Origin of the sequence: Streptomyces kurssanovii, assembly GCF_040677245.1 — a bacterium.
GTDB lineage: Bacteria > Actinomycetota > Actinomycetes > Streptomycetales > Streptomycetaceae > Streptomyces > Streptomyces kurssanovii.
In genome coordinates this window covers 1-42,817 of sequence record NZ_JBFAQK010000065.1, presented here as the reverse complement: position 1 = coordinate 42,817, position 42,817 = coordinate 1, and the positions used below count along the sequence as shown (strand labels likewise).

Annotated in this window: 36 protein-coding genes and 1 pseudogene; 21 read left to right on the top strand and 16 right to left on the bottom strand. The window is 72.0% G+C overall.

Translation table 11 applies throughout. The features are described 5' to 3' along the window. Positions 1-139: 139 nt before the first annotated feature. The 3 genes from thpR (at position 140) to AB0K36_RS30025 (ending at position 3,188) form a co-directional block, all read left to right on the top strand. On the top strand, positions 140-709 hold the full coding sequence (gene thpR, locus AB0K36_RS30035; protein WP_364600310.1) for an RNA 2',3'-cyclic phosphodiesterase: 570 nt from the start codon (positions 140-142) through the stop codon (positions 707-709). A gap of 205 nt (positions 710-914) precedes the next feature. Then, positions 915-2,108, top strand: a complete 1,194-nt coding sequence (locus AB0K36_RS30030) for an outer membrane protein assembly factor BamB family protein (RefSeq protein ID WP_364600308.1) — start codon at positions 915-917, stop codon at positions 2,106-2,108. A 90-nt stretch (positions 2,109-2,198) separates the two neighbouring features. Further along, positions 2,199-3,188, top strand: a complete 990-nt coding sequence (locus tag AB0K36_RS30025) for an aldo/keto reductase (RefSeq protein ID WP_364600306.1) — start codon at positions 2,199-2,201, stop codon at positions 3,186-3,188. 51 nt (positions 3,189-3,239) lie between these two features. Here the strand turns inward: AB0K36_RS30025 and AB0K36_RS30020 are convergent, their stop codons facing one another. Both AB0K36_RS30020 and AB0K36_RS30015 read right to left on the bottom strand, forming a co-directional pair. Then, positions 3,240-3,827: a Uma2 family endonuclease gene (locus AB0K36_RS30020; RefSeq protein WP_364600304.1), complete on the bottom strand. Its 588-nt coding sequence runs from the start codon at positions 3,825-3,827 to the stop codon at positions 3,240-3,242. 89 nt (positions 3,828-3,916) lie between these two features. Further along, entirely contained in the window at positions 3,917-4,441 is a 525-nt protein-coding gene (locus AB0K36_RS30015) for a MarR family winged helix-turn-helix transcriptional regulator (RefSeq protein ID WP_364600302.1), read from the bottom strand. 23 nt (positions 4,442-4,464) lie between these two features. Here AB0K36_RS30015 and AB0K36_RS30010 point away from each other — a divergent pair, with 23 nt between their 5' ends. From AB0K36_RS30010 to AB0K36_RS29995, 4 genes are all read left to right on the top strand, one after another. Beyond that, positions 4,465-4,974: a carboxymuconolactone decarboxylase family protein gene (locus AB0K36_RS30010; protein WP_364600300.1), complete on the top strand. Its 510-nt coding sequence runs from the start codon at positions 4,465-4,467 to the stop codon at positions 4,972-4,974. 121 nt (positions 4,975-5,095) lie between these two features. After that, positions 5,096-5,560: a hypothetical protein gene (locus tag AB0K36_RS30005; protein WP_364600298.1), complete on the top strand. Its 465-nt coding sequence runs from the start codon at positions 5,096-5,098 to the stop codon at positions 5,558-5,560. A 111-nt stretch (positions 5,561-5,671) separates the two neighbouring features. Beyond that, positions 5,672-6,088 (top strand): acyl-CoA thioesterase, encoded by a 417-nt coding sequence (locus AB0K36_RS30000; RefSeq protein WP_189468784.1) that lies wholly within the window; start codon positions 5,672-5,674, stop codon positions 6,086-6,088. A gap of 141 nt (positions 6,089-6,229) precedes the next feature. Continuing rightward, complete coding sequence (locus tag AB0K36_RS29995) at positions 6,230-7,138, top strand: alpha/beta fold hydrolase (RefSeq protein ID WP_364600296.1); 909 nt, start codon at positions 6,230-6,232, stop codon at positions 7,136-7,138. Positions 7,139-7,169: 31 nt separating this feature from the next. On the opposite strand, the gene AB0K36_RS29990 is transcribed toward AB0K36_RS29995, so the two are convergent. From AB0K36_RS29990 to AB0K36_RS29975, 4 genes are read right to left on the bottom strand one after another with little or no spacing between them, the layout of a single operon-like run. Next, the gene (locus AB0K36_RS29990) at positions 7,170-8,177 is read right to left on the bottom strand and encodes a hypothetical protein (protein WP_364600294.1); all 1,008 of its coding nucleotides are present in this window, start codon (positions 8,175-8,177) and stop codon (positions 7,170-7,172) included. A gap of 56 nt (positions 8,178-8,233) precedes the next feature. Continuing rightward, complete coding sequence (locus tag AB0K36_RS29985; RefSeq protein ID WP_364600292.1) at positions 8,234-8,989, bottom strand: class I SAM-dependent methyltransferase; 756 nt, start codon at positions 8,987-8,989, stop codon at positions 8,234-8,236. Positions 8,990-9,049: 60 nt separating this feature from the next. Then, a complete protein-coding gene (locus AB0K36_RS29980) occupies positions 9,050-9,733 on the bottom strand; it encodes a GDSL-type esterase/lipase family protein (RefSeq protein WP_364600290.1) in 684 nt (227 codons plus the stop codon). Positions 9,734-9,767: 34 nt separating this feature from the next. Beyond that, complete coding sequence (locus AB0K36_RS29975; protein WP_364600288.1) at positions 9,768-10,376, bottom strand: TetR family transcriptional regulator; 609 nt, start codon at positions 10,374-10,376, stop codon at positions 9,768-9,770. A gap of 97 nt (positions 10,377-10,473) precedes the next feature. On the opposite strand from AB0K36_RS29975, the gene AB0K36_RS29970 reads away from it, so the two are divergent. After that, positions 10,474-11,313: a class I SAM-dependent methyltransferase gene (locus tag AB0K36_RS29970; protein WP_364600286.1), complete on the top strand. Its 840-nt coding sequence runs from the start codon at positions 10,474-10,476 to the stop codon at positions 11,311-11,313. A 32-nt stretch (positions 11,314-11,345) separates the two neighbouring features. Beyond that, a complete protein-coding gene (locus tag AB0K36_RS29965; RefSeq protein ID WP_364600284.1) occupies positions 11,346-12,326 on the top strand; it encodes a YncE family protein in 981 nt (326 codons plus the stop codon). A 56-nt stretch (positions 12,327-12,382) separates the two neighbouring features. On the opposite strand, the gene AB0K36_RS29960 is transcribed toward AB0K36_RS29965, so the two are convergent. Next, entirely contained in the window at positions 12,383-13,144 is a 762-nt protein-coding gene (locus AB0K36_RS29960; protein WP_364600282.1) for a TetR/AcrR family transcriptional regulator, read from the bottom strand. Between the two features lie 91 nt (positions 13,145-13,235). Here AB0K36_RS29960 and AB0K36_RS29955 point away from each other — a divergent pair, with 91 nt between their 5' ends. Next, positions 13,236-14,195, top strand: a complete 960-nt coding sequence (locus AB0K36_RS29955; protein WP_364600281.1) for an ATP-binding cassette domain-containing protein — start codon at positions 13,236-13,238, stop codon at positions 14,193-14,195. Beyond that, positions 14,192-15,025, top strand: coding sequence for an ABC transporter permease (locus AB0K36_RS29950; RefSeq protein WP_364600279.1), 834 nt, complete (start codon positions 14,192-14,194; stop codon positions 15,023-15,025). The genes AB0K36_RS29955 and AB0K36_RS29950 overlap by 4 nt, the downstream gene beginning before the upstream one ends. Here the strand turns inward: AB0K36_RS29950 and AB0K36_RS29945 are convergent. From AB0K36_RS29945 to AB0K36_RS29935, 3 genes and pseudogenes are all read right to left on the bottom strand, one after another. Further along, a pseudogene (locus AB0K36_RS29945) lies at positions 15,015-15,338 on the bottom strand (Uma2 family endonuclease); the annotation flags it as partial. The gene AB0K36_RS29950 and the pseudogene AB0K36_RS29945 sit on opposite strands and share 11 nt — an antisense overlap. Positions 15,339-15,437: 99 nt before the next feature. Further along, positions 15,438-16,556, bottom strand: a complete 1,119-nt coding sequence (gene serC, locus AB0K36_RS29940; protein ID WP_364600277.1) for a phosphoserine transaminase — start codon at positions 16,554-16,556, stop codon at positions 15,438-15,440. 82 nt (positions 16,557-16,638) lie between these two features. Next, positions 16,639-17,265, bottom strand: a complete 627-nt coding sequence (locus tag AB0K36_RS29935; RefSeq protein WP_364600275.1) for a GTP-binding protein — start codon at positions 17,263-17,265, stop codon at positions 16,639-16,641. A 219-nt stretch (positions 17,266-17,484) separates the two neighbouring features. On the opposite strand from AB0K36_RS29935, the gene AB0K36_RS29930 reads away from it, so the two are divergent. Continuing rightward, complete coding sequence (locus AB0K36_RS29930) at positions 17,485-20,289, top strand: FAD-binding and (Fe-S)-binding domain-containing protein (protein ID WP_364600273.1); 2,805 nt, start codon at positions 17,485-17,487, stop codon at positions 20,287-20,289. Between the two features lie 78 nt (positions 20,290-20,367). On the opposite strand, the gene AB0K36_RS29925 is transcribed toward AB0K36_RS29930, so the two are convergent. The 4 genes from AB0K36_RS29925 to AB0K36_RS29910 form a co-directional block, all read right to left on the bottom strand. After that, entirely contained in the window at positions 20,368-24,915 is a 4,548-nt protein-coding gene (locus tag AB0K36_RS29925; RefSeq protein ID WP_364600271.1) for a wHTH domain-containing protein, read from the bottom strand. A 15-nt stretch (positions 24,916-24,930) separates the two neighbouring features. Further along, on the bottom strand, positions 24,931-25,314 hold the full coding sequence (locus tag AB0K36_RS29920) for a Pepco domain-containing protein (RefSeq protein ID WP_364600269.1): 384 nt from the start codon (positions 25,312-25,314) through the stop codon (positions 24,931-24,933). A 480-nt stretch (positions 25,315-25,794) separates the two neighbouring features. Further along, positions 25,795-26,223, bottom strand: a complete 429-nt coding sequence (locus tag AB0K36_RS29915; RefSeq protein ID WP_364600267.1) for a pyridoxamine 5'-phosphate oxidase family protein — start codon at positions 26,221-26,223, stop codon at positions 25,795-25,797. 91 nt (positions 26,224-26,314) lie between these two features. After that, positions 26,315-27,172: a LysR family transcriptional regulator gene (locus AB0K36_RS29910; RefSeq protein ID WP_364600265.1), complete on the bottom strand. Its 858-nt coding sequence runs from the start codon at positions 27,170-27,172 to the stop codon at positions 26,315-26,317. 99 nt (positions 27,173-27,271) lie between these two features. Here AB0K36_RS29910 and AB0K36_RS29905 point away from each other — a divergent pair, with 99 nt between their 5' ends. Further along, entirely contained in the window at positions 27,272-28,249 is a 978-nt protein-coding gene (locus AB0K36_RS29905; RefSeq protein WP_364600263.1) for an EamA family transporter, read from the top strand. A gap of 57 nt (positions 28,250-28,306) precedes the next feature. Here the strand turns inward: AB0K36_RS29905 and AB0K36_RS29900 are convergent, their stop codons facing one another. After that, on the bottom strand, positions 28,307-30,139 hold the full coding sequence (locus tag AB0K36_RS29900; RefSeq protein ID WP_364600261.1) for a Dyp-type peroxidase: 1,833 nt from the start codon (positions 30,137-30,139) through the stop codon (positions 28,307-28,309). A 45-nt stretch (positions 30,140-30,184) separates the two neighbouring features. Further along, positions 30,185-32,062 carry a galactose oxidase early set domain-containing protein gene (locus AB0K36_RS29895; protein ID WP_364600259.1) on the bottom strand — a complete coding sequence of 626 codons (1,878 nt, stop codon included), beginning with the start codon at positions 32,060-32,062 and terminating at the stop codon, positions 30,185-30,187. Between the two features lie 423 nt (positions 32,063-32,485). Here AB0K36_RS29895 and AB0K36_RS29890 point away from each other — a divergent pair, with 423 nt between their 5' ends. From AB0K36_RS29890 to AB0K36_RS29855, 8 genes are read left to right on the top strand one after another with little or no spacing between them, the layout of a single operon-like run. Further along, positions 32,486-33,310: a TIGR03084 family metal-binding protein gene (locus AB0K36_RS29890; protein ID WP_364600258.1), complete on the top strand. Its 825-nt coding sequence runs from the start codon at positions 32,486-32,488 to the stop codon at positions 33,308-33,310. Beyond that, positions 33,307-35,028: an acyclic terpene utilization AtuA family protein gene (locus AB0K36_RS29885; RefSeq protein WP_364600256.1), complete on the top strand. Its 1,722-nt coding sequence runs from the start codon at positions 33,307-33,309 to the stop codon at positions 35,026-35,028. The genes AB0K36_RS29890 and AB0K36_RS29885 overlap by 4 nt, the downstream gene beginning before the upstream one ends. Further along, positions 35,025-36,623, top strand: a complete 1,599-nt coding sequence (locus AB0K36_RS29880) for an acyl-CoA carboxylase subunit beta (RefSeq protein WP_364600254.1) — start codon at positions 35,025-35,027, stop codon at positions 36,621-36,623. The genes AB0K36_RS29885 and AB0K36_RS29880 overlap by 4 nt, the downstream gene beginning before the upstream one ends. A 10-nt stretch (positions 36,624-36,633) precedes the next feature. Next, positions 36,634-38,634, top strand: coding sequence for an ATP-binding protein (locus AB0K36_RS29875; protein WP_364600252.1), 2,001 nt, complete (start codon positions 36,634-36,636; stop codon positions 38,632-38,634). Continuing rightward, positions 38,631-39,761, top strand: a complete 1,131-nt coding sequence (locus tag AB0K36_RS29870) for an acyl-CoA dehydrogenase family protein (RefSeq protein WP_364600250.1) — start codon at positions 38,631-38,633, stop codon at positions 39,759-39,761. The genes AB0K36_RS29875 and AB0K36_RS29870 overlap by 4 nt, the downstream gene beginning before the upstream one ends. Positions 39,762-39,805: 44 nt before the next feature. Further along, positions 39,806-41,392 carry a 4-coumarate--CoA ligase family protein gene (locus AB0K36_RS29865; protein ID WP_364600248.1) on the top strand — a complete coding sequence of 529 codons (1,587 nt, stop codon included), beginning with the start codon at positions 39,806-39,808 and terminating at the stop codon, positions 41,390-41,392. A 3-nt stretch (positions 41,393-41,395) separates the two neighbouring features. Next, positions 41,396-42,127: an enoyl-CoA hydratase family protein gene (locus AB0K36_RS29860; RefSeq protein ID WP_364600247.1), complete on the top strand. Its 732-nt coding sequence runs from the start codon at positions 41,396-41,398 to the stop codon at positions 42,125-42,127. Then, a complete protein-coding gene (locus AB0K36_RS29855) occupies positions 42,115-42,708 on the top strand; it encodes a TetR/AcrR family transcriptional regulator (protein ID WP_364600245.1) in 594 nt (197 codons plus the stop codon). The genes AB0K36_RS29860 and AB0K36_RS29855 overlap by 13 nt, the downstream gene beginning before the upstream one ends. The last annotated feature ends 109 nt before the right edge of the window (positions 42,709-42,817 follow it).

The following is a 42,817-nucleotide window of genomic DNA, read 5'->3' as shown; positions in this document are numbered from 1 at the left end:
ACGCCTGGCGGCGTGGGGGGACCCCCACCGGACCCCCGCGCCTCAAACGCCGGCGGGGCTGGCAAAGTCAGCCCGCCCGGCGGGGCGGGGTGGGGAAAACGCCCCGCGCGGCGGAGCCACCGCGCGGCACACTGACCCCATGAGACTCTTCGCCGCCGTACTCCCACCCCCCACGGCCGTCGACGAACTCGCCACCGAGGTCGCAGCCCTCCGTCGGCTCCCCGCTGCCGACACACTCCGCTGGACCGGGCACGCCGGGTGGCACTTCACGCTCGCGTTCTTCGGGGAGGTCGACGACGAGCTCGTGCCCGAGCTGCGGGAGCGGCTGGCGCGGGCGGCGCACAGGACGTCGGCGTTCCCGCTGCGGCTGCACCAGGGGGGCCGGTTCGGGCACCGCGCGCTGTGGGTCGGGGCAGCCGGCGGTCTGGAGGAGATGCGGCTGCTGGCCGAACGTTCGGACGCCGCGGCCCGCCGCGCCGGCGTGAGCATGGAGGAGCACCGCCGCTATCAGGCGCACCTGACGATCGCCCGGGCCCGTGAGGCGGGTGACCTGCGTCCGTACGTCGAGGCGCTGGCCGCGTTCGAGGGCACCCCGTGGCAGGTGGCCGACCTCGCCCTCGTACGAAGCAATCTGCCGGTCAGCGGGGTGCCGGGGGAGCAGCCCCGGTACGAAGTGGTCGGTTCCTGGCCCCTCGGCGGCGCGGGTTAACCTCGACGGGTGAATCCCAAGACCAGAAACCAGATCATGGCCGCGGCGCTGGTGCTGATGTTCGTGATCGTCGCCGTGGCCGCCGCCTTCGGCTGACGCGTCCCGCGACCGGCCGGCCGAACACGCACGCATCCGCCCCCGCGCGGCGACGGGCCCGCAGCGCCGGGATCCGGCGCCGGGCGGCTCGCCGTCGAAGGAGCCGTACATGCCGGACGACAGACCGCCGTTGACGATCAGCGCGGGTGGTGGGAAGAGCCGGTGGACGTTGCGCGCGCCCGGCGGGACGCTGAGCAGTCCCGTCGTCGTCGGCGACACCGTCCATGTCGTGGTCTCCGACAGCCGGGTCGGCGCGGTGGACGTGCACGGGGGCCGGGTCCGCTGGTGCAGCGACGAGCTGACGAAACCGGACGGCGAAGGCATCGTCCGCGCCGGAGGGACCGTGGTCGTCCCGGTGAACCGGGACTACGAGCGCAGCGGTTTCGTCGCCCTGGACGCGGAGACGGGCGAGGTGCGGTGGAAGCGCCGCAGGAGCCGGCTGCGGCAGGCCGCGGCGGCCGGTTCGACGGTGGTGCTGTGGAACGACGAGGACGGCGGTCAGATCACCGGGGTCGACGCCTCGACCGGTGAGACCCTCTGGGAGGACGAGTTCAGCAAGATCTACGGCCTGCTGGTGCGGGGCGGGACCGTGATCCTCGACACCGCGGGCTTCCGCGCCCTCGACGCCCGTACCGGCGACGAGCTGTGGCAGAACGGGTACGGCGATCTGCTCGGGCAGGGTGAGGAGGCCGACGCCGCACTGTTCCACACCTGGCGCCGCGGCGAGCTCTGCGTGCGGGCGACGGACACGGGCGAGGTGCTGAGCCGGACCTCGTTCCCGAAGCGGGTGGTGAAGGACCTCGGTCCCCCGCCCGCCCTGGTCGACGGCGGCCGGGCGCTGTTCTCCGAGGCCCTCGGACGCCGGATACGGCTTCTCGCCTGGTCGGGCCGGGACCGGGCGACGCCCCTGATCGGAGTCCGGCTGGGTCTCCGCCGCTTCACCTCGTTCTCGCAACCCGCCGTGTGTGTGGGCGACCGGGTGTACGCGACGACGTGGCGGGACCGGCTGTACGTCGCCGAGGTCGGAGGGCGGCGCGGTCTGCGGCGACTGCGGCTGACCGCCCGTGACGGCCGTGCGGTGGACGCGGAGAAGATCGCGGCCGGGCACCGGCACCTGTTCGTCTCCGACGGGGACAGGGTCGGGGCCGTCCGCGACGGCCGGCTGCTGTGGGTGGCGGATTCGGGCGTGTGGGAGCGGCCGGTCCCGCTGGGAGCCGACCGGGTGCTCTTCCTTGCCTCGAGCCGGGACGGGACCGGAGGGCTCCTGCACTGCGCGGACGCGGAGACCGGCCGCCGGAGCTGACTCCGCGCCCGGTGTCCCGCCTTGCGGGACCCGGCCTTGGGTGAAGTGGTCCTTGCTTCGAGCGCGCTCGAAGGCGTTGGCTTGGACGTCATGAAGTACACGCAGCTCGGACGCACCGGACTCAAGGTCAGCCGACTCGTCCTCGGCACAATGAACTTCGGCCCCCAGACCGACGAGGCCACGAGCCACGGCATCATGGACTCGGCCCTCGACGCGGGCATCAACTTCTTCGACACGGCCAACGTCTACGGCTGGGGCGAGAACAAGGGCCGCACGGAAGAGATCATCGGAAGCTGGTTCGCCAAGGGCGAGGGCCGCCGTGACAAGGTCGTGCTCGCCACCAAGGTGTACGCGAACATGGGCACGGACGGCGAGGCCTGGCCCAACCACGACAAGCTCTCGGCACTCAACATCCGCCGTGCGGTGGACGCTTCGCTCAAGCGCCTGGGGACCGACCACATCGACCTCTACCAGTTCCACCACATCGACCGGAGCACCCCGGTCGAGGAGATCTGGCAGGCCATCGACGTACTGATCCAGCAGGGCAAGATCCTCTACGCGGGTTCCTCGAACTTCCCCGGCTGGAAGATCGCCCAGACCAACGAGACGGCCCGCCGCCTCGGTTCGCTGGGGCTGGTCAGCGAGCAGTGCCTGTACAACCTGGCCGAGCGCCGTGCCGAGATGGAGGTGATCCCGGCCGCCCAGGAGTACGGCCTCGGCGTCATCCCCTGGTCGCCGCTGCACGGCGGACTGCTCGGCGGGGTGATCAAGAAGGAGAACGAGGGCTCCCGGCGGGCGACCGGCCGCAGCGCGGACGCGCTGGCCGACACGGCCGTGCGGGAAAAGGTGCAGGCGTACGAGGACCTGCTCGACAAGCACGGCCTGGAGCCCGGTGAGGCGGCGCTCGCCTGGCTGCTGACCCGTCCGGGCGTGACGGGCCCGATCGTCGGCCCACGCACGGCGGAGCAACTGGAGTCGGCGCTGCGGGCGCTGGAGCTGGAGCTGAGCGAAGAACTGCTCACGGGCCTCGACGACATCTTCCCGGGGCCGGGCCCCTCCCCGGAGGCGTTCGCCTGGTGAGCCTCGGCCGCCGCTCCCTGCCGGGGGCGGCGGCCCACGCCCGGCGCGGGCTCACTCGCGAGGGAAGTCGGCGGTGGTGAGCGTGAGGCCGACGGGGGTGTCGGTGAGCTCGAGGTCCGTGCCGAAGACGACGGTCGTCTCCGTCGTGTAGTCGCCCTCCTTCGGGCCGGTGTAGAGGTGGCACTTGCGCTGGTACGGGTCGGCGACGAGGTAGGCGGGCACCCCCGCTGCGGCGTATGCCGCCTTCTTGGGGCCGTAGTCGTTGTGCCCCGTGCCCTTGGAGATGACCTCGGCCACGAACTCGACGTCCTGGTAGCGCCAGCGGCCCGCTTCGTCCTTCTCGGCGCCGTCCCTGAGCTTGGCGACATCCGGAGCGAAGCCGTTCAGCGTCCCGGGAAAGTCGATCCGTACGTCCGACATCACCGTGACGTCCATGCCGAAGCGGTCCTCGAGCGCCCGCACGATCCGGCGAATGATCTGCCAGTGGATGTCCCTTTGCGGCGACATGAAGACGGCCCCCTCGACGATCTCGACCTTGAATCCCTCGGGGGCGGACTCGAGCCACTGGAACATCTCGTCCAGGGTGCGTTCGTCGCTGTTCTCGGCCATTTCGATCCTGCGCTCGTCCAAGGCGGTCATCGTGGCGCTCCTCCCCGGCTGCCGCTCGAACGAGTGCAACCGCGCGGTACAACGATACTGACCGTGACCGGTCACCACCCCGGAACGGGTCAGGCGCCGCTCAGCCAGCCCGCCGCGTCCAGGCGGATGCCGCCCGGCGGAGTGACGGTGCGCAGATCGGATTCGAGGTCGCGCAGGCGGTCGGGACCGATCGCCCGCGCCCATTCCGCGCGCAGTTCGTCGAAGATCGCCGCCGAGCGGGCGAGTGCGTCGAAGCCGTGCGGGGTGAGGCGGATCAGCTTGCGGCGGGCGTCGGCAGGGTCGTCCGCGCGTTCCGCGTAGCCGAGGGAGAGCAGGCGGTCGATGGTCTTGCCCGCCGCCTGTTTGGAGACGCCGAGGCGGCGGCCGAGGTCGCTGGCGGTGGCCCCTTCCGCGCCGATGGCCTGCATGGCGAAGCCGTGGGCGGGCCGTACGTCGGGGTGGCCCTGCCCGGCCAGTTCGGCGTGCAGCTTGTCGATGAGCGAGCGGAACCCGGCGAAGAGGAGCAGGGGCAGCTCGTAGCCGGGCGGGTCGGTGACCGCCTTGCGCTGTTCGACAACCTGGTTTACGTTCTCAGGGAGCGGTTCGTCAACCATGTTGTCCATTGTAGGAGCCTGCCATGTTCACCGAGCACACCCTGGAATCCGCCCCGCCCGCGTCCCGCCGTGCCATGGAGGCCACCGCCAAGCGCCTCGGCCGTCTGCCGCCGGCGGTCGCCAGACTGGCGGAGTCGCCGCACCTGCTGGAGGGCTTCCTCAAGCTGAGCGCCGCCTTCGAGGCGACGACGCTCGACCCGGTCGCCCGTGAGGTCGTCGTCATGACGGTCGCCGCGCGCAACGAGTGCCATGTGTGCGTGGCCATGCACACCGGGAAGCTGCGCACGCTCGGCGCGGACGAGGAGCTGATCGCGGCGCTGTCCGAGCAGCGTGCGCTGCACGACGAACGGCTCGAGGCGGTGCGGCAGTTCACGCTCGAGGTGTTCCGTACCGCCGGCGCGGTCGGCGACGAGGAGCTGCGCGTCTTCCTGGCGCACGGCTTCACCTCGCAGAACGCGCTGGAGGTCGTCATGGGCATCGGCACGTACACGATGTCGACGTTCGCGAACCGGCTGACGCGGGCCGCGCTCTGAGGAGGGGCGGGATCCGGCCGTTGTGGGCCGGTGGTGCTGTGTCTCCCTTCCCTTCTCGGGTCTCACATGCCGCAATGCCCCCACCAGCCCGTGACCCCCCACACGAAGGCGGACTCCCCCCATGCGGAACTCTCTGAAAAGCAGCACCCTGCTCGCCGTCGCCACCCTGGCCGTGGCAACCCTCGCCATGGCGCCCGCCCCCCACGCGGTGACGCCCGAGACGGCGACGTTGTCCTTCGACTGCGGTTCGTACGGCTCCGGCACCGCCACCCTCAAGGCCGCTCAGGACGGCACGGCCGCGACCATCGACCTCTCCACGGCGGCCATCACCGCGCCGCTGCCCATCGGCGCGAACTCCGTCCGGTCCACGCTCACCCTGGCCAAGAACGGCACGGACACGGCGACGTTCACCGGCGACTCCAACCCGGCGATCCCGGCGGGCGGCGCCGTCTCCACCGGCCCGCTCGACGGCACGGTCGCGGCGGGCGACAGCCTCGAGGCGAAGAGCCTGACCGTCGTGGTCTTCGGCATCACCGCCGAGTGCACGGCCACGTCCCCGCAGAACCCGGGCCCGTTCGTCTTCTGACACCGGTCCCGAACGGTCGCGGCCCGGCCCACGTCCCCACCGAGGGCCGGGGCCCGCGCGTCGGCCCGGCGTACGGGAATACCCGCGCCGGGCGGCGCTGTTGCCGTCGGCATGACCTTCTTCGCCGACGTGACCGTGCGGGGCTACGAGCTCGACACGCAGGGCCATCTGAACCAGGCCGTCTATCTGCAGTACGCCGAGCACGCGCGCTGGGAACTGCTGCGCGCCGCCGGTCTGCCGCAGGAGAAGCTGCTCGCCAGCGGCGTCGGGCCGGTCGCGCTCGAGGTGACGGTCAAGTTCCTGCGCGAGCTGCGCGGCGGCGACGAGGTGCGGGTGACCTGCCGGTTCGTCTACGGGGAGGGCAAGACCTTCACCGTCGAGCAGCAGATCGTCAAGGACGACGGCACCGTCGCCGCGGAGATCTCCGGTGTGGCGGGCATGCTCGACCTCTCGACCCGCAGGCTGATCGCCGACCCGCGCGCGCACCTCGCGGCGCTGGCCGACAACCCGGACCTGCTCACCGGCTGAGGCCGAAGGCGTGGAGCCGGCCCGGCGCCGGCCGAAGGATCACGTACCGGCCAGGAAGCTCCCTTCAGGTCTCTCGGCGGAACCGTCGCCCGCGCGGATTCGTTGGCGCAAGCGCCGGTTGCGAGAGCTGGAGGGGAAGTCGTGGACGACGCGGTTGTCGAGGCGGTCGGAGCGCTGGTGCCCGGAGGGGCGCTGCGCGGCGAACTGGACCGGCACGGCCGGAAGTCGCGCTGGATCGAGGCGGGAGAGGGCGCGCCGGCGGTCGTGCTGGACGCCCCGAGCGCCGGGTCGTCGATGATGTGGACGCCGGTGCTGGCGCCTCTCGCCCGCTGCACCCGGGTGATCGCGTACGACCGGGCGGGACTCGGCCTGAGCGACCCGGTTCCCCGGCTCTCGCTCGACTCGGCCGTCGAGGACCTGACCGCCTTGCTGTCCCGGGCCGGCGGCGGCCCCTGCGTCCTCGTCGGCAACAGCTGGGGCGGCCAGCTGGCCGAGCTCGTGGCGTGGGCCCGGCCGGACCTGGTGGCGGGGCTCGTGCTGCTCGACCCTTCGCACGAGGAGTTCCAGCCGTGGGCCGGCCGGATGGCCGAGGGGACGTACGCGCGTCAGCTCGCGGTCCGGACCTCTCTCCGGCTCACCGGCCGGTCGAACCACCGGCGTGCCGTGCGCGAGGCCTCCCGTGCGTCCGACGATCCGGGGGTGCGGGAACTGCTGGTCACCGCCTGGCTCGCCGCCTCCGGAAGCCGGCAGCAGGTGCGTACCGCCGTCGACGAGTACCGCATGATCGTCAAGGCCACCCCCGAGATCCGGCGCCGCCGCGCCGCGTCGAGGCTGCCGGACGTGCCCGTGACGGTCCTCAGCGCGAGCCGGGGGATGCCGCAGGGGATGAGACGCCGCTGGACCGAGCTCCAGAAATCGGTCGCCGCGTCCGTGGCGGGCGGGGAGCACGCTGTCGTTCCGGCCGCGGGTCACTACATCCAGAGCAGCAGGCCGGACGTCGTCACCCAGGCGGTGCTCGCCGTCCTGGGGCGGGCCGGGCACACCGGCTGAGACCCGGCGCGGCAGCGGTGACGTCGGGGTCTCAGGCCGGGAGCTTCAGGTCCGTGCAGCCGCGTTGCCCGGCCGAGCGTTCGGCGAAGCCCTTGAGGGCCGCGCGGGCGAAGTCCTCGACGTCCTCGTGGACGTAGTCCGTGGTGGAGATCGTGAAGACCGCGCGGGCGCTGGTCCCGGGGCACTCGGCCGTGGCCCAGAGGAAGTCGCTCCCGTGCCGGCCCGCGTCCCGGCCGGGCTCGCCTCCCGGGTGCCAGGCCTGTGCGAAGGGGCCGAAGTAGGCGCGGGCCTGGAACAACTCCTCGGCACGGGCCTCGGTCTCGCCGAGCACGCAGGTCTCCGTCATCAAGGAGTCGGCCGTCGGCGTCTCCTTGATCCAGTGGACGATGTCCATGTCGCGCATCGGGATTCCCGCGCACGTTCCCTTCGCCGCGAAACGGGATTCCTCCTCCGGCTCCGCAGGGGTGGGTGACATCCGGCCGCCGGGCCGGGCCTCGCAGTCCCAGTGCTCGGCCGCCCTGACCGCGGTGGCCGCGGCGAGTTCGGCGGTGGTGCGACCCGCCACCGCGCGGCCGCGGCGGCCCGTTCGGACGACGACGGACGCGTCCTTGTTGCCGCAATCCAGGACCACGGCGGTGCTGTTGAGATCGGTGTAGCCGTGCCAGCCGCCGCCGAGCGACATCGGCAGGGTTCCCGTCCTGCTCGAGCGCAGCTCGTCGAACACGCCGCGGGCGCCGTCGTCGTCGCGGGCGGATTCCGGGATCAGGGCGATGGTGAGCGTCGTCTTCCCGACCACGCAGAACTCGTAGCCGTCGGACCCGCCGCGGTGCACGTCGTTCGGCAGTCCCCGCTCCGTGTCGTAGTCGGTGAAGCCCGCCGACTCCTCGGGCGGGATCAGCCCCTGGCAGTACGTCGCCAGCTTGTCCTCGTAGCGCCAGCGCTTGCCCGTGTCGCTGAGCCGGTACCAGCCGTAGCCCGCGACGACGGCGAGTGCCAGCGGCAGCGCCACGTACAGCGCCAGGCGGCGTATGACGGTCATGTGCGTGATCTCCCCGGTTCGGCGGCCCCGCGCACCGTATCGCGGTCCGTGCGGCGTCAGTCGCGCGGGCGGCGGGCCTCGATCAGGAGGCGGTTGGAGTGGGCCACGAACGGCCCGTGGCGTTCCATGAAGTCATGGAGGGCTGCCAGCCGGTCGCGGTACGCGTCCACGGTGAAGCCCGGGACGATCCAGATCACCTTGCGCAGGAAGTGGACCACCGCGGCGATGTCGTGGAACTCCGTCCGGAGCATTTCCTGGCGCAGATCGACGACGTCCAGGCCGGCGGCCTCCGCGGCCGTGACGGTCGTGATCGGGCTGCGTGACGGGTCGACGGGCTGAGGGCCCATCAGGAAGTCGGTGAGTTCGCGGACCGAGCCGTCGCCCACGGCCTGCGAGAGGTATGTGCCGCCGGGGCGCAGGACGCGGTGGACCTCGTCCCAGCGGGTGGTCACCGGGTGGCGGCTGACGACCAGGTCGAAGTGGGCCGAGGGGAACGGCAGATCGGCCGAGTCGCCGGCGTGGACGACCGTCGCTCCCAGCCTGGCGAGGTTGCGCCGGGCGATCTCCAGGTTCGGCGGCCAGGACTCCGTCGCCACCAGCACCGGCGGGGCCGCCGGGACAGAGGCGAGGACCTCGCCGCCGCCGGTCTGGATGTCGAGGACCGCCTCGGCCTTCGGCACACGCTCGGCGAGGAGCTTCGCGTAGCCCCAGGACGGGCGCTGCTCCGTCGCGCGGCCGGCGAACCAGGAGAAGTCCCAGCCCTCGGTGGGGACGGCTTCGCCTTCGGCGAGGAGGTCTTCGAACGTGGACATACGGGCAGGGTCGCAGCCGGGGGACGCGCCCGCACCCGGGTTTTCCCCGGGGAGGGCCGCTCAGGCGGCGATGCCGTACGCCCCGCCCAGTCCCCACGCCTGGTGCATCGCCGTCGCGAACGCCCCGGCCAGTTTGATCTCGCCGCTCGGACCGGGATGGGTGCCGTCGTAGGTGTCGGTGTCGAGGTCGTACGACGGCGGGTGCGACGCCAGCAGGAGCGGGGACGCGGACGTGTCCAGGTCGGCCACCGCCTTGGCGAGCAGGTCGTTGAACCGGTCGCACTCGGCGGCGAAGGGCCGGTCCGACCGGGCGCGGATGTTGGGGATGACCGGGAGCATCACGATCCGGACGCGCGGGTTGGCCAGACGGGCCTGCGCGACGAACTCCCGCACGTTCCGGGCGGTCTGGCCGCTGTCCGTGTAGAAGCCGAGGTCTATCAGGCCCAGCGAGACCAGGAGGACGTCGGCCCCTTCCGCGGCGACCGTCTCACGGATCAGGGGAGCCATGTGCAGCCAGCCCTCGCCCCAGCCGGCCAGGTGGCGGCGGGCGTGGCCGGGGAAGCCGGGATCGGCGTACCGGTGGGACACGGGGGCGTTCGCCTCCGTGTCGTACAGCTCGCGCCGCGGGCCGACGATCTCGAAGGGCTCACCGACGGCGGAGAGGTGCTGCCACATCCGGTAGCGCCAGGTGAAGTCGCCGGCGCGTCCGATGGTCATGGAATCGCCGACGAACAGGAATCGCATGGTCGACATCATGGCTGAACCCACCGGTAACCCGTCACTGCTCGGCGATGTGAGGCCCGCCACCCGCCAGCGCCGTGACCAGTCGCCGGATCTGCGCGTGGGGGTCGGGGGCGCCCGGGTGACTCGTCATCAGCAGGTGATGGACCGTGCCGACGAGGGCGAGCGCGAGGGCCTCCGCGTCGAGCCGGCCGTCGACCCGCCCGAGGCGCTGTTCGGCCCGCAGGTACGTGGTCACCGCCTCCTGGACGGTGGTGAAGCCCGGGGCGCCCGCCGTCATCGCCTCGCGGAAGCGCCGCGCGGCGCCGGGGCGGGTGAGGGCCAGCCCGGCGACGGTCGGCCCCGTGGAGGTGAACAGCGCGGTGGCGACCCCGGTGAGGTTCGCGGCGACGGTGTCCTCGCCCGCCCGCGTGGGCAGCTTCTGCGCCAGAGCGGCCGTGCGGGCGAGCCGGTCGAGGACCAGCTCTGCGACGAACTCGTCGAGCCCGCCCGCGAAGTGCGCGTGCAGCAGCCCCTTCGAGCAGCCCGCCTCCTCGGTGACGGCCCGGCTGGTCAGGGCGCCGGGGCCGCCCTGGGCCACGACTCGTTCCGCCGCGGCGAAGAGGCGTTCGCGGGCGTCGGGGACGGCTACTCCACGGGGTGACATCCAGGGCCTTCCGGGTCTTCTGCGGTGTCGCGATGGACAGAATGGGCGAGCGCCCATACTGTTTGGGCGTACGCCCATTCTAACGGGAGGCAGCGCCGTGGAACACATCGTGAACACCGAGCAGGAGCAGGCCTGGAACGGGTACGAGGGCACCCACTGGGCCCGGAACCAGGACCGCTGGGACGCCGTCAACGAGGGCTTCAACGAGGCCCTCCTCACCGCGGCCGCCGTGGGCCGCGAGGACTCGGTCCTCGACATCGGCTGCGGCGCCGGTGCCACCACCAGGCTCGCCGCCCGCCGCGCGGCCGACGGGCACGCCACCGGCGTGGACCTGTCCCGGCCGATGCTGGAGCGCGCACGGGAGTCCGCACGCGCCGAACACCTCGGCAACGTGACCTTCGAGCACGGCGACGCCCAGGTCCACGCCCTGGCGGGCCGCGGCTTCGACGTGGCGATCAGCCGCTTCGGCGTGATGTTCTTCGCCGACCCGGTCGCCGCCTTCGCCAACATCGGCGGCGGCCTGCGCAGCGGCGGCCGTGCGGCGTTCCTCGTCGCCGGCGGGAACGGCAACGAGTGGATCCAGGCGCTGGCCGGCCTGCGGGACGTGCTTCCGATGGGTGGCTTCGGCGCCACCGGAGGGCCCGGCATGTTCTCCTTGGCCGATCCCGGCCGCGTCCGCGAGGTCCTGACGGGCGCCGGGTTCACCGGCGTCACGGTCGAGCCTGCCGAGGCGTACGGGAGGTGGGGGCGGGACGCCGAGGACGCCACCGCGTTCCTCATGGGCTCGGGACCCGGCCGCCATCTGCTGAGCCAGGTCGACGAGGCGACCGGCGAGCGGGCCCGGCGCCGGCTCACGGACATCCTGCGGCCGTACGAGAAGGACGGCGCCGTCCGGCTGCGCAGCACGGCGTGGCTGGTCACCGCCGTACGCCCGTAGGAGCCGCCCGGCCGGGATGGCAGGCTTGGGGCATGCGTTCGCTTCCGTACGTCACCGGCCTGGCGGCCGCCCTCGTGCTCGCCGTCGCCTGCCCCGTCGCCGCCGCCGACGGCGGGGCCGAAGGGTTCACGATCAAGGACCCGCGGATCACCGAGTCCAGCGGGCTCGCGGCGAGCCGGGCGCACCCCGGGATCTACTGGACGCACAACGACCAGGACCAGCCGCGGATCTTCGGCGTCGACTCGGAGACGGGCGAGACGGTGGCGACGATCACCCTGCGCGGCGTCGGCGAGCCGAGGGACATGGAGGCGATCTCCGTGGGCCCCGACGGCAACATCTACGTCGGCGACATCGGCGACAACCTCGACGGCGGCTGGGATCACGTCTGGATCTACCGCTTCCCCGAGCCGGAGCGGCTGCGCGACCAGACCGTCACCGCCACCCAGTTCGACGTGAAGTACGCGGACGGCCCCCGCAACGCCGAGGCGCTGATGGTGCATCCGAAGACCGGCCGCGTCTACATCGCCTCCAAGAACGAGGACGGCGGCGGCCTCTACGAAGGCCCGGCCACGCTCGACGCCAAGGCCACCAACGTCTTCCGGCGGATCGGCGAGGTGCCGTGGGTGACCGACGGCGCGTTCTCGCCGGACGGCACGGAGCTGGTACTCCGCTCCTACTTCAGCGCGCGTGGCTACGAGTGGAAGAACGGCCGCCTCGGGGCCGACCACCGGGTCCGCGCGCCGATCCAGGGCCAGTCGGAGTCGGTGACGTACACGACGGACGGCACGGCGCTGATGATCGGGACCGAGGGGGAGCAGAGCCCCGTCGAGCGGGTGGCGGTGGAGAAGGAACCGGGCTCCGGCGGCGGGGCGAAGAGCCCCGGCGGGCCGGCGGACGGCGGTAAGGCCGCGGGGAACGACGAGAAGGGCGACGTCACGACGTACGGCCTGCTCGTGCTCGGCGGCGGCGCGGTGCTGGTCCTCGCGCTGCGCCGGCGCCGGGGCCGGGGCTGAGGCGTCCGGCGGCGGGCCCGGCGCGGCCGGATCTCCTCCGGCCGGCCTGCCGCGGGTCAGGCGTCCTTCGCCCGTGCGCGGACCAGCGTCTCGAACCCCTCGACCAGGCGTTCCATGCCGAAGGCGAAGTGGTCGAAGTTCGAGGTGAAGGCGTCGTCCGACAGATGCGCCAGGGTCGGGTACTCGCCGCTGACCATGGCCTTCGAGAGGAACGGCTCCTGAGCGCGCCAGAACTCCTCCTCGCTCTGCCCCGTCTGCCTCGCCGCCTCCGCGGCATCGATCTCTATGCGCGCGATGCCGGTGACGAAGCTCTGCACCGCGATGATCACCGAGATCAGCTCCGGGTCCGTCAGCCGCATCCCCCGCAGCGCGAACAGTGACGCGTCCAGCCCCCGTACGGCGCTGGGGCCGAGGACCGTACGCGACTGGTTGACCCTCAGCAGCCAGGGGTGCGCCCGGAAGAGCTCGAGGTGCGCGCGGCCCATCGCGCGTACGGCGTCCTGCCAGGTGTCGGACTCCGGCTGGTGCGCGTCGTCCTCCAACGGCTCGCCCATGACGCGGTCGAGCATCAGGTCGAGCAGCTCGGCCTTGCCGGGGACGTAGCGGTAGAGGGACATCGTGCCGGTGCCCAGCTCGGTGGAGAGGCGGCGCATCGAGACGGCGGCAATGCCCTCCGCGTCGGCGATCCCGATCGCGGCGCCGACGATCCGGTCGAGGGTCAGGCCCGGCTTGGGGCCGCGTGAGGGTCGCTCGCCGGTGCCCCAGAGGAGTTCGAGGCTGCGCGAGACGTCTTTGCTGCCGCTCGTCTCAGTCGTCATGGGGTCAGCGTAATCGCCTGGACAGAAACTGAGTACGGTGTACTCTCATGTGGGTACACCGTACTCAGTTAACGCGTCGCGGAGGGGCTCAGTGGACGAATACGCCGTTTCGGCAGAAGGACTCGAGAAGCGGTACGGGGACAAACGGGCCCTCGACGGCTTCGATCTCGCCGTGCGCCAGGGCACCGTGCACGGCCTGCTCGGACCGAACGGCGCCGGGAAGACGACCGCCGTCCGGGCCCTCGCGACGCTCTTGCGGTTCGACGGGGGCCGGGCGCGGGTGGCCGGCGCCGACGTGCGGCGCGACCCGCGGCAGGTGCGCCGGCGCATCGGCCTCACCGGCCAGTACGCGGCCGTCGACGAGGTGCTGACGGGCCGGCAGAACCTGGAGATGTTCGGCCGCCTCTTCCACCTCGGCGGCAGGCGCGCGGCGTTGCGGGCCACCGAACTGCTGGCGCAGTTCGACCTGGTGGACGCCGGGGACAAGGGCGTCGGCACGTACAGCGGCGGTATGCGCCGCCGGCTCGACCTCGCCGCGTCGATGATCCTCGCACCCGATGTGCTGTTCCTCGACGAACCGACGACCGGACTCGACCCGCGGTCGCGCGGCGAGGTGTGGGACGCGGTGCGCCGGCTCGTCGCGGGCGGCACGACCGTCCTGCTCACCACCCAGTACCTCGAGGAGGCCGACCGGCTCGCCTCCCGTATCACCGTCATCGACCAGGGCCGGGCCATCGCCGACGACACCCCCGACGGGCTGAAGAACAGGGTCGGCGGCGACCGGATCGAGGTCGTCGCCCGCGAGGCGGCCGACCTCCCGGCGATCGCCAAGACCGTGGCCCGGGTCGCCGACACCGACCCGACGACGGACGAACCGGAACGCCGGGTCCACGCGCCGGTGACCGACCGGGTCGCGGCCCTCACCGAGGTCGCCCGCACCCTTCAGGACGAACGGATCCCCGTGGAGGACATCGGGCTGCGCAGGCCCAGCCTGGACGACGTGTTCCTGCGCCTGACCGGACACGGAACACAGACCGAGGAGGCGGCGTGAGTACGACGGACCTGGTGGACCTGAGCCTCGACGACAGGCACGGACGCGCCTACTGGGCGGTGGCCGACTGCTGGAACGTGGTCCGGCGCGGCCTGACCCACTACCGGCGCCAGCCGGTCCTCATCGCCTGGCAGCTCGGCTTCCCGATCATCTCCGTGCTGCTCTACGGCTATGTCTTCGGCGGCGCGATGAAGTCGCCCGACGGCGGCAGCGTCCGTGACTTCCTCATGCCGGGCATGTTCGCCATGACGATGGCCTTCGGCTTCATGAACACGGCGATGGCCGTGGTCACCGACGCGACGAAGGGCGTGATCGACCGCTTCCGGTCGATGCCCATGGCGCCCTCCGCCGTGGTCACCGGCCGGGGCGTCAACGACCTGATCGTCGCCTGTGCCGAGCTGACCATCCTCGCGGCGACCGCCTTCGCGATGGGCTGGCGCACGGACACCGGGCCGCTGAAGGCACTCGCGGCGTTCGCGCTGCTGCTGCTCCTGCGGTTCTGCCTGATCTGGGTGGGCATCCTGCTCGGCCTGCTCGTCCCCACCCCGGAGGCGGCCGGCGGCCTGTACGCGGTGGCCTTCCCGCTGACCATGATCTCGAGCGTCTTCGTACCGCCGTCGACGATGCCGGACTGGCTGGGCACGATCGCCGCCTGGAACCCGATCTCCTCCACGGCCGCGGCGGCCCGCGAGCTGTTCGGCAATCCGGTGGCGAGCGACGGCAGCTGGATCCAGGAACACTCGCTGCTCATGGCGGTGGTGTGGCCGGTCGTCGTCACGGCGGTCTTCGCGCCGCTCGCGGTCCGGCGCTTCCAGCGGCTCAGCCGCTGACGTCGCCGGACCGGCGGGGCGCCCCGGCCTTCAGCAGCTCGGCCACGTCGAGCTTGACCTCCCCGCCGATCGACTCGGGGAGGGTGACCTGCTGGCCGGGGGCGTGGACCTCGTGGCTGTCGTACTCGTCGGCCAAGGGGGTGGTCAGGACGTGGACGCGGGTGTGCTTGCGGTCGACGATCACGTAGACCGGGATCTTGGCGCGGGCGTATGCGACGACCTTGTTGCGGAGGTCGTTCTTGTAGTTGCTGGAGGTGACTTCGAGGACGAGTCGGAACGCAGCCGGGTCGTAGCAGTTGAACTCGATCAGATGGCGCAGTCGGGCTGAGGGCGCGGCGACGCCGGGACGGCGAAGGGCCCGGCGGTGTCCGCCGGGCCCTTCGCCGTTCGGTCCGCTGCTACAGCTTCTCGATCACAGCTTCTCGATCACGTAGTCGACGCACGCCGTCAGCGCCTCGACGTCCGCCGGGTCGATCGCCGGGAACATCGCCACACGCAGCTGGTTGCGGCCCAGCTTGCGGTACGGCTCGGTGTCGACGATGCCGTTCGCGCGCAGCGCCTTGGCGACCGCGGACGCGTCGATCTCGTCGGCGAAGTCGATCGTGCCGATGACCTGCGAGCGCTTCGCCGGGTCGACGACGAACGGGGTCGCGTACTTGGACGCCTCCGCCCAGCCGTACAGGGTGCGCGAGGAGGTCGCGGTGCGGCGGACCGACCAGTCGAGGCCGCCCTGGCCGTTGATCCACTTCAGCTGCTCGTTCAGCAGGAAGAGGGTGGCCAGCGCCGGGGTGTTGTACGTCTGGTTCTTCAGCGAGTTGTCGATCGCCGTCGGCAGCGAGAAGAACTCCGGGACGTGCCGGCCGGAGCCGTGCACGCGGGCCGCGCGCTCGAGGGCGGCGGGGGAGAAGACGCCGATCCACAGGCCGCCGTCGGAGGCGAAGGACTTCTGCGGGGCGAAGTAGTAGACGTCCGTCTGCGCGATGTCGACCGGCAGGCCGCCCGCGCCGGAGGTGGCGTCCACCAGGACCAGCGCGCCGTCGTCGGCGCCGGCGACCCGCCGGATCGGGGCGGCGACACCGGTGGAGGTCTCGTTGTGGGTGAAGGCGTAGACGTCGACGCCCTCCTCCGCCTGCGGCTCCGGGTGCGTGCCGGGGTCGGAGGAGATGACCGTCGGGTCCGCCAGCCACGGCGCCAGCTTGGCGGCCTTGGCGAACTTCGAGGAGAACTCGCCGAACGACAGGTGCTGGGACTTGTTCTCGATCAGGCCGTGGGTCGCGATGTCCCAGAAGGCGGTGGACCCGCCGTTGCCGAGGATCACCTCGTATCCCTCGGGGAGGGAGAACAGCTCGCGCACACCGTCACGGACCTCGCCGACCAGGTTCTTGACCGGGGCCTGGCGGTGGGACGTGCCGAGGAGGGAGGTGCCGGTGGCGGCCAGCGCGTCCAGCGCCTCCGTACGCACCTTGGAGGGGCCCGCGCCGAAACGGCCGTCGGCGGGCTTGATGTCAGCGGGAATCTGGATATCAGCCACGTTCGGAGCGTATACCGCTCCGGCCGCACGGCGGGGACACGGTCCGGCGGCTGAGACGGTGCGAGCGCGTCCGCCCGCCGGGTCAGACACCGCGGCCGCTGCCGAGTGCGCGCAGATGTTCCACCAGGGCGATCAGCACGAACTTGCTGGACGAGTGGTCCCTGGCGTCGAACTCGACCAGCGGCACGCCGGCCGGGAGGGCGAGCGCGGCACGGATCTCCTCCTCCGAACGGAAGGGGCCGCCGAAGTCGTTGACGGCGATGATGAACGGCGTGCCGTGGTGCGTCAGGCGGTCGATCGCGTACCAGGCGTCGGTCAGCGCCCGGGTGTCGACGAGGACGACGGCGCCGGTGGTACCGCGGAGCAGGCGGTCCCAGAGGAAGCGGAAACGTTCCTGTCCGGGGGTGCCGAACAGATAGAGGACCCTCTGCTCGTCGATCGTGATGCGGCCGAAGTCCAGCGCGACCGTCGTCGCCGTCTTGGCCGGGACCCGGACGCCGGCGTCGTTCACCGGGGTGGCGGCGCTCATCGCCGCCTCCGTGTGCAGCGGACGGATCTCGCTGACCGAACGCACCATCGTCGACCGGCCGACGCCGAAGCCGCCGACCACCGCGATCTTGAGCGCGCGGGAGCCCGCGCCGTCGCCCACGGGGGCGTCCGCGCCCGCGAGCGCGCTTCCGGGGGTCGCCCGGGTCGTGGCGCGGGTCATCGTTTCTCGGAGGTGCCGGTCATCGAGTGGTGCCTTCCGGGGTGACGGGGGGCGCAACTGGAGCCGCTGCTTCCTGGCGAAGTCGTCGTCACTATAGGAGGGTTGACGATCAGTTGGGGAAGGTCGTGGCGCTTCCCACTTCACGGAGGGCGCACAACGTGTGCAAGTGACACGTTTCCTGCCGGTGCGTCGGCGGCCGGAGGGGTCATCCTGGAGCGCATGGCTGAACACACCAGGGATACGGCCGAACTGGCCCGCGCGCTCAAGGCCGTCGTCGTCGGCGACGTGGACTTCTCGGCCGCCGCCCGGGCCCTGACGACCATGGACGCCTCGAACTACCGGCGCGTCCCGGTCGGCGTCGTCGCCCCCCGCGACGCCGACGACGTGGCCGCGGTGCTCGAGGTGTGCCGGCACCACGGCGTCCCCGTCGTGCCCCGCGGCGGCGGCACCTCCATCGCCGGACAGGCCACCGGCACCGGTGTCGTCCTGGACTTCACCCGCCACATGAACAAGATCCTGGCCGTCGACCCGCAGGAGCGGACCGCCCGGGTGCAGCCCGGAGTCGTACAGGCCCGGCTTCAGGACGCCGTACGGGGGCACGGCCTGCTCTTCGGCCCTGATCCGTCGACGCACAGCCGCTGCACGCTCGGCGGGATGATCGGCAACAACGCGTGCGGATCGCACTCCGTCGCCTGGGGGACCACCGCCGACAACGTCCACGCGCTGTCCGTCCTCACCTACGCCGGCAACCGCCACCGGCTGGCCCGGGGCGGCCCGCCGGACGACGCCCCGCCCGGCCTGACCGACCTCGTCGACCGCAACCTCGCCCTGCTGCGCACCGGCTTCCCCGACGGTATGCCGCGGCGCATCTCCGGCTACGCGCTCGACGCCCTGCTGCCGGAGAAGGGCACCGACCTCGCCCGCGCGTTCTGCGGCAGCGAAGGGACCCTCGCCGTCCTCACGGAGGCGACCGTGCGGCTCGTGGCCGCCCCCGCCGCCCGGGCGCTGGCCGTCCTCGGCTACCAGGACGAGAGCGCGGCCGCGGAGGCCGCCGCCGGCCTCCTGCCCCACGGCCCGCTGACCGTCGAAGGCATGGCGGAGGACCTGGTGCCCGCCGGCCACGGCCTGCCGCGCGGCGGGGCATGGCTGTTCGTCGAGACGGGCGGCGACAGCGCCGCGCAGGCGCGGGACCGGGCGGTGCGGATCATGCGGGCCGCCGACGCCCTCGACGGCACCGTCGTCGACGACCCGGCCGCCGTCCGCGCCCTGTGGCGGCTGCGGGAGGACGCGTCGGGCACCGCGACCCGGCGGGCCGACGGCGGCGAGGCGTGGCCCGGCTGGGAGGACTGCGCCGTGCCGCCCGCCCGCCTCGGCGCCTATCTGCGCGACTTCCGCGCCCTGCTGGCCGAACACGGCCTGCGCGGCACCCCCTACGGGCACTTCGGCGACGGCTGCGTCCACGTCCGCATCGACTTCGACCTGCTGACCAAGGAGGGCGTCCGCCGCTTCCGCGCGTTCTCCGAACAGGTCGCCTCCCTCGTCGTCGCCCACGGCGGCTCCCTGTCGGGCGAACACGGCGACGGCCAGGCACGCGCCGAACTGCTGCCCAAGATGTACGGGGACGAACTGGTCGGCCTCTTCGGCCGGTTCAAGGACCTGTGGGACCCGGCCGGCGGCATGAACCCGGGCATGCTCGTACGTCCCGCGCCGCTGGACGCGAACCTGCGTTTCGCCGTGCTCCCCGCCCGGCCCGTCGACGTCGCCTTCGGCTACCCGAACGACGGCGGCGACTTCGCGGGCGCGGTGCGCCGCTGCGTCGGCGTCGCCAAGTGCCGCACCGAGGACGCCGCTGCGGGCGGCGGCCTGATGTGCCCCTCGTACCGGGCGACCGGTGAGGAGCGGCACTCCACCCGGGGCCGGGCGCGGCTGCTGCACGAGATGCTCGCCGGGGAGATCGTCACCGACGGCTGGCGCTCGTCCGAGGTACGCGACGCGCTCGACCTGTGCCTGTCCTGCAAGGGCTGCCGGAGCGACTGCCCGGTCGGCGTCGACATGGCCACCTACAAGGCGGAGTTCCTGCACCACCACTACGCGGGCCGCCGACGCCCCGCCGCCCACTACGCCATGGGCCGTCTCCCGCGGTGGCTGCGGGCCGCCGCACCGCTCGCGCCGATGCTCAACGCCGCGGCCCGGGTGCGGCCGCTGGCCGCGCTCGCCAAACGGCTCGCCGGCATCGCGCCGGAACGGGACCTGCCGCGCCTGGCGCGCGTGACGCTGCGCCGCCGGCTGCGCGGGCGGCGGCCCACCGGCCGGACCACGGCCGTGCTGTGGCCGGACACCTTCACCGACCACCTCTCGCCGCATGTCGGAGAGGCGGCCTGGCGGGTCATGGAGGCGGCGGGCATCGGGATCACGCTGCCGGCCGGCCGGGTCTGCTGCGGACTCACCTATGTCTCGACCGGCCAGCTCGACCTGGCACGCACGGTCATGCGGCGCACGCTCGACGTCGTCGAGCCGCTGCTCGTACGCGGCCTGCCCGTCGTCGTGCTCGAGCCGAGCTGTGCCGCTGCGCTGCGGACCGACCTGCCCGAGCTGCTCGGCGACGACCCGAGGTCGGCCGGGCTCGCGGCGTCGGTGCGGACCTTCGCACAGGCCCTGGAGGAGTGCGCCCCCGGATGGGAACCGCCGCGGATCGGCCGCCCGGTGGCGGGCCAGACCCACTGCCACCAGCACGCGGTGCTCGGCGACGCGGCGGAGCGCCGCCTGCGGGAACGGGCGGGCCTCCAGGGCGCCTTGAGCGGGGGCTGCTGCGGCCTCGCGGGCAACTTCGGGTTCGAGAAGGGGCATTACGACGTGTCGGTGGCGTGTGCGGAGGAGCAGCTCCTGCCCGCCGTGCGCTCGGCCGCGACGGGCACCGAACTGCTGGCCGACGGCTTCTCCTGCCGCACCCAGCTCGAGCAGCTCGCGGGCCGCCGGGCCCGGCACCTGGCGGAGGTCCTGGCGGAGGGTCTGGAAACGAGCTGACGACAGCGCCCGCCCAGGAGCCGTGTCCCCGCCCGCTGATCCGCCTGTCGTCACCGGGTCGTCCCGGGAGCCCCCGGCTCAGACTTGAGGCGGTCGGGAAAAGGCCACGGCGGCCGGGAGCGTATACCCCAGCTCGGTCAACCGAGCTGCGACTTCGGCCGGTAGTTTCCTTGTCGCAGCAGCCACTCGAACGATGTGTGCCAGACCGACCGGTTCGTCAGCCTTGATCCATTCCTTTCCGGAGGAGGGCACCTCCAGAATGGTGACGTCGTCCGGGTCCGGGACCGACGGCACAGGCGTGGAGTCGGGCACCGTGAATCCCAGCTCGGCCAACCGTGCGACCACGTAGTCGGCAGACCGCCCGGTGATCTCCGCGGCGCAGAGGATATGGCCCAGCTGAACAGGATGCTCCGGTGCCAGCCAGGGCGAAGCGCGATCGAGATCGCGACTGAGCAGGAGTACGTCGTCCCGTTCGACCTTCAGCGGTGTGGCGATGCTTCCGGGCTCGCAGATGCCGTACGCCTCCCACCGTTCGACGATCTCTTCCGGTGCTCTTCGGGTCCGGGCCGCCACCACGATGACATCCCGGACATCGAGCCCTTGCCCGGGGCTCAGCCACGGCGGTTCCTCGTCACCGTGCTTGCTCAGGATCCCCAAGTCGTCGACGGCCGAATGCATGTGCTGCTGGATCTCCGTAGCGTCATAGGTGCTGAACCCGAGCCTCTTCAGGCGTCCGACCACTTCCTGCGGGCGCATGGAGAGCTGGGCGCAGGCCGTGATCACATGCCCCAACGGCACGGGGACGTCAGCGTCCAACCAGGGCAGCATTCCGTCGAGGTCGGTACTCACGAGCCGCAGATCAGTGCGGTCGGGGGCTTCGACCGGTACAGCTGTGGACGGGAGCCGGTACCCCAGCTCACCGAGTGGCTTGAGCAGGTCCTCCGGAGGGAGGCGGAGGGTGTGCGCGATGAGAAGCAACTGGGCCATCGGCACGACCTGATCGACGTTCTCCAGATGGTGCTCGAGGTCGCCGCCGGGGAGCTGGTCGGGAACGACGAACCAGTCGGGCAGCTTCAGTCCGAAGGACGCGAGGCGGGCGGCCACTTCCGCCGGCCGGTCCCCCGACGTCCTGGCCGCGCTCAGCAGCAGAGTCGGAGGGACGGGACCGGATGTCTTGAACGACCTGTCCGTCAAGCCCTCTTGCGAGAGCAGTTGCAAATCATCCGTCGTCACCGTCTCCGGAACGACGATGCCTTCGGGCAGCGGGTAGCCCAGCGCGGAGAGACGCCGGACCGCCTCCGCCGGGGGCAGCCCGTACCGCAGCTTCGCGCGCACCACACTGCGGAGGACCGACGCGTCGTTGTTGTTGATCACATTGTTGACGTAGCCAAGACCACTACCGTGCGAGAGGCTGAGCGTCCCGCGCTGCACGAGGGCGAGGTCGAGGGGGCGGGCCACGGGCACCGTCTCCGGTGCTGTGACGTGGACTCCCGGGTATGCGCCGGCCTTCGCCCAGGACAGGACCCGCCATTCGACGAGACGCGCCGGCGCGGGGTTCGCAGGCACGGGCCAGTCGGCGGAAGCGTATGCGTCAAAAATCGTGGTGTCGGCGGCGAAGCAGCCGACGGCCTCCACCGTGCCCTCGTACTTGTGCACGCCCCAGGGCCGGTGACCCCGCGCGCCGGCCTCGGCCAGCACGACTTCCGCGAGCTTGTAGTCGTGGTCCAGTGCCAGCTGGGTCAGCCACTCCGGCGTGAGCACGGCGTCGCCGCTGTCGAGCAGTGAGGGGATCTCGGCCCGCAGCAGCTCCTGCACATGGGACCTGTCCAGGCTGAGGCAGCGCTTACGGTCCACGGTCAGCTGGGGGGCGTTCTTCCCGGTGAGGTTGACGACGGCTCCGAAGAGCGACCGGCCGGACCACAAGCCGTCGGCCAGCACGGCACCCTCGGTGCTGCACCACCACACCGTCCTCCGGGTGGTCGCCACGACCTTGGCGGTGGCGCTCCGCTCGGCCGCGGCCGAGTAGACCTCCTCCGCGCCGAGCGGAGCCACCTCGGAGAGCACACCGGGGCACCAGGTGAGCGGCTTCTCGTCCGGACCCGTCGAGACGTCTCGGGCGACAACGCGGTAGTCCGAGATCCACAGCAGCCGTCGCAGGAGATCCTTCGCGACAGGGGCCGTGTCGCTGTCACGCAGGTAGAGGCGGACCGTCGTGCCCGCCGAGTGGCCACGGCCGAGGTCCTGGATCCGGAACAGCGCACCCGGGCCGGCGATGTCCACCCGCAGGCGCTGCCCGGGGTGCCCCTCGTGGTCGAGCCGGCAGGTGGTCACCTGGATGTCGTCCGCGATCATGAAGTAGCTCAGGACGCCGATGCCGAAGCGGCTGTTGGGATACAGCTCGATGTTCTCGGTCCGCCATCGGGCCACTTCGTCGCGGTACTCCGGCAGATCGGCGAAGCGCATGCCGGCGTGGGAGAACACCTCGCGCAGCTCCCGCTCGCCCATCCCGATGCCGTTGTCCTCGCATTCGATGTACGGCCGGCCGCCTGCCTCGCCCTGGGTGAAGACGATCGAGCCGTCCCACTCGGCCGCGAAGCCGGGGTTCTTGGCACGCAGGTACTTCCAACGCGCCTCGCGGTACCGGCAGGCGTCAAGGGCGTTCTGGTACAACTCCCGTACCGCCAGGGCGGGGTCGCCGTACAGCTCCTCACCCATGAGCATTTCCTGGATCCGGTCGTCCGCCAGCCGGAAACGCAGATCGGTCGTCTCGTACACCCGCTTGCCCTCCGGGGTGAGGGCGGGTTGCACCTGGTCGGCCGTGGCGTGGGCGGGCAGGTCCTTGAGCGCCGCGAGCTGCGGCTCCGTCTCCGCCAGAACGTCGATGGCGCCCAGCACCCCGTCCAGCACGACCGCCTGCTGCCGCAGAGCCAGCCCCACAGCGGGGTGACCGCATACCGCGTGCAGCACGCGAGTGCGCCCGTGCCGGTCCCAGCGGGCCTTCTCCAGAGTGACGAGCAGATCCGGCAGCGTCACGGAATAGCTGATGCCGACGTGGTCGACGACGACGTCCCCCAGCGTGAGCGGGTCGATCGCGGACCTGTGTGCCACGGTCAGCAGGGCGAAAACGAGCTGATCCCGAACGGTTTGCTCGAAGTCGGACGAACCGGCGACCTGGCGCACCCGGCGGTCCGCGGCGAGATCGGGGGTGGACTGCAGAGCTCTCAACAGGGTCCGCAGGCCCTCATGGTCGAACACCTCGGTGATCAGCCGGCCTTCTGCCGTCCCCGTGCTGTCCAGAAGTCCGGCGACGGGCACGAGCAGGTCCCGCAGCCCATCGTCCTGAGGTTCCAAGGGCTGCCGCATCAGCCAGTGGTGGAACAGCCACCACCCGATTCCGGCGGCCCCTTCCGCGTCGCCCGAGGCGGCCGCTCGTCCGGCTCTGCGCACCATCCGGGCGTGCCCCATGAAGAACTGCTCGTAGCTCTTGCGCGCCGGGCTCGGCTCGGCCTTGCGTACGAGGTCCGCCGGATCGGCCTCGAACGCCCGGACCGCGGCCCGGCTACGGCGGGCGGCGTACAGGAAGGGCGTCGTCACCAAGAGCGAGGCCTCTGCCGGTGACAGCGCCAGCTTCTGCGGATTCAGAACCTTCGACAGCAGCCAGCGGACCCGCTCGGTCATGCGCTCTGCCAGTCCGAGCGGTGACCACGGGTCGTTCTCCAGGATCTTGGCGTCTGCCGCGGCGTGCGCGTAGAGGCGGTCCACCAGCTTCATGGTGGCTTCCTTGAGGACATCGGCGCCCGGGCCGTCCTCGACCTGCGTCCATGCCGGATGGTCCTTGACCAGCCCGGTCCAGGGGGACTCGCCCGGGTCCAGCGGCACGCCGCGATCGGGGCGTGCGAAGAGGACGAAGTCGTCGATGTTCGACTCGCTGCGCACCCGGACCTGCTGCCGTTGACACTCGTGCTCCGAGGTCAGCTGATCGAGCACCGTCTGCAGGCGCTCCTGGAGCTCGCCCAGCGTGCTCGGGCCTGACTCGTCCGCCACCAGCGTGCTCAGAGCCCGGGAGAAGAGACTGAAGGTGCTGTGGCCGGCGGTGGCGTAGCGCGCGAACTCGCCCTTGGAGCAGGCGTAGACATGGCAGTAGTGCCGGTCGCCGACGCGGCGGACGCGGACGTCCGACCACCGCATCACATTGCTGACCGACTTCTCCCGCACATCGATGCCCTCGCGGCAGGCGTCGACGAAGACGGCGACATCGCCGGCCCGGCTGCGCTCGGCGTACTGGCCGAAGTCGATGGGGACGCACTTGCCGGGGAAGTCGTGCACACGGGTCAGCGCACCGCGCGGCACCAAATAGTCCATGTCCTGGTGGTGGATGCCGTGGCCGCTGACGAACAGCAGCAGCGTCTCCTCCGGCTTCGCCTCCTGGAAGAAGATCTCGACGGCGGACTCGATCTCGTCCCGGCCCGTCTGCGTGAGGTCGTGGACCTCGGCCTCGTAACCGACGCCGCGCAGCGCGCCGGCCAGTTCCGACAGGTCGTCCTCGATGAACGGCAGGTCCTTGATCCGTTCGTCCTTGTAGGACGGAACGCCGATCAGCAAAGCGCGGAACAGTGCCTCTGGCATGGGGCGGGCCGTCCGTCACTCACCGAAGGTGAGAGTGATGGCACCCTTGGCCGCGATTTGGGCAGAGGTGCCGACCAGGGCGATTCCGCCGCTCGCGGTGATCTCGAAGGAGACCTGGGCCTGGCGCAGGGCCATGCCACCGTCGGGCACGGTGATCGAGCCCAGCACCTGCTGGAGTCCGTCGACGGTCCGCTGGAGGTTGTCGCGGAGCACCGATACGGGGATGTTCCGCACCGAGTGGTCACGGTCCTCGTCGGAGCCACGGCGGCCGAAGAGGCCCTTGTCGCCGGTAGGTCCCGTTCCGTGATCGGTGTCCACGTCCTCGATGGACACGATGAACGGAAGCGTCTCCAGCGAGCCCCCCGTGGCTTCGGCGCTCGCCTGACCGTTCTCGAACATGATGCCCCCCGGGATCGTCGCTGGTGAGGGTCACTCTAGAGGCAAATGGGCGGTGCGGTGGGCAAGTTGGGGCGGCCCGGCGGTCGACCGCGTCCGGAGCGGCGGGCCGGGGCGTGGGGCGAGGAAAGACATCCGGCAGGATGGGCGGCCGGCCAGGAAGGAGCGGATGCCATGCGGAAGAGCGTCGGGCGGACCGGCGTCGTGGGTCTGCTGGCACGGTCCTGTGCTGCCCTGCTCCTGGCCGCCCTGGTGGGCCAGTTGCTGGTGTCCGCGATCGCGGTGGACCCGGTCGACCCGGCGGACAAGGGCCTCGGGTCGTTCCTCGTCTCGGTGCTGCGGGGCGGAACGGCCGGGGCGTTCGGCGCCGCGATGTGCGTCGCGGCCGTCCTGCTGCTGGTGATGGCCGTACGGGGGGCCAGGGCGGCCGTGAGGCACATGGCGGGCCGCCGGCGGCAGGGGCCCGCGGCCGGGCCGGGCGGCTCAGTCGAGCTGCGCGGGGGAGACCTCGACGACATGGGGCGGCTCCTGGGTGAAGTCGCTGTACCGCACCCACGTCGGGCGGACCCGGACATGCGTGATCCCCGGCCAGGAGAGCCGGTCCCGGCCGTCCGGGTACACACGGAAGTAGCACTCCTGGAGGCGGGTCAGCTCGGCGCCGGCGGGGAAGTCCGCGAGCCCTTCGATCTGCACGGTGACCGCGTCGTCCCAGCCGATCACCAGGGCGATACGGGGGTCGGCCCGCAGGTTGAGGCTCTTCCGGGTCGTCTCGACGGTGTCGAACACGATCTCGAGGTCGTCGCTGACGGCGAATCCGACGACCGCCGCCTGAGGTGATCCGTCCGGTGCGGCCGAGGCCTGGACCGCGAGCCTGTTCCTGCGGAGGAACCACACCAGCTCGTCGCGCTTCATACGACCTGCCTATCACGGGCCGCCGCGGGCGGCTCGCGCTCCGTTCCCGGAAGGCCGGCACGCCGGTCCGTCCCGCGCCGGGCGGTGCGCGTCAGCGCCGCCGGGCCACCGCTCTGGCCAGCGCGACCAGTTGACGCACGGCGGGGTGGGGCGAGGCGCTGCGCCAGGCGAGGAGGACGGGCACCCGAGGGGCGTCCGACAACGGCAGGTACGTCACACCGCCGTGCGCGTGCATCTGGGCGGTGGACGCGGCCGAAGCGCCCACGCCGCGGCCCGCGGCGATCGCGGTGAGCCAGTCGTCCGTGTTGGCGACCGTGATCGTCGCCGTGGGCCGGATCTCCGGCGGCCACAGGTCCAGGGTGGTCAGGCCGGACACCGTGTTCAGCACGACCGGGCCGGCCGCCAGGTCGGCCAGGGTCAGCGAGGCCCGCGCCGCGCGGGGGTCGTCCGACGGCACGGCGGCCACCCGGGACTCCGTGAACAGCAGCTCGGTGGCCAGAGCGGGGGTGTCCACCGGACCGCGCAGTACGGCGGCGTCGACCTCGCCGCGTACGAGCCCCGCAGTGCGGTCGTCGACCCGCAGCAGTTCGAGGGGGATGTCCGGGTGCTCGCGCTGCCACCGTCGCAGCAGCGGGGTCGTGTACGGCCCGAGGGCCGACCAGGCGTGCCCCAGACGCAGGGGCCGGTGCGGGAGCCGCCCGGTGTCGAGCGCGTCGTCGAAGGCGGCGACGGCCACGGCCGCCTTGTCGCGGAAGGCACGGCCCGCCTCAGTCAGGGCGAGGTGGTGGGTGGAACGGTCGACCAGCCGGACGCCCACATGCTGCTCGAGCGAGGCGAGGGCGCGGGAGACGCTGGGCTGGCTGAGACCGAGCCGGGCCGCGGCCCTGGTCACGCTCGACTCTTCGGCGACGGCCAGGAAGCAGCGGAGATGGCGCAGCTCGATGCTCATACGCGGGGAGCATAACCGCAGCGAGAAACGCATTTCACGCGCGACGCACGGATCCGTAGCGTGGGCAGGACGAGGCGGAGAAGGTACAGGGAGGCCGGGGTGAAGGACGCGCAGTCCGCGGGCACGGGCACAGGGGCGCAGGCCGGTGCCGCGGCGGTGGTGCTGCCGGAGGCGGCGGGCGTCGCGGCGCAGGGCCCCGGCGGGGCGCCGCCGTCCGGTGCCCGGCGTTCCCTCGGGCCCGTCGCGCTCGTCGTCGCGGGCGGACTCTCCGTGCAGTTCGGGGCCGCCGTCGCCGTGATGCTGATGCCGCGGGCGGGTGCGCTGGGCGTGGTCACACTGCGGCTGGTGCTCGCGGCCCTGGTGCTGTTCGTGGTCTGCCGGCCACGGCTGCGCGGACACTCCCGCGCCGACTGGGCCACCGTGATCACCTTCGGTGCCGCCATGGGCGGGATGAACATGCTCTTCTACCAGGCCGTGGACCGGATCCCGCTCGGTGCGGCGGTCACCCTCGAGGTGCTGGGACCGCTCGCCCTCTCCGTGATCGCGTCCCGGCGGCTGGTGAACCTCCTGTGGGCGGCGCTGGCACTCGCCGGTGTGGTCCTGCTCGGCGGAGGGGGCTTCGACCGGCTCGACCCCGTCGGTGCGGCGTTCGCCCTGGCGGCGGGCGGTATGTGGGCGGCGTACATCATCTTCAGTGCCCGCACGGGGCGGCGCTTCCCGCAGGCGGACGGGCTGGCGCTGGCGATGGGCTTCGGCGCGCTGCTCAGCCTGCCGTTCGGTCTGGTCGAGGCGGGGTCGCGGCTGTTCGTGCCCTCGACGCTGGTGCTCGGACTGGCCGTGGCACTGATGTCGTCGGTCCTGCCGTACACCCTGGAACTGCTGGCGCTGCGCAGGCTGCCCGCGGCGACGTTCGCGGTGCTGATGAGCCTGGAGCCGGCGATCGCCGCGGCGGCCGGGTTCCTCGTACTGAGCCAGGCGCTCTCGCCGGCGGAGGGGCTGGCGATCGTGCTGGTCATCGTGGCGAGCATGGGCGCGGTACGGACGCAGGCGGCCGGGAAACGGGCGCCGGGGGCATGACGCGGCGAACAGCCCGCCGACACTGTCGGCGGGCTGTTCCGTTCGCCCGTGGGGGCGTCAGTGCCGGGTTCTGGTGTTCCAGACGGGCCCGCCGTCGCTGTTGTAGATCACCACATTGCCGTCCGCCTGCACCGCGAGGAAGGCCCCGGGGTTGCCGTCGGTCGCGGAGGCCCACACCGGCTGGTTGTCCGGCGTGTAGATCACGAAGTTGCCGTCCTCCTGGAAGACGGCACGGGCACCCGGGGTGGCCGGGTTGTTGGAGGCCCAGCGGGGGTCGTCGTTCTCGTCGAAGACCACCAGCTTTCCGTCGTCCTGGAGCATCAGCTTCGCCTTGCCCGCGTCGACGACGTCACCGACGTCGAAGGTGGACACGGCGGAGATCTCGTGGTTGCCCTCCTCGGTGACCCGGACCTTGATCTTCGGGGCGTCGTCGGAGAGTTTCCCGTCCGCGAGACGGTCGAGCGTGGACAGGGACGGCGTGAACGCGTACACCGCGCCCTCGGTCCGGACGAACTGCTCGAAGCGCACCGGCTGTCCCTTGAAGGTGACATCGGTGGTCACACCGATCATGGGATCGGCGCCGACTCTCGGGTCGCGGTCCGGGAACCTGGTGTCGATCACCCAGTCCTTCTGGATGAACTCGAACTGCCGCACAAGATCGGCCTGGTAGCTGACGAAGACCAGGCCGCGGGCCGCGTCGGGGCCGTGGCCGGACGAACCCGCGGGGTCGAAGGGCAGGCCGAAGGGGATGCCGCGGCGCATGATGCGCCGGCCGTCGAGCCCGCCCTTCTCCGGGACGGGCTTGTCGCCCTTCTTCAGCGCGAGGCCGTCCCGGGGGTTGGTCTTGCGCAGGTGGGAGAAGAGCGGGGTGATCTCCCCCTCCAGGTCGTCCGCGAAGCTGATGTCGTTGTCGTTCCCGCAGTCCGGGTCGAACGAGACGTCGGCGTGCGGGCACTTCGCCACGGGCGTGCCCGAGCGCCAGCGCCCGACCAGCCGGGCCGCCAGCCACTCCGTGGTGGCCTCCGGCGGCACGGCCTTGGCGTTCTTCAGCTCCTTCAGCCGTGCGCCGATCTGCGCCCACCAGCCCGGAACGTCCTGGCCGAGCCGGCGCACCACATGGAACGAACCGTTCTTCGCCCACTCCGGAAGGCCGGACGGCTCGCCGCTGACGGTCTCCTCGCCGATGACGAACTCACCGGCGGGGATGATCCGGGTGCCGGGGCTGCCCTTCTTCCACTCGGGCTTCTCGGGGTCGGGCTCGTCGAAGCCCTGGACGGCCGGCTCGCTGACGCCGTCCTTGAAGCCGAAGTGCTCCTTGCCCCTGCGGTCGCCCGTCAGGGTCCCGCCGTCCTGCTCGAAGATGATCACCACCTTGTGGACGGAGGCCTCCTGCCGCTCCTGCGCGATCGCCGCCCGCAGGTCCTCCACCTTGTCGGCCGCGATGGTGAGCACCGCGTGGACGGGCTGGGCGTTGCTGTCGCCGAAGAGCCAGTTCTCCGGCGAGTTGTCGCCCGTGTCCCCGAGCATCCCGGCCCGCATCGCGGAGCCCTGCTTGAAGGCGTGCTCCGTGGTGCCCTCGGTGGTCTCGGGGAACGGGTCCTTGCCCGTCAGCGTGCGGATGCCGCCGTGGGTGAAGCTGACGCTGCGCCATACGGCGGTGAGCGCCTTGGGGTCGTCGCCGCCGGTGTTGCGGCGGGCCGCACTGAACGCCGCGTTGAACGCGGCGACCTGCCGGGTCGTGGCGATACGCGGTTTCAGCCGGCGCAGCCAGGTGCGCGCCCGCGTCGCGTCGTCGAACTTCAGGAACAGCAGCTGTACATGGTCCTTCTTGAAGCCGGCGAGCACATCGCCCTGGATCTCCGTGCTCTCCCGCAGTGCCGGAACCGTCATCCTGCCTCGCATTCCTCTGTGGTCGCGTCTGGTCGTGCGAGTGGCTCAGCTGCCGGCCGGCGGGCCGAAGGAGACGAACTTCGCCGTGCTGGGCACGCCCTCCTCGTTGAGGAGGAAGAGCATGTAGTAGCCGGGAGGCGCGGCCTGAGCCGAGGGCGGCGCCTGGAGTTCGAGAGCGCCGTCGCTGCGGCTCTTGATCCGCACGTCGAGGTGGCGCTGGCTGAAGTTCACCGAGTGGGTCGCCGTGGTGGGGGCCAGCAGCACGGCCCGCTCGACGTCGTCCGGGTTCGAGCTGAGCACCCGGAACCGGTCGTCGTAGCCGATCGTGCGCCGGGGCACGGCGGACAGGTCGGGGCGGTCGCCGTTGTGCAGATAGGCCGGCTCGTAGATCTCGATGGAGCCGTCCATGTCGTCCTGGATGTCGGGGTCGTTGGCGATCTGCTGCGCCTCGTCGCCGGTGACCATGATCCGGCCGTCGGGCAGCACGACGGCGTTGGAGTGGTAGCCGCGCGGCAGCCGCTGGGCGGGCCCGAGCTTCCAGTTGCCGTCCGTGTCGCGCATCTCGGTCTGCCGGTACTTCAGGTCGGCGTTGGGGTTGTAGAGACCGTTGCCGTAGTCCCGGATGTCGTAGGCGCCGTTGACGGTGAACAGCGTGCCGTCGGGCAGCAGCAGGGTGTCGTCCTGGGTGCGGCCGAACGCCCGGGGCTCCTTGGTCTTCCACTGGCCGCCGACGAGCTGGTACGTGTTCGGGTTGTCCCGGTCGCCGCCGAGGACGAGCACGGAGTCGGGGCCCCTGAAGCCGGCCGGCAGGGGTACGGCCGAGCCGTAGTTGCGCATGAAGCCGTCGGGCCGGTCGGCCAGGCTCGTGCGGGTCTCGGTCGCCGGGTCGAAGAGCCACTGCTGGTCGTGGTCCCGGCCGAGCCCGTAGATCTTGCCGTCGCGCAGGGAGAACAGGTGCGGATAGTCGTGCCGGTACGGGGCTTCCGCCTTGAAGACGTCCACCGGCACGTTCTCGGGGACGTCCGAGCGGCTGGTGGGGACGTCGTGGGACAGCGCGGGGAAGCGCTCCACGATCGGGGTGGGCGTCGCCCAGCCCAGTTCGGACTGCCCGGACATGATGAGGATCCGCCCGTCGGCGCCGGTGACGGCGCTCGGGTACCAGCGCCCGACGGACATCTCCTGGTTGAGCGACCACCGCTCGGTCCACGGGTCGAAGACGAGGGAGAGCTTCGCCCCCGAGCCGTGGTTGCCGCCCAGGTTGCCGCCGAAGACGCCGAGCATCCCGTTGGGCAGGAAGGCGTGGCCGGCGCAGAAGAAGGGCGCGGGACGGGGTTCGTTCTTGCCGTCCGGCATCATGACGGTGGGCGGCGTGACCTTCTTGAACGCCTCCGTGCCGCTGCCCTTCTGCGGGTCCCACAGATACGCCCGGCCCGCGTTCTCCTCGCCGATGACCTGGGTGGGCGCCGTCTCCTTCGTCGGATTGGTCTCGATCCGCTCGAAGGAGAACAACAGCACCTTGCCGGTGGGCAGTTGTGCGACATGCACGCCGAAGTCCGGGGAGGGGAAGTACTCCTTGAAGGCCCCGTACTCCCGCGCGGCGAACTGGGCGTTCTGCGTGGCCTGGGACTTGGTGAGCGACTCCAGGCGGCCCGTGCGCGTCGGCTGCGGGTAGTCGCCCGCGTCCTCCGCGCGCAGCCTCGCCTGCGCGTGCCGTTCCGCGTGCTCCTGGCCGAGCACGGCGGCCTCCGGCTTGTCCACGGTGACCTTCTCGCCACGGTCGGGCGCGGCGTCGCGGGTCATGGAGCGTGGTTCCGGAGCGCCGCCGTGGGCTGCCGCCGGCAGTGCGGAGAGGAGGGGGGCGCTGGTCAGGGCGGAGATGACGGCGCAGGCGGAGAGCAGCCTGGACAGTCGTGGTCGTGACATGGGACTCCTCATGGCGTGCCGGCCCTGCGCGCATGCGTGACGGCCCCGCGGTCACCGGGGTGGCATATGCAGACGGAATAGGCCGGACATAACTGACTGTGACATATGTACACAGAGAGTGAACGAACTGCAACGGAGTGGATCAACGTGTCGACCGGCGGGCGCGACCGGCCGGCCGGAGCAGGGGAGAAGTGGTCGGTTCACACGGTGAGGGGGCGCCGGTGCCGCCCGCAATGGGCTACCGGCCGAACCACCCTTGCGGTTCACAGAGAATCAATTCTGCGAAGTCGTGCGGTTTGACCTGCGACTTCATCGCATCGTGGGCCGTCGGCCGTTGATCAATCAAAGCAAGCATGCTTGCTTGTTTCCATGGGCGCTGCCATGCTCCGGGGCACAGACCGTCGTCCCACAGGGGAGCGTTCCGTGTCCGACCCGGCCGTCGTACTCGACGACTTGCGCAGCGAAAGCGAAGACCTCGACCAGCTGGTGAGCGAGCTGGAACCCGGGCGGTGGGCGGCCCCGACACCCGCCCCCGGCTGGAGCGTCGCCCATCAGATCGCCCACCTCGCCTGGACCGACGCGGCCGCGCTGACGGCCGTCACGGACCCCGGCGGCTTCGCCGCGGAAGTGGAGAAGGCGCTTGCCGCGCCCCACTCGTTCGTGGACGACGGCGCACAGGCCGGCGCCGCCCTGCCGCCCGGCGAACTGCTCTCCCGATGGCGGGCCGGCCGGGAAACGCTCCTGGAGGCCCTCCGCTCGGCCCCCGCCGGCACGCGCTTCCCCTGGTACGGGCCGCCGATGAGCGCCGCGTCGATGGCGACCGCTCGGCTCATGGAGACCTGGGCGCACGGCCAGGACATCGCCGACGCGCTCGGCGTCGTACGGCGGCCGACCGCGCGTCTCGCGCAGGTGGCCCGGCTGGGCGTCCGCACGCGGGACTTCGCGTTCGGCGTGCACGGGCTGACCCCGCCCGCCGAGCCGTTCCGCGTCGAACTGACCGGTCCCGGCGGAGAATTGTGGACCTACGGACCCGAGGACGCGGCACAGCGCGTGACCGGACCGGCGATCGACTTCTGCCTGCTGGTGACCCAGCGCGCACACCGCGACGACCTGGCCCTGCGGGCCGAAGGGGCCGACGCCGGACGGTGGCTGGACATCGCCCAGGCCTTCGCCGGCCCGCCCGGCGCCGGACGGGCACCCGGCGCGGGCACGCCGGCCGGCGACGCGGCCGAAGGCGGAAAGCCGTGACCGGCCCGGCGACCGGCCCCGGGGCAGCGAACAGCACCCGGGTGCTCCGCGTCGGCAACGCGTCCGGCTTCTACGGGGACCGCTTCGACGCCGTGCGGGAGATGCTCACCGGCGGGCCGCTGGACGTGCTCACCGGGGACTACCTCGCCGAACTCACCATGCTCATCCTCGGCCGCGACCGGCTCAAGGACCCGGGACTCGGCTACGCCAGGACCTTCCTGCGGCAACTCGAGGAGACCCTCGGCCTCGCCCACGACAAGGGCGTCCGCATCGTCGCCAACGCCGGCGGACTCAACCCCGCCGGCCTCGCCGACGCCGTCCGCGCCCTGGCCGCCCGCCTCGGTGTCCCGGTGAACGTCGCCCACGTCGAGGGCGACGACCTCACCGCCCGTTTCCCCGGCGCGCTCACCGCCAACGCCTACCTCGGCGGGGGCGGGATCACCGCCTGCCTGCGCGCGGGGGCCGACATCGTCGTCACCGGACGCGTCACCGACGCGGCCCTCGTCACCGGCCCCGCCGCCGCCCACTTCGGGTGGGGCCCCGACGACCTGGACGCCCTCGCCGGCGCCGTCGTCGCCGGGCACGTCCTCGAATGCGGCACCCAGGCCACCGGCGGCAACTACGCGTTCTTCGCCGAGGGCGGCCACGACGTCCGCCGGCCCGGCTTCCCCGTCGCCGAGATCCACCCCGACGGCACCTCCGTCATCACCAAGCACGACGGCACCGGCGGCCTCGTGGACATCGGCACCGTCACCGCCCAACTGCTGTACGAGACCGGCGGCGCCCGGTACGCCGGCCCGGACGTGACCGCCCGGCTCGACACCGTCCGCCTCGAGCAGGACGGCCCCGACCGGGTGCGGATCTCCGGGGTGCGCGGCGAGGCACCGCCGCCCACGCTCAAGGTCGGACTGAACCGTATCGGCGGCTGGCGCAACGAGGTCGGGTTCGTGCTGACCGGACTCGACATCGACGCCAAGGCCCGGCTCGTACGGGAGCAGATGGAGGACGCGCTCCGCAAGCAGCCGCCCGCCGAGGTGCGCTGGGAACTCGCCCGCACCCAGAGCGCCGACCCCGACACCGAGGAGCGCGCCGCCGCGTACCTGCGGCTCGTCGTCCGCGACCCCGACGCGGAACGCGTCGGCCGCGCCGTGAGCAGCGCCGCGATCGAGCTCGCGCTCGGCAGCTACCCCGGCTTCCATGTGACCGCGCCGCCCGGCAAGGGCGCCCCGTACGGCGTGTTCGAGGCCGCGTACACCGAGGCGGCCGGCGTCCCGCACACCGCCGTCCTGCACGACGGCGAGCGCCTCGCCGTCCCCCACCCGCAGGTCACCCGCGAGCTCACCGACGCCGCGCCCGGCGCGCTGCCCGAGCCGCCGCCACCCGGTCCGACCCGCCGCGCCCCGCTCGGACGCGTGGCCGGCGCCCGCAGCGGCGACAAGGGCGGCGACGCCAACATCGGCGTATGGGCCCGCACCGACGACGCCTGGCGCTGGCTCGCCCACGAACTCACCGTCGACCGGCTGCGCGCGCTGCTCCCCGAGACCGCCGAACTGCCCGTCGTACGGCACGTACTGCCCGACCTGCGCGCCCTCAACTTCACCGTCGCCGGGATCCTCGGTGAAGGAGTCGCCGCGCAGGCCCGCTTCGACCCACAGGGCAAGGCGCTGGGCGAGTGGCTGCGCGCCCGGCACGTCGACATCCCGGAGGCTCTGCTGTGACCGTTCTCGCCTCGGCCGTCGATGTGACCGGCCCCGAACACACCACCCACCGCGCCGTGATGCTCGGCCGGCTCGCCGAACTGGACGCCGAACACGCGAAGGCACTCGCCGGCGGCGGCGAGAAATACGTGGCCCGGCACCGCGGCCGCGGCAAACTGCTAGCCCGCGAACGCATCGAACTGCTGCTGGACCCGGACACCCCGTTCCTCGAACTGTCCCCGCTCGCCGCGTGGGGCAGCGACTACCCGGTGGGCGCCTCGATCGTGACCGGCATCGGGACGGTGGAGGGCGTCGAGTGCCTGATCACCGCAAACGACCCGACCGTACGCGGCGGCGCCTCCAACCCCTGGACGCTCAAGAAGGCCCTGCGCGCCAACGAGATCGCCTACGCCAACCGGCTGCCGGTGATCTCGCTCGTCGAGTCCGGCGGCGCGGACCTGCCCTCCCAGAAGGAGATCTTCATCCCCGGCGGGGCCCTGTTCCGCGACCTGACACGCCTGTCGGCCGCCGGCATCCCCACGATCGCCGTCGTCTTCGGCAACTCGACCGCCGGCGGCGCCTACGTGCCCGGCATGTCCGACCACACCATCATGATCAAGGACCGGTCGAAGGTCTTCCTGGGCGGTCCGCCGCTGGTGAAGATGGCGACGGGCGAGGAGAGCGACGACGAGTCGCTCGGCGGCGCCGAGATGCACGCCCGCACCTCCGGACTCGCCGACCACTTCGCCCTCGACGAGCCCGACGCGCTGCGCCAGGCCCGGCGGATCGTCGCCCGCCTCAACCACCGCAAGGCCCACCCCGACCCCGGCCCGGCGGAGCCGCCGAAGTACGCGGCAGAGGAACTGCTCGGGATCGTGCCGGAGGACCTGAAGACCCCGTTCGACCCGCGCGAGGTCGTCGCCCGGATCGTCGACGGCTCCGACTTCGACGAGTTCAAGCCGCTGTACGGGCCGAGCCTGGTCACCGGTTGGGCCCGGCTGCACGGCTACCCGGTGGGCGTGCTGGCCAACGCTCAGGGCGTGCTGTTCTCCGCCGAGTCGCAGAAGGCCGCGCAGTTCATCCAGCTCGCCAACCAGCGCGACACACCGCTCGTGTTCCTGCACAACACCACCGGCTACATGGTCGGCAAGGAGTACGAGCAGGGCGGCATCATCAAGCACGGCGCCATGATGATCAACGCCGTGTCCAACAGCCGGGTCCCGCACCTGTCGGTGCTCATCGGCGCGTCCTACGGCGCCGGGCACTACGGCATGTGCGGCCGGGCCTACGACCCGAGGTTCCTGTTCGCCTGGCCCAGCGCCAAGTCCGCGGTCATGGGCCCCCAGCAGCTCGCCGGCGTGCTGTCCATCGTCGCCCGGGCGTCTGCCGCGGCGAAGGGACAGCCCTACGACGACGAGGCCGACGCGGGCCTGCGCGCCATGGTCGAGCAGCAGATCGAGGCGGAGTCGCTGCCGATGTTCCTGTCCGGGCGGCTCTACGACGACGGCGTCATCGACCCGCGCGACACCCGGACGGTGCTCGGTCTGTGCCTGTCCGCCATCCACACGGCACCGGTCGAAGGCGCGCGCGGCGGCTTCGGCGTCTTCCGGATGTGAGGACCCTCCTGTGATTTCCACTGTCCTTGTCGCCAACCGCGGCGAGATCGCGTGCCGTGTCTTCCGCACCTGCCGCCGGCTGGGCATCACCACGGTCGCCGTCCACTCCGACGCCGACGCCACCGCCCTCCACGTGCGGGAGGCGGACGCGGCGGTGCGGCTGCCCGGCGACACACCCGCACAGACGTATCTGCGGGGCGAGGCGATCGTCAAAGCGGCGCAGGCGGCGGGCGCCGACGCCGTCCACCCCGGATACGGCTTCCTCTCGGAGAACGCGGACTTCGCGCGGGCCGTGGCGGACGCCGGTCTGATCTGGATCGGCCCCCCGGCCGACGCCATCGAGGCGATGGCGTCGAAGACCCGAGCCAAGCAGCTCATGGGCCTCACCTCCCTGGACCCCGCCTCGGTCGCCGAGAGCGACCTTCCCGTCCTGGTGAAGGCGGCGGCGGGCGGCGGCGGCCGGGGGATGCGCGTGGTCCGCTCCCTCGCCTCGCTCCCGGCGGAGCTGGCGGCGGCCCGCTCGGAGGCCGCGTCGGCCTTCGGCGACGGCGAGGTCTTCGTCGAGCCCTACATCGAGGCCGGCCGCCACGTCGAGGTCCAGATCCTCGCGGACGCCCACGGCACGGTGTGGGCGCTCGGCACCCGCGACTGCTCGCTCCAGCGCCGCCACCAGAAGGTCATCGAGGAATCCCCGGCGACGGGCCTCGGCCCCGGACAGGTCGAGGCACTGCACGCACAGGCAGTGGACGCCGCACGCGCCGTGGACTACCGGGGCGCCGGCACGGTCGAGTTCCTCCTCGCCGAGGACGGCCGCGCGCACTTCCTGGAGATGAACACCCGCCTCCAGGTGGAACACCCGGTGACCGAAGCGGTCTTCGGCGTGGACCTGGTGGCCCTGCAGATCGCGGTCGCGGAGGGCGCGGCCCTGCCGCCGCACCCGCCCACCGCCGACGGACACGCCGTGGAGGCACGCCTCTACGCGGAGGACCCGTCCTCCGGCTGGACCCCGCAGGCGGGACGGCTGCACGAGCTCAGCTTTCCCACGGACACGGCCGCGGGCGGCCCGGACCCCGCCGGCGGCACGCCCTGGGTGCGGATCGACGCCGGATACGCGGACGGAGACGTCATCGGGGTCCACTACGACCCGATGATCGCCAAGGTCATCGCCTGGGCGCCCACCCGCGCCGAAGCGGTGCGCAGGCTCGCGCACAGCCTCCGCCGGGCACGGGTGCACGGCCCCGTCACCAACCGGGAGCTGCTCGTCGCGTCACTGGAGCACCCCGACTTCACCGGCGGGCTGCTCGACACCGGCTTCTACGAGCGGAACCTGCCCGAACTCACCCGGCCGGTCCCCGGTGAGGAGCACGCCGCCGTCGCCGCGGCACTCGCCCACGCGACCGGACGCGCGGGCCGGTTCGGCGGCGCCTGGCGCAACCTCCCCTCCACCGACCAGGTCAAGGGCTACGGCGACCACGAGGTCCGCTACCGGCCCACCAGGGACGGCGGCTTCGAGCTCGTGGACCGCCCCGGCACCCGGGTCGTGCGGGCAGAGCCGCACCGCGTCACCCTCGAGATCGACGGGGTCGTACGGACCTACGACGTCACCGACCGCGGCGACACCGTCCACGTCGACTCGCCGGCCGGGGCGTACACCCTCACCCCCCGGCCCCGCTTCACCGACCCACAGGACCGGGCAGAACCCGGGTCACTGCTCGCGCCCATGCCCGGGACCGTCGTCCGGGTCGGGGACGGCGTGGTCGAAGGCGCCGAGGTCACCCAGGGCCAGCCGCTGGTCTGGCTGGAGGCCATGAAGATGGAGCACAGGATCGTCTCGCCCGCCTCCGGCACACTCACCGCACTCCACGCCGTACCCGGCCGCCAGGTCGAGGTCGGCACCCTGCTCGCCGTCGTCACGGAGACCGCCACGGAAGCCGACGCCCGACCGGTCGCGGAAGCCGCCACGGAAACCGTCCGCGAAGCCGCCAACGCACAGGAGGACACCGCGCCATGAACGCCATCGAGACCCAGGAGCACAAGGACCTGCGGGACGCCGTCGCCGCGCTCGGACGCAGGCACGGCCCCGGCTTCGACCGTGCCACCCTGTGGGCCGAGGCCGGCAAGCTCGGCTACCTCGGCGTGAACCTCCCCGAGGAGTACGGCGGCGGGGGCGGCGGCATCAGTGAGTTGTCCATCGTCCTCGAGGAGTCCGGCGCGGCCGGCTGCCCCCTCCTCATGATGATCGTCTCGCCCGCGATCTGCGCCACCGTCATCGCCCGCTTCGGCACCGACGAGCAGAAGCGGCAGTGGCTGCCCGGCCTCGCCGACGGCAGCCTCACCATGGCCTTCGGCATCACCGAACCCGACGCCGGATCGAACTCCCACCGGATCACCACCACCGCCCGCCGGGACGGCGACGGATGGATACTGACCGGCCGCAAGGTCTTCGTCTCCGGCGTCGACATCGCCGACGCGACCCTGATCGTCGGCCGCACGGAGGACGCGAGGACGGGCAGCCTCAAGCCGTGCCTGTTCATCGTCCCCCGCGACGCCGAGGGCTTCGGCAGGTCGGTGATCGACATGGAACTCCAGGCGCAGGAGAAGCAGTTCGAGCTGGTGCTCGACGACGTACGGCTGCCCGCCGACGCGCTCGTCGGCGAAGAGGACGCCGGCCTGCTCCAGCTCTTCGCCGGGCTCAACCCCGAACGCATCATGACCGCCGCCTTCGCCATCGGCATGGGCCGCTACGCGCTCGCGCAGGCCGTCGAATACGCGAAGACCCGCCAGGTCTGGAAGGCACCCATCGGCGCCCACCAAGCCGTCGCCCACCCCCTCGCGCAGGCACACATCGAACTCGAGCTCGCGAAGCTGATGATGCAGAAGGCCGCCGCCCTGTACGACGCCGGCGACGACATCGGCGCCGGCGAGGCCGCGAACATGGCCAAGTACGCCGCCGGTGAGGCATGCGTGAAGGCGGTCGACCAGGCGGTCCACACCCTCGGCGGCAACGGACTCACACGCGAGTACGGCCTTGCGAAGCTCATCGCCGCCGCCCGCGTCGCCCGGATCGCCCCGGTCAGCCGCGAAATGATCCTGAACTACGTGTCCCACCAGTCCCTGGGTCTCCCCAAGTCGTACTGAGAGACGACATTCTGGCCGTCCACACACGCCGAGGGAGCGCACACATGGTGTTCCGCAGCAGCTACGCAGACGTCCCCGCAGTCGTCGAGCCCATCCACGAGAGCGTGCTCGGAAAAGCCGCCGAGTACGGGGACACCGTCGCCCTCGTCGACGGAGTGAACGGCACCACCGTCACCTACCGGCAACTCGACCTGTTCCACCGGCGCATCGCCGCCGCGCTCGCCGACGCCGGCCTGCGCAAGGGCGACGTCCTGGCGCTGCACAGCCCCAACACGGTCGCCTACCCGGCCGTGTTCTACGGGGCCACCCGCGCCGGCGCCGCCGTCACCACCGTCCATCCGCTGGTCACGGCGGAGGAGTTCGCCAAGCAGCTGCGCGACTCCTCCGCCCGCTGGATCGTCACCGTCTCACCACTGCTCGAGGTGGCCCGCAGAGCCGCCGAACTCGCCGCGGGGATCGAGGAGATCTTCGTCTGCGACCGCGCCGACGGGCACGTCAGCGTCCTCGACATGTTCGGCTCCACCGCGCCGGAGCCCGACGTCACCATCGACCCGTCGAACGACGTCGCCGCCCTGCCGTACTCGTCCGGCACGACCGGCACCCCCAAAGGTGTGATGCTCACGCACCGGTCCATCGCCACCAACCTGGCGCAGCTCGAACCCGTCGCCCCCGCGGGACCCGGGCACCGCATCCTGGCCGTTCTGCCCTTCTTCCACATCTACGGCCTCACCGCCCTGATGAACGCCCCGCTCAAGCAGGGCGCGACCGTCGTCGTCCTGCCCCGCTTCGAGCTCGACACCTTCCTCGGCGCGATCCAGGAACACCGCATCAACGGGCTGTACGTCGCCCCGCCCGTCGTCCTCGCCCTCGCCAAACACCCGGCCGTCGCCACCTACGACCTCTCGTCGCTGGAATACATCCTCAGCGCCGCCGCCCCGCTCGACGCGAGCCTCGCGGAGGCGTGCTCGAAACGGCTCGGGCTGCCGCCGGTCCGGCAGGCGTACGGCATGACGGAGCTCTCACCGGGCACCCACGTCGTACCGCTCACCGCGGACGACCCTCCGCCCGGCACCGTGGGCCTCCTGCTGCCCGGCACCGAGATGCGCATCCTCGACCTCGACGGCTCCGGCAGGGAACTCGGCACCGGCGAAGAAGGTGAGATCGCCATCCGCGGCCCGCAGGTCATGAAGGGCTACCTGGGCCGGCCCGACGCCACCGCCGCGATGATCGACGCGGACGGCTGGGTCCACACCGGCGACGTCGGGCGCGTCGACGACGACGGCTGGCTGTTCGTCGTCGACCGGGTCAAGGAACTCATCAAGTACAAGGGTTACCAGGTCGCCCCGGCAGAACTGGAGGCGCTGCTGCTCACCCACGAGGCGATCGCGGACGCGGCGGTCATCGGCGTCGTCGACGACGACGGCAACGAGATCCCGAAGGCGTACGTCGTACGGCAGCCGGGCGCCGAACACCTGAAGGAGGAGGACATCATCGACTTCGTCGCCGGCCGGGTGTCCCCGTACAAGAAGATCCGCCGCGTCGAGTTCATCGGCGCCGTCCCCCGCGCCGCGTCCGGGAAGATCCTCCGACGGGAACTGCGGGTCCGCGAGAACGGTACGAAGGAGCAGTAGCACGTGACCATCGCCACCACGCACGAGCGCGGCATCACCACCCTGACCCTGGACTCGCCGGCCAACCGCAACGCCCTGACGGCGAGGCTCGTCGGCGAACTCACGGAAGCGCTCGGGAAGTGCGCCCACGACGGGGACGTACGCGCCGTCGTGCTCACACACACCGGCTCCACGTTCAGCGCGGGCGCCGACCTCAAGTCACCCCCCAACCCGTACACGTTCGTCGGAATGCTCCGGCAGATCGTGACACTGCCCAAGCCGGTCGTGGCGAGGGTCGCCGGCCATGTGCGGGCCGGCGGCCTCGGGCTCGTCGGCGCGTGCGACATCGCCGCCGCGAGCTCGGACTCCGACTTCGCGTTCACCGAAGTACGCATCGGCGTCGCGCCCGCCGTCATCTCCCTGCCGCTGCTGCCCCGCATGGATCCCCGGGCCGCCGGACGCTACTACCTCACCGGGGAACGCTTCGACGCGGCGGAGGCCGCCCGCACCGGGCTGCTCACCCTCACCGCGGACGACGTCGACACGGCCCTCGCGCCGCTCCTCGACGGGCTGCGCAGGGCCTCCCCCCAGGGGCTGGCGGCATCGAAGGAACTGGTCACGGCTAGGGTGCTGGAAACCTTCGACCGGGACGCGGAGGACCTGGTCCAGCGCTCGGCGTCGCTGTTCGCATCGTCCGAGGCGCGCGAAGGGATGACGGCCTTCCTCGAACGACGGGACCCCGCATGGGTGTTGTGACGCCACCGACCGCCAAGGCCCCCAAGCAGGACCGCAGCCGGGCCACCCGGCAGCGGCTGCTGGAGGCCGCGGTGGCCTGCCTGGCCGAGGTCGGCTGGGCAGGCTCCACGGTCACCGTGGTGGCCGAACGGGCCGGCGTCTCACGGGGGGCGGCACAGCACCACTTCCCGACCCGCGAGGACCTGTTCACGGCCGCCGTCGAATATGTGGCCGAAGAGCGCTCGCAGGCGCTGCGGGAACTCCCGTCACAGAACCGCGCCGCCGTCGTCGCGGCCCTCGTCGACCTCTACACCGGGCCGCTGTTCCGGGCCGCGCTCCACCTGTGGGTGGCCGCGTCCAACGAGGAACAACTGCGCCCGCGGGTCACCGAACTCGAGGCGAAGGTCGGCCGCGAGACCCACCGCATCGCGGTCCGCCTGCTGGGCGCGGACGAGTCCCGCCCGGGCGTCCGCGAAACCGTCCAGGGCCTGCTGGACATGGCCCGCGGCCTGGGCCTGGCCAACCTCCTCACCGACGACGCGGCCCGCCGGCGGCGGGTGGTGGCGCAGTGGGCGGCGCTGGTGGAGAAGGCCCTCGGCTGAGCCCCGGCGCGGCGCGCACCCACGAGCGCGCACCCGCCCGGCGGGCGGTGACCGGCCCGGCTGCCGGGGCGCGTCCGGGTCGCCCGCGCCCGGCGCGGGCGCGGTGACC

What these genes read in the sequence shown, in the direction of transcription:
- AB0K36_RS30025 (WP_364600306.1), top strand. Translation starts at nt 2,199, where the DNA reads ATGAAGTACACGCAGCTCGGACGCACCGGACTCAAGGTCAGCCGACTC.
- AB0K36_RS29975 (WP_364600288.1), bottom strand. Translation starts at nt 10,376, where the DNA reads ATGTCACCCCGTGGAGTAGCCGTCCCCGACGCCCGCGAACGCCTCTTC.
- AB0K36_RS29925 (WP_364600271.1), bottom strand. Translation starts at nt 24,915, where the DNA reads ATGCCAGAGGCACTGTTCCGCGCTTTGCTGATCGGCGTTCCGTCCTAC.
- AB0K36_RS30000 (WP_189468784.1), top strand. Translation starts at nt 5,672, where the DNA reads ATGACCTTCTTCGCCGACGTGACCGTGCGGGGCTACGAGCTCGACACG.
- AB0K36_RS29920 (WP_364600269.1), bottom strand. Translation starts at nt 25,314, where the DNA reads ATGTTCGAGAACGGTCAGGCGAGCGCCGAAGCCACGGGGGGCTCGCTG.
- AB0K36_RS29965 (WP_364600284.1), top strand. Translation starts at nt 11,346, where the DNA reads ATGCGTTCGCTTCCGTACGTCACCGGCCTGGCGGCCGCCCTCGTGCTC.
- AB0K36_RS29930 (WP_364600273.1), top strand. Translation starts at nt 17,485, where the DNA reads ATGGCTGAACACACCAGGGATACGGCCGAACTGGCCCGCGCGCTCAAG.
- AB0K36_RS29855 (WP_364600245.1), top strand. Translation starts at nt 42,115, where the DNA reads ATGGGTGTTGTGACGCCACCGACCGCCAAGGCCCCCAAGCAGGACCGC.
- AB0K36_RS30010 (WP_364600300.1), top strand. Translation starts at nt 4,465, where the DNA reads ATGTTCACCGAGCACACCCTGGAATCCGCCCCGCCCGCGTCCCGCCGT.
- AB0K36_RS30030 (WP_364600308.1), top strand. Translation starts at nt 915, where the DNA reads ATGCCGGACGACAGACCGCCGTTGACGATCAGCGCGGGTGGTGGGAAG.
- AB0K36_RS29960 (WP_364600282.1), bottom strand. Translation starts at nt 13,144, where the DNA reads ATGACGACTGAGACGAGCGGCAGCAAAGACGTCTCGCGCAGCCTCGAA.
- AB0K36_RS29990 (WP_364600294.1), bottom strand. Translation starts at nt 8,177, where the DNA reads ATGACCGTCATACGCCGCCTGGCGCTGTACGTGGCGCTGCCGCTGGCA.
- AB0K36_RS29900 (WP_364600261.1), bottom strand. Translation starts at nt 30,139, where the DNA reads ATGACGGTTCCGGCACTGCGGGAGAGCACGGAGATCCAGGGCGATGTG.
- AB0K36_RS29870 (WP_364600250.1), top strand. Translation starts at nt 38,631, where the DNA reads ATGAACGCCATCGAGACCCAGGAGCACAAGGACCTGCGGGACGCCGTC.
- AB0K36_RS29985 (WP_364600292.1), bottom strand. Translation starts at nt 8,989, where the DNA reads ATGTCCACGTTCGAAGACCTCCTCGCCGAAGGCGAAGCCGTCCCCACC.
- AB0K36_RS29865 (WP_364600248.1), top strand. Translation starts at nt 39,806, where the DNA reads ATGGTGTTCCGCAGCAGCTACGCAGACGTCCCCGCAGTCGTCGAGCCC.
- AB0K36_RS30005 (WP_364600298.1), top strand. Translation starts at nt 5,096, where the DNA reads ATGCGGAACTCTCTGAAAAGCAGCACCCTGCTCGCCGTCGCCACCCTG.
- AB0K36_RS29935 (WP_364600275.1), bottom strand. Translation starts at nt 17,265, where the DNA reads ATGACCCGCGCCACGACCCGGGCGACCCCCGGAAGCGCGCTCGCGGGC.
- AB0K36_RS29895 (WP_364600259.1), bottom strand. Translation starts at nt 32,062, where the DNA reads ATGTCACGACCACGACTGTCCAGGCTGCTCTCCGCCTGCGCCGTCATC.
- AB0K36_RS29915 (WP_364600267.1), bottom strand. Translation starts at nt 26,223, where the DNA reads ATGAAGCGCGACGAGCTGGTGTGGTTCCTCCGCAGGAACAGGCTCGCG.
- AB0K36_RS30015 (WP_364600302.1), bottom strand. Translation starts at nt 4,441, where the DNA reads ATGGTTGACGAACCGCTCCCTGAGAACGTAAACCAGGTTGTCGAACAG.
- AB0K36_RS29910 (WP_364600265.1), bottom strand. Translation starts at nt 27,172, where the DNA reads ATGAGCATCGAGCTGCGCCATCTCCGCTGCTTCCTGGCCGTCGCCGAA.
- AB0K36_RS30020 (WP_364600304.1), bottom strand. Translation starts at nt 3,827, where the DNA reads ATGACCGCCTTGGACGAGCGCAGGATCGAAATGGCCGAGAACAGCGAC.
- thpR (WP_364600310.1), top strand. Translation starts at nt 140, where the DNA reads ATGAGACTCTTCGCCGCCGTACTCCCACCCCCCACGGCCGTCGACGAA.
- AB0K36_RS29980 (WP_364600290.1), bottom strand. Translation starts at nt 9,733, where the DNA reads ATGCGATTCCTGTTCGTCGGCGATTCCATGACCATCGGACGCGCCGGC.